This window comes from Novosphingobium gossypii, from assembly GCF_050433305.1.
Taxonomy (GTDB): Bacteria; Pseudomonadota; Alphaproteobacteria; order Sphingomonadales; family Sphingomonadaceae; genus Novosphingobium; species Novosphingobium gossypii.
The window spans coordinates 55654-109825 of sequence record NZ_JBNPXM010000008.1 but is presented as its reverse complement, the minus strand read 5'-3'; the positions used below and the strand labels follow the sequence as shown (position 1 = coordinate 109825).

At 64.9% G+C, this 54172-nt stretch carries 66 protein-coding genes and 1 riboswitch (2 of these 67 running past the window's edge); of the genes, 47 read left to right on the top strand and 19 right to left on the bottom strand.

Annotated features, from left to right (window positions below; all coding sequences use genetic code 11):
• Together fusA and tuf are read left to right on the top strand one after the other, a co-directional pair.
• Positions 1-158: the 3' portion of an elongation factor G gene (gene fusA, locus GGR40_RS15390; protein WP_429277122.1), read on the top strand. Its footprint begins 1927 nt before the window's first position; only the last 158 of its 2085 coding nucleotides appear in the window; the start codon falls outside the window, past its left edge; its stop codon occupies positions 156-158.
• A 120-nt stretch (positions 159-278) separates the two neighbouring features.
• Positions 279-1469, top strand: a complete 1191-nt coding sequence (gene tuf, locus GGR40_RS15385; protein WP_429277121.1) for an elongation factor Tu — start codon at positions 279-281, stop codon at positions 1467-1469.
• Between the two features lie 117 nt (positions 1470-1586).
• On the opposite strand, the gene GGR40_RS15380 is transcribed toward tuf, so the two are convergent.
• Positions 1587-2084 (bottom strand): hypothetical protein, encoded by a 498-nt coding sequence (locus GGR40_RS15380; RefSeq protein WP_429277120.1) that lies wholly within the window; start codon positions 2082-2084, stop codon positions 1587-1589.
• Positions 2085-2297: 213 nt separating this feature from the next.
• Between GGR40_RS15380 and rpsJ the strand changes: the two genes are divergently transcribed.
• From rpsJ to GGR40_RS15220, 32 genes are all read left to right on the top strand, one after another.
• On the top strand, positions 2298-2609 hold the full coding sequence (gene rpsJ, locus GGR40_RS15375; protein WP_007011873.1) for a 30S ribosomal protein S10: 312 nt from the start codon (positions 2298-2300) through the stop codon (positions 2607-2609).
• Positions 2610-2942: 333 nt separating this feature from the next.
• A complete protein-coding gene (gene rplC, locus GGR40_RS15370; RefSeq protein WP_429277119.1) occupies positions 2943-3698 on the top strand; it encodes a 50S ribosomal protein L3 in 756 nt (251 codons plus the stop codon).
• 2 nt (positions 3699-3700) lie between these two features.
• Positions 3701-4327 (top strand): 50S ribosomal protein L4, encoded by a 627-nt coding sequence (gene rplD / locus GGR40_RS15365; RefSeq protein WP_429277118.1) that lies wholly within the window; start codon positions 3701-3703, stop codon positions 4325-4327.
• Positions 4320-4628: a 50S ribosomal protein L23 gene (locus GGR40_RS15360; RefSeq protein ID WP_103099198.1), complete on the top strand. Its 309-nt coding sequence runs from the start codon at positions 4320-4322 to the stop codon at positions 4626-4628. Before rplD ends, GGR40_RS15360 begins: the two co-directional genes overlap by 8 nt.
• Before the next feature lie 6 nt (positions 4629-4634).
• Positions 4635-5471, top strand: coding sequence for a 50S ribosomal protein L2 (gene rplB / locus GGR40_RS15355; RefSeq protein WP_429277117.1), 837 nt, complete (start codon positions 4635-4637; stop codon positions 5469-5471).
• A gap of 6 nt (positions 5472-5477) precedes the next feature.
• The gene (rpsS, locus tag GGR40_RS15350; RefSeq protein ID WP_008828234.1) at positions 5478-5759 is read left to right on the top strand and encodes a 30S ribosomal protein S19; all 282 of its coding nucleotides are present in this window, start codon (positions 5478-5480) and stop codon (positions 5757-5759) included.
• Positions 5756-6133: a 50S ribosomal protein L22 gene (rplV, locus tag GGR40_RS15345; RefSeq protein WP_008828233.1), complete on the top strand. Its 378-nt coding sequence runs from the start codon at positions 5756-5758 to the stop codon at positions 6131-6133. The genes rpsS and rplV overlap by 4 nt, the downstream gene beginning before the upstream one ends.
• Positions 6134-6136: 3 nt before the next feature.
• Positions 6137-6832 (top strand): 30S ribosomal protein S3, encoded by a 696-nt coding sequence (rpsC, locus tag GGR40_RS15340; protein ID WP_429277116.1) that lies wholly within the window; start codon positions 6137-6139, stop codon positions 6830-6832.
• A 21-nt stretch (positions 6833-6853) separates the two neighbouring features.
• Positions 6854-7288: a 50S ribosomal protein L16 gene (gene rplP / locus GGR40_RS15335; protein WP_103099202.1), complete on the top strand. Its 435-nt coding sequence runs from the start codon at positions 6854-6856 to the stop codon at positions 7286-7288.
• Complete coding sequence (gene rpmC, locus GGR40_RS15330; RefSeq protein WP_008828230.1) at positions 7288-7491, top strand: 50S ribosomal protein L29; 204 nt, start codon at positions 7288-7290, stop codon at positions 7489-7491. The genes rplP and rpmC overlap by 1 nt, the downstream gene beginning before the upstream one ends.
• Before the next feature lie 11 nt (positions 7492-7502).
• A complete protein-coding gene (gene rpsQ, locus GGR40_RS15325) occupies positions 7503-7772 on the top strand; it encodes a 30S ribosomal protein S17 (protein WP_159983220.1) in 270 nt (89 codons plus the stop codon).
• Positions 7773-7967: 195 nt separating this feature from the next.
• On the top strand, positions 7968-8336 hold the full coding sequence (gene rplN / locus GGR40_RS15320) for a 50S ribosomal protein L14 (RefSeq protein ID WP_008828228.1): 369 nt from the start codon (positions 7968-7970) through the stop codon (positions 8334-8336).
• The gene (gene rplX, locus GGR40_RS15315) at positions 8336-8653 is read left to right on the top strand and encodes a 50S ribosomal protein L24 (RefSeq protein WP_429277115.1); all 318 of its coding nucleotides are present in this window, start codon (positions 8336-8338) and stop codon (positions 8651-8653) included. The genes rplN and rplX overlap by 1 nt, the downstream gene beginning before the upstream one ends.
• Positions 8646-9227 carry a 50S ribosomal protein L5 gene (gene rplE, locus GGR40_RS15310; protein ID WP_232495564.1) on the top strand — a complete coding sequence of 194 codons (582 nt, stop codon included), beginning with the start codon at positions 8646-8648 and terminating at the stop codon, positions 9225-9227. Before rplX ends, rplE begins: the two co-directional genes overlap by 8 nt.
• 26 nt (positions 9228-9253) lie before the next feature.
• Positions 9254-9559, top strand: coding sequence for a 30S ribosomal protein S14 (rpsN, locus tag GGR40_RS15305; RefSeq protein WP_021233433.1), 306 nt, complete (start codon positions 9254-9256; stop codon positions 9557-9559).
• Between the two features lie 12 nt (positions 9560-9571).
• Positions 9572-9967 carry a 30S ribosomal protein S8 gene (gene rpsH, locus GGR40_RS15300; protein WP_429277114.1) on the top strand — a complete coding sequence of 132 codons (396 nt, stop codon included), beginning with the start codon at positions 9572-9574 and terminating at the stop codon, positions 9965-9967.
• A complete protein-coding gene (gene rplF, locus GGR40_RS15295; protein WP_429277113.1) occupies positions 9967-10500 on the top strand; it encodes a 50S ribosomal protein L6 in 534 nt (177 codons plus the stop codon). Before rpsH ends, rplF begins: the two co-directional genes overlap by 1 nt.
• A complete protein-coding gene (gene rplR, locus GGR40_RS15290; RefSeq protein ID WP_008828222.1) occupies positions 10500-10838 on the top strand; it encodes a 50S ribosomal protein L18 in 339 nt (112 codons plus the stop codon). Before rplF ends, rplR begins: the two co-directional genes overlap by 1 nt.
• 2 nt (positions 10839-10840) lie before the next feature.
• Positions 10841-11572 (top strand): 30S ribosomal protein S5, encoded by a 732-nt coding sequence (gene rpsE / locus GGR40_RS15285; RefSeq protein ID WP_429277112.1) that lies wholly within the window; start codon positions 10841-10843, stop codon positions 11570-11572.
• A 5-nt stretch (positions 11573-11577) separates the two neighbouring features.
• Positions 11578-11754 (top strand): 50S ribosomal protein L30, encoded by a 177-nt coding sequence (gene rpmD, locus GGR40_RS15280; RefSeq protein WP_088307932.1) that lies wholly within the window; start codon positions 11578-11580, stop codon positions 11752-11754.
• Positions 11755-11947: 193 nt separating this feature from the next.
• On the top strand, positions 11948-13147 hold the full coding sequence (locus GGR40_RS15275) for an ankyrin repeat domain-containing protein (RefSeq protein WP_429277111.1): 1200 nt from the start codon (positions 11948-11950) through the stop codon (positions 13145-13147).
• Between the two features lie 256 nt (positions 13148-13403).
• A complete protein-coding gene (rplO, locus tag GGR40_RS15270) occupies positions 13404-13883 on the top strand; it encodes a 50S ribosomal protein L15 (RefSeq protein ID WP_429277110.1) in 480 nt (159 codons plus the stop codon).
• Positions 13884-14124: 241 nt separating this feature from the next.
• On the top strand, positions 14125-15492 hold the full coding sequence (gene secY, locus GGR40_RS15265) for a preprotein translocase subunit SecY (RefSeq protein ID WP_429277109.1): 1368 nt from the start codon (positions 14125-14127) through the stop codon (positions 15490-15492).
• Between the two features lie 32 nt (positions 15493-15524).
• Positions 15525-16172: an adenylate kinase gene (locus GGR40_RS15260; RefSeq protein ID WP_429277108.1), complete on the top strand. Its 648-nt coding sequence runs from the start codon at positions 15525-15527 to the stop codon at positions 16170-16172.
• A gap of 106 nt (positions 16173-16278) precedes the next feature.
• Positions 16279-16974, top strand: a complete 696-nt coding sequence (locus GGR40_RS15255; protein WP_429277107.1) for an SRPBCC family protein — start codon at positions 16279-16281, stop codon at positions 16972-16974.
• Between the two features lie 347 nt (positions 16975-17321).
• Complete coding sequence (gene rpsM, locus GGR40_RS15250; RefSeq protein ID WP_232494767.1) at positions 17322-17690, top strand: 30S ribosomal protein S13; 369 nt, start codon at positions 17322-17324, stop codon at positions 17688-17690.
• Positions 17691-17752: 62 nt separating this feature from the next.
• Complete coding sequence (gene rpsK / locus GGR40_RS15245) at positions 17753-18142, top strand: 30S ribosomal protein S11 (RefSeq protein ID WP_007011846.1); 390 nt, start codon at positions 17753-17755, stop codon at positions 18140-18142.
• Positions 18143-18247: 105 nt separating this feature from the next.
• On the top strand, positions 18248-19315 hold the full coding sequence (locus tag GGR40_RS15240) for a DNA-directed RNA polymerase subunit alpha (RefSeq protein WP_429277106.1): 1068 nt from the start codon (positions 18248-18250) through the stop codon (positions 19313-19315).
• A gap of 111 nt (positions 19316-19426) precedes the next feature.
• Positions 19427-19843 (top strand): diacylglycerol kinase family protein, encoded by a 417-nt coding sequence (locus GGR40_RS15235; protein ID WP_429277105.1) that lies wholly within the window; start codon positions 19427-19429, stop codon positions 19841-19843.
• A gap of 126 nt (positions 19844-19969) precedes the next feature.
• Complete coding sequence (gene rplQ, locus GGR40_RS15230; protein WP_429277104.1) at positions 19970-20392, top strand: 50S ribosomal protein L17; 423 nt, start codon at positions 19970-19972, stop codon at positions 20390-20392.
• 203 nt (positions 20393-20595) lie between these two features.
• The gene (locus GGR40_RS15225; protein WP_429277103.1) at positions 20596-22713 is read left to right on the top strand and encodes a prolyl oligopeptidase family serine peptidase; all 2118 of its coding nucleotides are present in this window, start codon (positions 20596-20598) and stop codon (positions 22711-22713) included.
• An 89-nt stretch (positions 22714-22802) separates the two neighbouring features.
• Positions 22803-23402, top strand: coding sequence for a hypothetical protein (locus GGR40_RS15220; RefSeq protein WP_429277102.1), 600 nt, complete (start codon positions 22803-22805; stop codon positions 23400-23402).
• A gap of 19 nt (positions 23403-23421) precedes the next feature.
• On the opposite strand, the gene GGR40_RS15215 is transcribed toward GGR40_RS15220, so the two are convergent.
• The 3 genes from GGR40_RS15215 to GGR40_RS15205 form a co-directional block, all read right to left on the bottom strand.
• On the bottom strand, positions 23422-24042 hold the full coding sequence (locus GGR40_RS15215) for a trimeric intracellular cation channel family protein (protein WP_429277101.1): 621 nt from the start codon (positions 24040-24042) through the stop codon (positions 23422-23424).
• A gap of 48 nt (positions 24043-24090) precedes the next feature.
• On the bottom strand, positions 24091-25053 hold the full coding sequence (locus GGR40_RS15210) for a quinone oxidoreductase family protein (protein ID WP_429277100.1): 963 nt from the start codon (positions 25051-25053) through the stop codon (positions 24091-24093).
• Between the two features lie 75 nt (positions 25054-25128).
• Positions 25129-26475: a DUF4403 family protein gene (locus GGR40_RS15205; RefSeq protein ID WP_429277219.1), complete on the bottom strand. Its 1347-nt coding sequence runs from the start codon at positions 26473-26475 to the stop codon at positions 25129-25131.
• Between the two features lie 544 nt (positions 26476-27019).
• Between GGR40_RS15205 and mdh the strand changes: the two genes are divergently transcribed.
• From mdh to lpdA, 5 genes are all read left to right on the top strand, one after another.
• Positions 27020-27982: a malate dehydrogenase gene (gene mdh, locus GGR40_RS15200; protein WP_429277099.1), complete on the top strand. Its 963-nt coding sequence runs from the start codon at positions 27020-27022 to the stop codon at positions 27980-27982.
• 120 nt (positions 27983-28102) lie between these two features.
• Positions 28103-28993, top strand: a complete 891-nt coding sequence (gene sucD, locus GGR40_RS15195) for a succinate--CoA ligase subunit alpha (RefSeq protein WP_429277098.1) — start codon at positions 28103-28105, stop codon at positions 28991-28993.
• 198 nt (positions 28994-29191) lie between these two features.
• On the top strand, positions 29192-32041 hold the full coding sequence (locus tag GGR40_RS15190) for a 2-oxoglutarate dehydrogenase E1 component (RefSeq protein ID WP_429277218.1): 2850 nt from the start codon (positions 29192-29194) through the stop codon (positions 32039-32041).
• Between the two features lie 8 nt (positions 32042-32049).
• Positions 32050-33291 (top strand): 2-oxoglutarate dehydrogenase complex dihydrolipoyllysine-residue succinyltransferase, encoded by a 1242-nt coding sequence (odhB, locus tag GGR40_RS15185; protein ID WP_429277097.1) that lies wholly within the window; start codon positions 32050-32052, stop codon positions 33289-33291.
• A gap of 117 nt (positions 33292-33408) precedes the next feature.
• Positions 33409-34806, top strand: coding sequence for a dihydrolipoyl dehydrogenase (gene lpdA / locus GGR40_RS15180; RefSeq protein WP_429277096.1), 1398 nt, complete (start codon positions 33409-33411; stop codon positions 34804-34806).
• Between the two features lie 75 nt (positions 34807-34881).
• Here the strand turns inward: lpdA and GGR40_RS15175 are convergent, their stop codons facing one another.
• Together GGR40_RS15175 and GGR40_RS15170 are read right to left on the bottom strand one after the other, a co-directional pair.
• Entirely contained in the window at positions 34882-35235 is a 354-nt protein-coding gene (locus GGR40_RS15175; RefSeq protein ID WP_429277095.1) for a hypothetical protein, read from the bottom strand.
• Positions 35236-35391: 156 nt separating this feature from the next.
• The gene (locus GGR40_RS15170; RefSeq protein WP_429277217.1) at positions 35392-36591 is read right to left on the bottom strand and encodes a cell wall hydrolase; all 1200 of its coding nucleotides are present in this window, start codon (positions 36589-36591) and stop codon (positions 35392-35394) included.
• Between the two features lie 196 nt (positions 36592-36787).
• Positions 36788-36968, top strand: a riboswitch (cobalamin riboswitch).
• A gap of 103 nt (positions 36969-37071) precedes the next feature.
• On the opposite strand from GGR40_RS15170, the gene GGR40_RS15165 reads away from it, so the two are divergent.
• Positions 37072-38883 carry a TonB-dependent receptor plug domain-containing protein gene (locus tag GGR40_RS15165; protein ID WP_429277094.1) on the top strand — a complete coding sequence of 604 codons (1812 nt, stop codon included), beginning with the start codon at positions 37072-37074 and terminating at the stop codon, positions 38881-38883.
• A 42-nt stretch (positions 38884-38925) separates the two neighbouring features.
• Here the strand turns inward: GGR40_RS15165 and GGR40_RS15160 are convergent, their stop codons facing one another.
• The 5 genes from GGR40_RS15160 to dinB form a co-directional block, all read right to left on the bottom strand.
• Positions 38926-39087 (bottom strand): hypothetical protein, encoded by a 162-nt coding sequence (locus tag GGR40_RS15160; RefSeq protein ID WP_429277093.1) that lies wholly within the window; start codon positions 39085-39087, stop codon positions 38926-38928.
• A gap of 53 nt (positions 39088-39140) precedes the next feature.
• Positions 39141-39683, bottom strand: a complete 543-nt coding sequence (locus GGR40_RS15155; protein ID WP_429277092.1) for a septal ring lytic transglycosylase RlpA family protein — start codon at positions 39681-39683, stop codon at positions 39141-39143.
• A gap of 98 nt (positions 39684-39781) precedes the next feature.
• Positions 39782-40156 carry a hypothetical protein gene (locus GGR40_RS15150; RefSeq protein ID WP_429277091.1) on the bottom strand — a complete coding sequence of 125 codons (375 nt, stop codon included), beginning with the start codon at positions 40154-40156 and terminating at the stop codon, positions 39782-39784.
• Positions 40157-40280: 124 nt separating this feature from the next.
• Positions 40281-40682, bottom strand: a complete 402-nt coding sequence (locus GGR40_RS15145) for a hypothetical protein (RefSeq protein ID WP_429277090.1) — start codon at positions 40680-40682, stop codon at positions 40281-40283.
• 86 nt (positions 40683-40768) lie between these two features.
• On the bottom strand, positions 40769-41887 hold the full coding sequence (gene dinB, locus GGR40_RS15140; protein WP_429277089.1) for a DNA polymerase IV: 1119 nt from the start codon (positions 41885-41887) through the stop codon (positions 40769-40771).
• A gap of 104 nt (positions 41888-41991) precedes the next feature.
• Between dinB and GGR40_RS15135 the strand changes: the two genes are divergently transcribed.
• Complete coding sequence (locus GGR40_RS15135) at positions 41992-43257, top strand: multidrug effflux MFS transporter (protein WP_429277088.1); 1266 nt, start codon at positions 41992-41994, stop codon at positions 43255-43257.
• A gap of 31 nt (positions 43258-43288) precedes the next feature.
• Here the strand turns inward: GGR40_RS15135 and GGR40_RS15130 are convergent, their stop codons facing one another.
• The 6 genes from GGR40_RS15130 to crtY all read right to left on the bottom strand — a co-directional run bounded on the left by GGR40_RS15130 (position 43289) and on the right by crtY (position 48223).
• A complete protein-coding gene (locus GGR40_RS15130) occupies positions 43289-43435 on the bottom strand; it encodes a lmo0937 family membrane protein (protein WP_008829807.1) in 147 nt (48 codons plus the stop codon).
• A 91-nt stretch (positions 43436-43526) separates the two neighbouring features.
• Entirely contained in the window at positions 43527-44471 is a 945-nt protein-coding gene (locus GGR40_RS15125) for a phytoene/squalene synthase family protein (protein ID WP_429277087.1), read from the bottom strand.
• 21 nt (positions 44472-44492) lie between these two features.
• The gene (locus tag GGR40_RS15120; RefSeq protein ID WP_429277086.1) at positions 44493-45086 is read right to left on the bottom strand and encodes an LOG family protein; all 594 of its coding nucleotides are present in this window, start codon (positions 45084-45086) and stop codon (positions 44493-44495) included.
• A gap of 1 nt (position 45087) precedes the next feature.
• Complete coding sequence (locus tag GGR40_RS15115) at positions 45088-45540, bottom strand: hypothetical protein (protein ID WP_429277085.1); 453 nt, start codon at positions 45538-45540, stop codon at positions 45088-45090.
• Complete coding sequence (locus GGR40_RS15110) at positions 45537-47015, bottom strand: phytoene desaturase (RefSeq protein ID WP_429277084.1); 1479 nt, start codon at positions 47013-47015, stop codon at positions 45537-45539. Before GGR40_RS15110 ends, GGR40_RS15115 begins: the two co-directional genes overlap by 4 nt.
• On the bottom strand, positions 47012-48223 hold the full coding sequence (gene crtY, locus GGR40_RS15105; RefSeq protein WP_429277083.1) for a lycopene beta-cyclase CrtY: 1212 nt from the start codon (positions 48221-48223) through the stop codon (positions 47012-47014). The genes GGR40_RS15110 and crtY overlap by 4 nt, the downstream gene beginning before the upstream one ends.
• Before the next feature lie 50 nt (positions 48224-48273).
• On the opposite strand from crtY, the gene GGR40_RS15100 reads away from it, so the two are divergent.
• From GGR40_RS15100 to GGR40_RS15090, 3 genes are all read left to right on the top strand, one after another.
• Complete coding sequence (locus GGR40_RS15100; protein ID WP_429277082.1) at positions 48274-48846, top strand: GNAT family N-acetyltransferase; 573 nt, start codon at positions 48274-48276, stop codon at positions 48844-48846.
• A 38-nt stretch (positions 48847-48884) separates the two neighbouring features.
• On the top strand, positions 48885-49439 hold the full coding sequence (locus GGR40_RS15095) for a DUF2585 domain-containing protein (RefSeq protein ID WP_429277216.1): 555 nt from the start codon (positions 48885-48887) through the stop codon (positions 49437-49439).
• A 75-nt stretch (positions 49440-49514) separates the two neighbouring features.
• Positions 49515-50360: a MipA/OmpV family protein gene (locus GGR40_RS15090; protein ID WP_429277081.1), complete on the top strand. Its 846-nt coding sequence runs from the start codon at positions 49515-49517 to the stop codon at positions 50358-50360.
• A gap of 11 nt (positions 50361-50371) precedes the next feature.
• On the opposite strand, the gene GGR40_RS15085 is transcribed toward GGR40_RS15090, so the two are convergent.
• Both GGR40_RS15085 and GGR40_RS15080 read right to left on the bottom strand, forming a co-directional pair.
• A complete protein-coding gene (locus GGR40_RS15085) occupies positions 50372-50956 on the bottom strand; it encodes a uracil-DNA glycosylase family protein (RefSeq protein WP_429277080.1) in 585 nt (194 codons plus the stop codon).
• Between the two features lie 60 nt (positions 50957-51016).
• Complete coding sequence (locus GGR40_RS15080) at positions 51017-52285, bottom strand: MFS transporter (protein WP_429277079.1); 1269 nt, start codon at positions 52283-52285, stop codon at positions 51017-51019.
• Between the two features lie 198 nt (positions 52286-52483).
• Here GGR40_RS15080 and GGR40_RS15075 point away from each other — a divergent pair, with 198 nt between their 5' ends.
• The 3 genes from GGR40_RS15075 to GGR40_RS15065 form a co-directional block, all read left to right on the top strand.
• On the top strand, positions 52484-53323 hold the full coding sequence (locus GGR40_RS15075) for a DODA-type extradiol aromatic ring-opening family dioxygenase (RefSeq protein WP_429277078.1): 840 nt from the start codon (positions 52484-52486) through the stop codon (positions 53321-53323).
• A gap of 71 nt (positions 53324-53394) precedes the next feature.
• On the top strand, positions 53395-53625 hold the full coding sequence (locus tag GGR40_RS15070; protein WP_429277077.1) for a hypothetical protein: 231 nt from the start codon (positions 53395-53397) through the stop codon (positions 53623-53625).
• Between the two features lie 2 nt (positions 53626-53627).
• A protein-coding gene (locus tag GGR40_RS15065) for an AtzE family amidohydrolase (protein WP_429277076.1) crosses the window boundary here: on the top strand, positions 53628-54172 show its start. 859 nt of this gene lie beyond the right edge of the window; 545 of the gene's 1404 nt are visible here — the first part of the coding sequence; the start codon lies at positions 53628-53630; its stop codon lies beyond the right edge, outside the window.

The following is a 54172-nucleotide window of genomic DNA, read 5'->3' as shown; positions in this document are numbered from 1 at the left end:
AGGTCGTGGAGGCGAACACCCCGCTCGCCAACATGTTCGGCTACGTTAACTCGCTGCGCTCCTTCACCCAGGGTCGCGCGAACTATTCGATGATCTTCTCCCACTACGACGAAGTCCCGGCGAACGTCGCGGCCGAAGTCAAGGAGAAGCTCGCCTAAGGGCGCGCTTCAAGGAGAAGCTTGCCTGCGGGCAAGAAAGGTTTTAGGGGCGGCGCCTGATTCCATGGGAGCCGCTCCGATACCCGCGGATTCAAATTCAAGACGAAAGAAGGTTTGAAAATGGCCAAGGCAAAATTCGAGCGGAACAAGCCGCACTGCAACATCGGCACCATCGGTCACGTCGACCACGGCAAGACCACGCTGACCGCCGCCATCACCAAGGTGATGTCGGAGACCTTCGGCGGTGAAGCCGTCGACTTCGCCAACATCGACAAGGCTCCCGAAGAGCGCGAGCGCGGCATCACCATCTCGACCGCACACGTCGAGTATGAGACCGACGCCCGTCACTACGCGCACGTCGACTGCCCGGGTCACGCTGACTACGTGAAGAACATGATCACCGGTGCTGCCCAGATGGACGGCGCTATCCTGGTCGTGAACGCTGCTGACGGCCCGATGCCGCAGACCCGCGAACACATCCTGCTCGCTCGCCAGGTCGGCGTGCCGCAGCTGGTCGTGTACATGAACAAGGTCGACCAGGTCGACGACGAGGAACTGCTTGAACTCGTCGAACTCGAAGTTCGCGAACTGCTCTCGTCGTACGACTTCGACGGCGACAACATCCCCGTCATCAAGGGTTCGGCTCTGGCCGCTCTCGAAGGTCGTGACGACAACATCGGCAAGGAATCGATCCTCGCCCTGATGAAGGCCGTTGACGAGTTCATCCCGCAGCCGCCGCGTCCCACCGACAAGGCGTTCCTGATGCCCGTCGAAGACGTGTTCTCGATCTCGGGTCGTGGTACGGTCGTCACCGGCCGCGTCGAGACCGGCATCATCAAGGTTGGTGAAGAAGTCGAAGTCGTCGGCATCCGCAACACGCAGAAGACCACCGTCACCGGCGTCGAAATGTTCCGCAAGCTGCTCGACCAGGGTGAAGCCGGCGACAACATCGGCGCACTGGTTCGCGGCCTGAAGCGTGAAGACGTCGAGCGTGGCCAGGTTCTGGCAAAGCCCGGCACCGTGACCCCGCACACCGAGTTCTCGGCAGAAGTCTACGTTCTGTCGAAGGACGAAGGTGGCCGTCACACGCCGTTCTTCGCGAACTACCGTCCGCAGTTCTACTTCCGCACCACCGACGTGACCGGCGAAGTGATCCTCCCCGAGGGCACCGAAATGGTCATGCCGGGCGACAACGTCTCGCTGTCGGTCAAGCTGATCGCTCCGATCGCGATGGACGAAGGTCTGCGCTTCGCAATCCGCGAAGGCGGCCGCACCGTCGGCTCGGGCGTCGTTGCCACGATCACGAAGTAATTCGTCGATCGGCCAACAACGGCTGAAAGTGATTGGCCCGGCGTCTCGCAAGAGACGCCGGGCTTTTCGCGTCAGGACGGCGGCGTCCGGAAGGATACCCGTAGCGCCCGCGGGCGCTCAGGGTGCCCGCAGCTCTCCTCGCCCGATCTTCCAAGCGTCCGAGCCTTTCGGCGCCTCGGGGATAGAGCTGAGGTCGATGTAGTACACCGGCGGCGGCGCGCGACCGAACGGGATCGTGATGCACGGCCCCATGCAGCTCGACGGCGGCGAAAAGTCCGGAGCGCGAGGAACGCCGGTCCGCGTGCTCTCGTCTACCGACTTCGATGGCGGAACCCGCTGGCTGTTGCCGTCTCCGCCATGGGAGCATACGACGATCGTACCGGTATCCCCCTTGTTGCCGGCACTGGCAGCGGCGCGGCAGGCATCGTCCACCGGCCCGCCCCGCGGATCGGGAATGCTGGCATGGGCCGTCAGTACGCCGGTGTCGTCACTAAGGTCGATGGGGATTTCCTGCCCGGTGGGCGGGTACGCGTCGGTCGCGAATGCGCGGTTCGGCGCCAGGCAGGCGAGGATCACCACGGCAAGTGCGGCGCGAACTGTGATATTTACGGGCATGGGCAGCGGCTTCTGTTAGGCGTCGCCCTTCCGACGTAGGCATCGCACGGGCCGCAGGGAAGGGGCCAATGAGACGAACTGCGTGGGCTGCATGCAAAAACTCGCGAAAGGCTGCGAGATTCAGGCTTGCCCGACTCGGGATCCACGTGTAGGGGCGCGGTTCGAATTTGACGGGACCTCGGTCCTATGGCTCTTTCTCATCGGTAGTAGGTAATGGAAGCTCAGAACATCCGTATCCGCCTGAAGGCGTTTGACCATCGCGTGCTCGACCAGGCTACTGGCGAAATCGCCGACACGGCCCGCCGCACCGGCGCTCTGATTCGTGGCCCCATTCCGCTGCCGACCAAGATCGAGAAGTTCACGGTCAACCGTGGCCCGCACATCGACAAGAAGTCGCGTGAGCAGTTCGAAGTCCGCACGTACAAGCGCCTGCTTGACATCGTGCAGCCGAACGCCGCCACGGTCGACGCTCTGATGAAGCTGGACCTGGCCGCCGGCGTGAACGTCGAGATCAAGCTGGCCTGAAGCCGGTTTAACGGGGTGATCTGAAAAGGTCGCCCCGATGGTCCTTTCCGATCGGACCCTAACTAGATCGAGGATTATCTTGTCGGCTTTCGCAAGCCGGCTTTGCAGGGAGAAACCTGCAGGGACAGCGCCCCGAGGGATCAGCCCGAAGGGACACAAGGGATACCTCCGGCGACGCCCTCGGGCTTCGTTCGGGAATGCGTCCCCCGTCTCGTTTCCGCAGTTCGCAAGAGCTGCAGGGAACACCTGACCCGGACGGGGTTCGTATCACACACAGGGTTGGACATGCGTGCGGGGGATGGTCCTGCGTACGCCTCTGTAAGGAGTAAGGTCATGCGTACCGGCGTGATCGCAAAGAAAGTCGGGATGACCCGCCTGTTCCAGGAGGACGGTCGCCATGTGCCCGTCACCGTCCTGGCACTGGAGGATTGCCAGGTCGTCTCTGTCCGTACCGAAGAACGTGACGGCTACGTCGCCGTTCAGCTCGGTGCCGGCGAAGCCAAGCAGAAGAACGTTGCCAAGCCGCAGCGCGAGCACTTCGCGAAGGCTCAGGTTCCCCTCAAGATGCGCGTCGCGGAATTCCGCGTCGCCGACGATGCCCTCCTCGAGGTTGGCGCGACGATTGCGGCTTCGCACTTCGTTCCGGGCCAGCTAGTCGACGTGGGTGGTCACACCCAGGGCAAGGGCTTCCAGGGCGCGATGAAGCGCTGGGGCTTCGGCGGTATGCGCGCCACCCACGGTGTGTCGATCTCGCACCGTGCGCACGGTTCGACGGGTAACCGTCAGGATCCGGGCAAGGTGTTCAAGAACAAGAAGATGGCCGGCCACATGGGCGACCGTCAGCGCACCCAGCAGAACCTCGAAATCGTCCGCGTGGACGACGAGCGCGGCCTGATCTTCGTCAAGGGCTCGGTCCCGGGCGCGAAGAACTCGTGGCTCACCGTTGCGGACGCCGTCAAGGTCGACCGCCACGCCGAGGCTCCGTACCCCGCCGGCATCAAGTCGGTGGCCAACACCAACGACACGGCCGCTGCCGAGACCCCCGCTGACGTGGCGGCTCCCGAAGCGACCGAAGGCCAGGAGGGCTAATCATGAAGGTTCAGGTCCTCAACATCGACGGCTCGACCGGCAACGGCGACATCGAACTTTCGGACGACGTGTTCGGCCTCGAGCCGCGCGCGGACATCCTGCATCGCGTCGTCACCTGGCAGCTCGAAAACCGTCGCGGCATCGCCCGCGCGACCCGCGAGCGTTCGGAAGTTGCCCGTACCGGCAAGAAGTTCGGCCGTCAGAAGGGTGGCGGCACGGCCCGTCACGGCGATCGTGCGGCTCCGGTCTTCATCGGCGGTGGTAAGGCTCACGGTGCCCGTCGCCGCGAGTTCAACATCTCGCTGAACAAGAAGATCCGCGCGCTCGGCCTCAAGATGGCCCTGTCGTCGAAGGCCCAGAACGGCCTCGTGATCGTCGATACGCTCGACATCGCCGACGCCAAGACCAAGGGTCTCGCCAGCCAGCTCGCCAAGGCGAACTTCGGCAAGAAGGTTCTCGTCGTGGACGGTGAGCAGGTCAACGAGGGCTTCGCCCTGGCGGCCCGCAACATCGTCGGCGTGAACGTTCTCCCGGCTGTCGGCGCGAACGTCTACGACATCCTGAAGCATGATACGCTGGTGCTGACGCGCGCCGCTGTCGAAAAGCTGGAGGCGCGTTTCAATGGCTAAGACCGTGGACATCCGTCACTACGACGTGATCCTCGCTCCGCACATCACCGAGAAGTCGACCCTGCTCTCCGAGCAGAACGCGGTCGTCTTCAAGGTTGCCGACAAGGCGACCAAGCCCGAGATCAAGGCCGCCGTCGAGGCGCTCTTCGATGTCAAGGTGACCGGCGTGAACACGCTCGTCGTCAAGGGCAAGACCAAGCGCTGGCGCGGTAAGGCTTACCGTCGCAGCGACGTGAAGAAGGCGATCGTCACGCTGGCCGAAGGCCAGTCGATTGACATCACCGAAGGCGCGCGGGGTTAATTTCCGATGGCACTCAAGCATTACAACCCGACCAGCCCCGCCCGTCGCGGCCTGGTCCTCGTCGACAAGTCGTCGCTCTGGAAGGGCAAGCCCCTCAAGGCGCTGACCGAAGGCAAGAGCAAGACCGGCGGCCGCAACAACAAGGGTCACGTGACCTCGCGCGGCATCGCTGGCGGCCACAAGCAGAAGTACCGCTTCATCGACTTCAAGCGTCGCAAGTGGGACATGGAAGCCACCGTTGAGCGGATCGAATACGATCCCAACCGCACCGCGTTCATCGCGCTGGTGAAGTACACGGACGGCGAACAGACCTACATCATCGCGCCGCAGCGTCTGGCCGTTGGCGACGTCATCGTCGCCGGCGAAAAGACCGACGTCAAGCCGGGCAACGCCATGCTTCTGTCGCAGATGCCGGTTGGCACGATCTGCCACAACGTTGAGATGAAGCCCGAGAAGGGCGGCCAGATCGCACGTTCGGCAGGCACCTACGTCCAGGTCGTCGGTCGTGACCGCGGCATGGTCATCGTCCGCCTGAACTCGGGCGAGCAGCGCTACCTGCGCGGCGATTGCATGGGCACGGTTGGCGCGGTCTCGAACCCCGACAACTCGAACCAGACCCTCGCCAAGGCCGGTCGCGGTCGCTGGCTGGGCCGTCGTCCGCTTACCCGTGGTGTCGCCAAGAACCCGGTCGACCACCCGCACGGTGGTGGTGAAGGCCGTACCTCGGGTGGTCGCCACCCGGTTACGCCCTGGGGCAAGCCGACCAAGGGTGCGCGCACCCGCAACAACAAGCAGACGGACAAGCTCATCATCCGTTCGCGTCACGCCAAGAAGAAGAGGTAAGTCACGATGGCACGTTCCGTCTGGAAAGGCCCCTTCGTCGACCTCTACCTTCTCAAGAAGGCCGAAGTCGCGCAGGATGCCGGCAGCCGCGCTGGTCCGATCAAGACCTGGTCGCGTCGCTCCACCATTCTCCCGCAGTTCGTTGGTCTGACCTTCCAGGTCTACAACGGGCACAAGTTCATTCCCGTTGCGGTCAACGAGGACATGGTCGGCCACAAGCTGGGTGAGTTCGCTCCCACCCGCTCGTTCCCCGGCCACGCCGCCGACAAGAAGGGCAAGCGCAAGTGAGCAAGCAAGCAGCACCCCGCCGCGTAGGTGACAAGGAAGCTCTTGCGGTCAACACGAACATTCGTGGTTCGGCCCAGAAGCTCAACCTGGTCGCTGCCCTGATCCGCGGCATGCGCGCGGAAGACGCGATGAACGTCCTGGCCTTCTCCAAGAAGGCCATGGCGGTCGACGCCCGCAAGGTTCTCGCTTCGGCGATCGCCAACGCGGAAAACAACCACAACCTCGACGTCGACGCGCTCGTCGTCGCCGAGGCTTCGGTCGGCAAGTCGGTGACCATGAAGCGCTTCCACGCTCGTGGCCGTGGCAAGTCCACCCGCATCCTGAAGCCGTTTTCGCGCCTGCGGATCGTCGTTCGCGAAGTCGAGGAGGCCTGATCCATGGGTCATAAGAGCAATCCGATCGGTCTGCGCCTGCAGATCAACCGTACCTGGGACAGCCGCTGGTTCGCGGAAGGCCGGGACTACGGCAAGCTGCTTGAGGAAGATCTCAAGATCCGCAAGTTCATCATCGAGACCCTGCCGCAGGCGGCGATCTCGAAGGTGGTGATCGAGCGTCCGGCCAAGCTGTGCCGCATCTCGATCTTCGCCGCCCGTCCCGGTGTCATCATCGGCAAGAAGGGCGCGGACATCGAGAAGCTGCGCAAGCAGCTGGCTTCGATGACCGGCAGCGAAGTGAAGCTGAACATCGTCGAAATCCGCAAGCCGGAAGTCGATGCCAAGCTGATCGCCCAGGGCATCGCGGACCAGCTGATCCGTCGCGTGGCGTTCCGCCGTGCAATGAAGCGTTCGATGCAGTCGGCCATGCGTCTGGGTGCCGAAGGCATCAAGATCATGTGCGGCGGCCGTCTCGGCGGCGCTGAAATCGCCCGCGTCGAGCAGTACCGTGAAGGTCGCGTGCCGCTTCACACACTGCGTGCGAACATCGACTATGCCGGTGCAGAGGCGCTGACCGCCTATGGCATCATCGGCATCAAGGTGTGGGTCTTCAAGGGCGAGATCCTTGGTCACGACCCGATGGCGCAGGATCGACTGATGATGGAGGCTCAGACCTCCGGCGTCCGTCCGGCCCGCTGAGTCTAGGATAGAGTTAGCACCATGCTGCAACCGAAAAAGACCAAGTTCCGCAAGGCCTTCAAGGGCCGGATCAAGGGCGACGCCAAGGGTGGCACCGACCTGAACTTCGGCTCCTACGGCCTCAAGGCCATGGAGCCCGAGCGGATCACCGCCCGCCAGATCGAAGCGGCCCGCCGCGCGATCACGCGTCACCTCAAGCGCCAGGGTCGCCTTTGGATCCGCGTCTTCCCGGACGTGCCGGTTTCGAAGAAGCCTGCCGAAGTCCGTCAGGGTAAGGGCAAGGGTTCGGTCGAATACTGGGCGGCCCGCGTCAAGCCCGGCCGTATCCTGTTCGAAGTCGACGGTGTTGCCGGCCCGCTCGCTGCAGAGGCATTCAGCCGCGCTGCGATGAAGCTGCCGATCAAGACCAAGGTCGTCGCCCGTCTGGGTGACACCACCCACCTGGGAGGCGAATAATGGCCAAGACCGAAGATCTTCGCGCCAAGACCGACGACCAGCTGACCGCTGACCTCGTCGATCTCAAGCGCGAGCAGTTCAACCTGCGTTTCCAGGCCGCCACGAGCCAGCTCGAGGCCCCGGCACGCATCAAGGAAGTCCGTCGCGACATCGCCCGCATCAAGACGCTCCAGGCTGAGCGTTCCGCCGCGGCGAAGGCGTAAGGAGAAACACGATGCCCAAGCGTATTCTTAGCGGGACCGTCGTCTCCGACAAGACGGACAAGACCGTGACCGTGCTCGTCGAGCGCAAGGTGAAGCACCCCCTCTACGGGAAGATCATCCGCCGCTCGAAGAAGTACCACGCCCACGACGAGGACAACGCCTTCAAGACCGGTGAAAAGGTCCGGATCGAGGAGACGGCTCCTTACTCGAAGACCAAGACCTGGAAGGTTCTTGACCGTCTTCAGGCGAGCAAGGGTACGGCGCTCGAAGCCGAGGTCTGATCCTCGGTGGAGATCGAAGCCGGAGTCGCAAGGCTCCGGCTTTGGCCTTGCCTGACACGAGTGTTGACCTTCGCGGGTGAATGCGGCAAAGGGCCGCCTTCGCCCGTGCAGGGCGACTCGGGCCTCTTCGGGGGCCTGTATTTTTAGGAACTGCCGGACTGGTTCCGGCAAGCCAGATGAGAAGGACTCGGATCGATGATCCAGATGCAATCCAATCTCGACGTGGCGGACAACAGTGGCGCAAAGCGCGTCCAGTGCATCAAGGTACTGGGTGGCTCCAAGCGTCGCTTCGCTGGCGTCGGCGACATCATCGTGGTGTCGATCAAGGAGGCGCAGCCCCGCGCTCGCGTCAAGAAGGGCGACGTGCACCGCGCCGTCATCGTGCGCACCCGCAAGGACGTGCGCCGCACCGACGGCAGCGTGATCCGCTTCGACAGCAACGCTGCCGTGCTGATCAACAAGAACGAGGAGCCGATCGGCACTCGTATCTTCGGCCCCGTGGTGCGCGAACTGCGCGGCCGTGGCTTCATGAAGATCATCTCGCTCGCGCCGGAGGTGCTGTAATGGGTGCCGCTAAGATCAAGAAGGGTGACTCCGTGGTCGTCCTGTCCGGCAAGGACAAGGGCCGCACCGGCATCGTGCTGCAGGTTCAGCCCAAGGACGGCAAGGTCGTCGTCGAAGGCGTGAATGTTGCTACCAAGCACCGCAAGCCCACCCAGGCGAACCCGCAGGGCGGCATCGATCGCGTCCCCGCGCCGATGGCGATCAGCAAGGTCGCTGTCGCGGACAAGGACGGCAAGCCGACCCGCGTTCGCTTCGAAACCAAGGACGGCGTCAAGGTCCGCGTGGCCGTGAAGTCCGGGGAGACCATCGATGGCTGAGCAGTACACTCCGCGTCTGCGTACCAAGTTCGACGCTGAAATCGCGAAGGCGATGACCGAGAAGTTCGGTTACAAGAACGTGATGGAAATCCCGAAGATCGAGAAGATCACGCTCAACATGGGCGTCGGTGAAGCCAGCCAGGACAAGAAGAAGGTCCAGACTGCCGCTGCCGAGATGGAAGCCATCGCCGGCCAGAAGCCCGTCATCACCAAGGCCCGCAAGTCGATCGCGCAGTTCAAGCTGCGTGAAGGCATGCCGATCGGCTGCAAGGTGACGCTCCGCCGCGAGCGCATGTACGAGTTCCTCGACCGTCTCGTCACGATCGCGATGCCCCGCATCCGCGACTTCCGTGGCCTGAACCCCAAGTCGTTCGACGGTCGTGGCAACTACGCCATGGGCCTCAAGGAGCAGATCATCTTCCCGGAGATCAGCTACGACAAGATCGACAAGGTGCGTGGCATGGACATCATCGTGACCACCACCGCGAAGACCGACGACGAAGCGCGCGAGCTGCTGCGTCTGTTCGGTTTCCCGTTCCCGGCTGAAGAGTCGGAACAGAAGGAAGCGGCGTGAGCCGCTGAGGAAGAGAGCTTAAGTCCATGGCGAAACTGAGTTCCGTGAACAAGAACGAGCGTCGCAAGAAGCTCGTCAAGAAGTATGCAGGCAAGTACGAGCGCCTCAAGGCGGTCGCTGACGATGAATCGCTCGATGAAACCGAGCGTCTCATTGCTCGCCTGAAGCTGGCCGAGATCCCGCGCAACGGCAACCCGACCCGGGTTCGCAATCGTTGCGCCACGACCGGCCGTCCGCGCGGTTATTACCGCAAGTTCGGCCTGTGCCGCGTCGAGCTGCGTGATCTTGCCAACAAGGGCATGATCCCCGGCGTGACCAAGTCGAGCTGGTAAGGGTTAGAAGCAATGGCATTGACCGATCCCCTGGGTGATATGCTCACCCGCATCCGCAACGGCCAGCAGGCGAAGAAGGACTCCGTCCTGTCGCCGGCCTCGAAGCTGCGTGCGCGCGTCCTGGAAGTTCTCCAGCGTGAAGGCTACATCCGTGGCTTCTCCGACGACGCCACCGGCGCCCACCCGCAGCTGCGCATCGAGCTGAAGTACTTCGAAGGCGAAGCCGCCATCAAGCACATCGCTCGTGTCTCCAAGCCCGGCCGCCGCGTCTATTCGGGTTCCAAGGAACTTCCGATCGTGCGCAATGGCCTTGGCATCACCATCGTCTCGACGCCCCGCGGCGTGCTTTCGGATGCCGAAGCCCGCGCGCAGAACGTCGGCGGCGAAGTGCTGGCGGAGGTGTTCTAATGAGCCGCATCGGTAAAAAGCCGGTGACCGTTCCCAACGGCGTCACCGCCAACATCGACAACGGCGTTCTCTCGGTAAAGGGCCCCAAGGGCACCCTGACCCTGAGCCTGTCGGACCAGGTCACCTACTCGGTGGAAGATGGTTCGATCGCCGTGCAGCCCGTCGGGCAGTCCAAGCAAGCTCGCAGCCACTGGGGCATGCAGCGCACTCTGGTGTCGAACCTTGTCGAAGGCGTGACCAACGGCTTCACCAAGATCCTCGACATCAAGGGCGTCGGCTACCGCGCGAACTCTCAGGGCAAGACCCTGAAGCTGCAGCTCGGTTACTCGCACGACGTGGACATCGCCGTGCCGGAAGGCATCGAGATCAAGACCCCGGATAACACCACGGTCGAAATCTCCGGCATCGACAAGCAGAAGGTCGGCCAGATCGCGGCCGAGATTCGTCGCTGGCGCAAGCCCGAGCCCTACAAGGGCAAGGGTATCGCCTATCGTGGCGAGTACATCTTCCGCAAGGAAGGAAAGAAGAAGTAATGGCAAAGCTGTCTCTCTTCGATCGCCGCGCGCGTCGCGTCCGCACCGCGCTGAAGGCCCGTTCGGGTGGTCGCCCCCGTCTGTCGGTGCACCGCACCGGCCGTCACATCTATGCGCAGATCATCGACGATGCGCAGGGCCACACCGTCGCTGCAGCCAACACGCTGGGCGCCAAGGGCACCGACCTCGACGCCGCGACCCGCGTTGGCAAGGAACTCGCCGAGGCCGCCAAGAAGGCGGGTGTTACCTCGGTCGTGTTCGACCGCGGTGGCTTCCTGTACCACGGTCGCGTCAAGGCGCTGGCCGAAGCCGCCCGTGAAGGCGGGCTGGAGTTCTGATCATGGCCGACGAAAACAACAACCAGCAGCCGGTTGCGGCTGAAGCCCCCCAGGGCGGCGCTCCTTTCGAGGGTGGCCGTGAAGGCGGACGTGGTCGTGGCGGCCGTGGCCGTGGCGGCAACGACCGTGGTGGCGAGCGTGGCGGCCGTGGCCGTCGCGACGACCGTCGTGGCCGTGTCAACGCCGAGGAAGAACAGGGCGAGGAGCTCATCGAGAAGCTCGTCCACATCAACCGCGTTTCCAAGACCGTGAAGGGCGGCAAGCGCTTCGGCTTCGCAGCTCTGGTCGTCGTCGGTGACGGCAAGGGTCGCGTGGGCTTCGGTCACTCGAAGGCCCGCGAAGTCCCCGAGGCGATCACCAAGGCGACTGCCTCGGCCAAGAAGAAGATGATCCGCGTCGCGCTGAAGGAGGGCCGTACCCTCCATCACGACGGCAAGGGCCACTTCGGCGCCGGCAAGGTGAACGTCCGCACGGCTCCGGCCGGCACGGGCATCATCGCAGGCGGTCCGATGCGCGCCGTGTTCGAGAGCCTAGGCGTCGCCGACGTCGTCACCAAGTCGGTGGGCACCTCGAACCCGTACAACATGATCCGCGCCACCTTCGACGCGCTGACCGACCAGACTTCGCCGAAGTCGGTTGCCCAGCGTCGTGGCAAGAAGGTCGCTGACCTGCTTGGTCGCGGTGGCGCTTCCGAGGTGGAGGCCGAGGCCGCCGCCGAAGCCATCGTGGAGTAAGCATCATGGCGAAGATCAAGATCAAGCAGATCGGTTCGCCGATCCGTCGCCCGGAAAGCCAGAAGAAGATCCTCATCGGTCTTGGCCTGGGCAAGATGCACCGCGTTGTGGAGCTGGAAGACACCGCCGAAGTGCGCGGTGCCATCGCCAAGCTGCCGCACATGGTTGCGGTCGTCGACTGAACCTTCACCGGTTCGGATCGCACGAAATCAAAAGGGCCTCGGTGGAAACACCGGGGCTTTTTTGCTGTCTGCGGCGGACGTGATGCGAAGAACCCTTGCAAGTAATGCTCTTCCAACCGTGCGCGGCTATGCTATTCGCGCGGGCTTGATCGGCGCCCATCGGGGCGCCCAGGTTTACATTCGGGGATAGTTCTTGATCGGCAAGCGGCTGTGGACGGCCACGATCCTGTGTCTGGGCGTGTTGGGCGCGGCGGCGTGCTCCAGTGATGCGCCCGGGGGTAACCTCGGCGTCGACGGCGCGCCAGTGACGCAGTGCGGCGACCTGCGCGCCGACACGGTGTTCCAGGCGAAGCTGCGCAAGAGCGATCGTTCGCTGCGCCGCAAGCTGAAGGACGGCAGTGCCAACGCCGTCGCGGAAGCGCACAAGGCGCTCGACATGGGCGATTACCGCCTCATCGCGGCGACCACAGCCACCGGGATTTCTACCGAGGCCTATGGCGTGCAGTGCCGGATGCTGGGCGGCCTGTCGCCCTGGACGGTGCGTGCCGTGGCCTTCGTACCCGAAGGCAAGGTCGAAGGCGGCCAGCAAACTCCGGACGACACCGTCACCGGTTTCGGCCGCCGCTACAATGCAGCGATGTTGGCCGATCCGCGCTATCCCTATGCCGACGTATGCCGGGCGGTCGACAAGGCCGGCCCGACGCCGACCCTGCCCGACAATCCCGATGCAGGCATCGAGCAGCCTTACGGCTTTGCCGAACTGGGCGTCGCGCGCATGGAGCACGGGCTGGGCGCGGCCGCCCGCCGCGGCTCCATCCACGACATCGGCATCCTGCTCGCCCGCGAACCAAAGGCTATCGACAAGCCCGACCTCTTCGGCCTGACGCCGCTGGCCTGGGCGGTGGCGTATCACCGCTGGCCCGCCGCTCAGGCGCTGCTGCGGGCCAAGGCGGATCCGATCGGCGGCACCTGCCAGACCACCATCGATCGCCAGTCGCCGCTGCAGATCGCGCGCGTGATGCGCTGGTACGGGGTTATCCGCGCGATGCGACCGCTGGTGACCGAAGAGCAGTTCGCCAGCCTGCGGCAGAAGCCGCGCTGGGACGACGCCAGCCTTGTCGAGTTCAACCATGCGCTCACCGAACTGAAGGAGCGCTACGAGGGTACGCTGCGCCGCAAGCCGTTCGGACGCTACGACCTGAACTTCCAAGTGGATGAGAAGGGCAATACGACCGAATGCCGCATGGACCCGGCCTCGATTTCGCCCGCGTTTGACAAGGAACTGTGCGGTCTGGCGGTCGAGATCGTGCGTTGGGCTCCGGCCCGTGACGCGTTCGGTACGCGCGTGTCCGAAAGCGCCAAGCTGCTGGTCGGCTTCGGCGGCGGCAGTTGACGCTTTCCTACCCCCCGGCCCGATGCGATAAGGCAAGCCGGGGCGGGCCGATGGCGCGACGACGGTCAAAGATCACACGTAATTCATTCAAGAATTTGAAATGCAAAGAGAACATAGGTAATTCGGGTTGCGTTCGGTATCAACTTAGGCGGCCGTCGGATCCGGTTTTCCCGAATCCATGGTGACAACCGCGTCCCTGTCCGCTAGGGGCGCCCCTTCCTATCAGCGCGACTCAAAGCGAAAGCGAGTGCAAGACATGAAACTGAACGACATCCGTGACAACGCCGGCGCCCGTCACCGCCGCATCCGCGTGGGCCGTGGCATCGGCTCGGGCAAGGGCAAGACCGCCGGTCGGGGCCAGAAGGGTGCGAAGGCACGCTCGGGCGTTTCGATCAACGGCTTCGAAGGCGGTCAGATGCCGCTTCACATGCGTCTGCCGAAGCGCGGCTTCAACAACAAGAAGTTCGCCAAGGACTACGCGGAAGTGAACCTGGGACTCGTCCAGAAGGCGATCGATGCCGGCAAGCTCGATGCGGCTGCCGTCGTTGACCACGCGGCCCTCAAGGGTGCTGGCCTCGCACGTGGTGGCAAGGACGGCGTGCGCCTCCTGGCCAAGGGCGAACTGACCGCCAAGGTGACCTTCAACGTCGCCGGCGCTTCGGCCGGTGCCGTGGCTGCGGTCGAGAAGGCAGGCGGCTCGGTGATCGTGCCCGCCAAGGAAGAAGCGGCGGCCTGATTTCCGGCGTCACTGCGGAGACATAAGGAGAGGGCGGGCGCCGGGCGCTTCGCCCTCTCTTTTTTGTCGAAATGCGAAAAGTGATGCGCGGACGGCACAGTCGGATCATTTCCGGCACGGCAGGTCTTCCCGACCTTGTCCCAATGTCTATATGGCCAGTTTCCTTCACGGGTTCGACAAGGCGGACTTGAGCCGCTAAGGGCGAATCCGATCAGATTCTTCGAGGCTTTCCAGAAACGTCATGGCTTCACGCGCCGACAACATCGCCAGCACGCTCAGCCTGGCCAACTTCTCCAAGGCCACCGAGCTGAAGAACCGCATCTGGTTCACGATCGGCGCGCTCATCGTGTTCCGCTTCCTGAGCTTCGTGCCGTTGCCGGGCGTCAACCCTGTCGCGCTGCGCGATCTCTACCTGCAGACGCAGGGCGGCATCCTGGACCTGTTCAACACGTTTTCGGGCGGTTCGCTCTCGCGCATGAGCCTCATCGCGCTGGGCGTGATGCCGTACATCACGGCCTCGATCGTGGTGCAGCTGGCCGCCTCGCTTCATCCGGCGCTAGTCGCGCTGAAGAAGGAAGGCGAGGCAGGCCGCAAGAAGCTGAACCAGTATACGCGTTACGGCACCGTGCTGCTGTGCATCGTGCAGGGCTATGCGATCGCTACCGGGCTCGAGGCGCTGTCGACCTCGCGTGGTCTGGGCGCCGTGGTTGATCCGGGCATCCCGTTCCGCGTCGGCGCGGTGATCTCGCTCATTGGCGGCACCATGTTCCTGCTGTGGCTGGGTGAGCAGATCACCTCGCGCGGGATCGGCAACGGCGTTTCGCTCATCATCATGGCCGGCATCGTCGCCCAGATGCCCACGTTCGCAAGCAATCTGGGTCAGGCCTACTCGGCGGGCGATACGGGTTCGATCCTGATCATCGCGCTGATCGCGCTGGTGGTCGGCATGATCCTGATGATCTGCTTCTTCGAGCGCGCGACCCGTCGCCTGCTGATCCAGTATCCGAAGCGCGCGACCCAGCGGGGCATGATGCAGGCCGATCGCAGCCACCTGCCGCTCAAGCTCAACACCGCTGGCGTCATCCCGCCGATCTTCGCAAGCTCGCTGCTGCTGCTGCCGCTGACCATCAGCCAGTTCGCCGGCAAGTCGCTGTCGCCTGAATCGACGATGGGCAAGATCGTTGTGTCGCTGAATCAGTACCTGGGCCACGGCAAGCCGCTCTACATGCTGCTTTATGCTGCAGGCATCGTGTTCTTCTGCTTCTTCTACACCGCCGTCGTCTTCAATCCGGAAGAAACGTCGGACAACCTGAAGAAGAACGGCGGCTTCATTCCGGGCATCCGTCCGGGCAAGAACACGGCGACGTACCTGGATTACGTGCTGACGCGTATTACGGTGATCGGCGCGGCCTATCTGGTTATCGTCTGCACAGTCCCGGAATACTTCCTGTCGATGACGGGTCTGCCGTTGCTGTTCATGGGTGGGACCAGCCTGTTGATCGTGGTGAACGTGACCGTGGATACGATCACGCAGATCCAGTCGCATTTGCTAGCGCATCAGTACGGTGACCTGATCAAGAAGGCCAAGCTGAAGGGCCGCCTGCGCTGAATGCGCGCATATAAACTGAGGGGGATTAGGGCGTGAATATCATCCTGCTGGGGCCGCCGGGGGCGGGCAAGGGCACTCAGGCCCAGCGCCTCGTGGAAAAGCACGGCATGCGTCAGCTTTCGACCGGCGACATGCTGCGGGCGGCGGTCAAGGCGGGCACGCCGACGGGGCTTGAAGCGAAGGCTGTGATGGAGCGTGGAGAGCTCGTTTCCGATGCGATCGTCTCCGCGCTGATCGGCGACGAACTGGATGCGATGGGCCCAGACGCCGGTGCCATCTTCGACGGCTATCCCCGGACCGAAGCGCAGGCCGAGTCGCTTGACGCGATTCTGGCGGTGCGCGGGCGCAAGCTTGACCATGTGGTTGAACTGGAAGTGAACGAGGACGCGCTGGTCGAGCGCATCACCGGCCGGTTCACGTGTGCGAGCTGCGGCAAGGGCTATCACGACACCTTCGAAAAGCCCAAGGTCGAGGGCACATGCGACAAGTGCGGCGGCCACGAGTTCAAGCGTCGCCCTGACGACAACGCGGAGACCGTGCGCACCCGCATGGCTGAATACCGCGCAAAGACTGCTCCCATACTGCCGGTTTACGAAGCGCGGGGCATCGTGGCCAAGGTCGATGGAATGGCAGACATGAACGACGTGACGGCCGCGATCGAGGGCGTCCTCGCACGGTAGTTCTTCACATGCCGTCCCGGCCGCGCGGTTGGGACGGAGGTGATGTAGCCCACGTCTTTCGGGCTGGATCGTCGGCGGCGCATGCGTCGCGCGGCAGCAAGGCGCAATGAAGTCTCTGGCGTTCGCAACGGTTGCTGCAGTTCTGACGCTGGTGCCGGCGTTTGCGGACGCCAGCGTCGTGCAGGTCGGGCAAAACGGGTTTGTCATCCGTGACGTTACACAGGTGCCGGCCAGCCCCGAAGAAACCTGGGCCGTGCTGGTCAAGCCTTCCGTCTGGTGGAACTCGGAGCACACCTGGTCCGGCGATGCCGCCAATCTGTCCCTGGATGTGAGGGCAGGGGGATGCTTCTGCGAGATCATGCCGGGTGATGGTGACGTCAGGGGCCCAGCGCGAGGCAGCGTCGAGCACATGCGCGTGATATTCGTGGATCGCGCCCGCGCACTGCGCATGACCGGAGCGCTCGGGCCGCTGCAGGCCGACGCACTGACAGGCACCCTGACGGTCCAGCTGAAGGGCGACGACAAGGGTGGCACGCAGGTGACTTTGCAGTATGAGATTGGCGGTTTCAGCCGCACTCCTTTTGACAAGCTGGCGCCTGCAGTCGATGACATGCTCGGGGATCAGGTGAAGAGGTTGAGCGCGAAACTCGGCGGGGCGTTCGCCGCGGCTTTTCCAGCGGTTGACCGCGAGCTTGAACGTCTCGGTACGGCTCCGGCCGACGAGCCGCAGGCGCCTCATTTGGATGTACTCCCGCTTCCTGATACGCCTGCCGCTGCGGATGGGCCGATGGTCGGGCGGTGACAGAGTGTGCGGTGCTGGCGTAGTCCCGGATCGGCACGGTGGCGCGGACGCTACGCACTTTGACTGTCCCTGCGAATTGCGGTAAAACGGTTCTGTTGGCGCGACGCTCCTTCCGTTTGCATCGGAGCGGTCCTGGCGCGCAAAGCCTGCGGGCGTTGACTTGGCGCGCGAATCGTTCTAAGCGCGCCCTTCACTCGTCAGTAAACGGCAGTCCGGAAGGCCGACATCGCGTGTCCAAAGTGCCCGCGATCCACCGCCAACCGGGCCTTTTGCCATTTCACTTCCCCGAGTGTGACAGCGTTGAGATGGAGGTGCGCGTTCGCGCCTCTGTGGAGCAGGAGAATTAAGTGGCTCGTATTGCAGGGGTAAATCTCCCCACCAACAAGCGCGTTATCATCGCGCTGACGTATATCCACGGCATCGGCCGTACCAAGGCTCTCGAGATCGCCGACAAGCTCGGCATCGATCACACCCGCCGCGTGCAGGACCTGTCGGACGCCGAAGTCCTGCAGATCCGCGAAACCATTGACGCCGAGCACACCGTTGAGGGTGACCTTCGTCGCGAAACCGCGATGAACATCAAGCGTCTGATGGACCTCGCCTGCTACCGCGGCCTGCGTCACCGCAAGGGCCTTCCGGTTCGTGGCCAGCGCACGCACACCAATGCGCGCACCCGCAAGGGCAAGGCCAAGCCGATCGCCGGCAAGAAGAAGTAAGCCGAGGGAGCCGTTTTACGGCTTTCGGTTTCCCGCAGCGATAATTCGACAGGATATACGACATGGCACGCGAACCTCAGCGCATTAAGCGCCGCGAGCGCAAGAACATCACGAGCGGCATCGCCCACGTGAATGCTAGCTTCAACAACACCATGGTGACCATCACCGACGCCCAGGGCAACGCGATCTCGTGGTCCTCGGCCGGCATGATGGGCTTCAAGGGCAGCCGCAAGTCGACCCCGTATGCCGCCCAGGTGGCTGCGGACGACGCTGGCAAGAAGGCCGCCGAGCATGGCGTGCGCACCCTCGAAGTCGAGGTCAAGGGCCCGGGTTCGGGTCGTGAGAGCGCCCTTCGCGCCCTCCAGGCCGTCGGCTTCACGATTACCTCGATCCGCGACGTAACGCCGATTCCGCACAACGGCGTGCGTCCCTCGAAGCGCCGTCGCGTCTGATCGAGCTAATGCGGGCGGTGACCGGTCGCCGCCCGTCTTCGGAACGTCCCGGGCCTCTCCACCAGGCCTCCGGGGCGTAACCGCCATCACTCCCAGGGGAAGTCCATGACTGTCAACATCAAGAACTGGCAGGAACTCAAGAAGCCGAACAGCCTTGAGATCAAGCCGGGACCAGACCCCAAGCTGAAGGCGACGTTCGTCGCCGAACCTCTTGAGCGCGGCTTCGGCCTGACGCTCGGCAACGCGCTGCGTCGCGTGCTGCTTTCGTCGCTGCAGGGTGCGGCGATCACCTCGATCAAGATCGAGAACGTGCTCCACGAATTCTCGTCGCTCGCTGGCGTGCGTGAAGACGTCACGGACATCGTCCTGAACGTCAAGCAGATCGCACTCAAGATGCAGGGCGACGGTCCGAAGCGTCTTCAGCTTTCGGCGACCGGTCCCGCTGCCGTCACCGCCGGTGACATCGCGGTGTCGGGCGACATCGAGGTGATGAACAAGGACCTCGTGATCTGCCATCTCGACGACGGTGCGACGCTCAACATGGAGCTGACCGCTGACTCGGGCAAGGGTTACGTCCCTGCCGTTTCGAACCGTCCTGTCGACGCGCCGATCGGCCTGATCCCGGTCGACTCGCTCTACTCGCCGGTCCGCCAGGTGAGCTACAAGGTCGAGAACGCCCGCATCGGGCAGGAGCTCGACTTCGACAAGCTCAACCTCACCGTCGAAACCGACGGCACCGTGACGCCTGAAGACGCCGTGGCTTATGCCGCTCGCATCCTTCAGGACCAGCTGGCGCTGTTCGTGCACTTCGAAGACATCGCCCCGGTTGGCGCTTCGCCGATGATCGGCGTGGCTGTCGGCGGTGCCGCGGCTTCGGAAGAGAGCGACGCCAACCAGCTCAACCGCTACCTTCTCAAGAAGGTGGACGAGCTGGAACTCTCGGTGCGTTCGGCCAACTGCCTCAAGAACGACAACATCATCTACATCGGCGATCTGGTCCAGAAGACCGAAGCCGAGATGCTGCGCACGCCGAACTTCGGCCGCAAGTCGCTCAACGAGATCAAGGAAGTGCTTTCCTCGATGGGTCTGCGCCTCGGCATGGACATCCCGGGCTGGCCGCCCGAGAACATCGAAGAGATGGCCAAGAAGCTCGAGCAGGAACTGCTCGGCTGATCGGACCTTCCGGTTTCGAATTGAAGAAGGCCTCACGGGAAACTGCGGGGCCTTTTCTTTTTCCACGGACGGGGTGGTGGGGCGTGCATGGTTCAATCTAGGCTGACGCTCATGACCGAATCATCGAACGCCCTGAAAACTGGTGTGCGTTTCAGCATCATCCATCGGCTCAAGAGCTTTGTCTTCGCATGGCGGGGGCTGCGATGGCTGGTCCACAACGAGCACAATGCGCGCGTACATCTGTGCGCCACGATCGCGGTGATTGTGCTGGGAGTGTTCCTGAAGGTGGCCGCTGCGGAATGGCGCTGGCTGTTTCTGGCGGTCGGGCTGGTATGGTCGGCGGAGGCGTTCAACACGGCAATCGAACTGCTGTGCGATCGCATCGAACCGGGGTTCGATCCGGTGATCGGACGGATCAAGGATGTAAGCGCTGCTGCGGTGCTGATGCTGTCCCTCGCGGCCGCAGGAATAGGGGTGTTGACGCTGGGCCCACCTTTGCTGACGATCCTGTTCGGTGATGCCCCTTGACTCTCGCATCGATTTCGTATTGAGGGCGCGCTTCACAAATACGTGAACAGACTTTGGGCGATGGTCTAACCGCATCGCCCGGCGGGCAGTACCTTGAACGGCTGCCTGACGAACGGAGTGAAGAATATGCGTCATAAGATGGGCGGCCGCAAGCTGCAGCGCAAGTCCGGCCACCGCGCGGCCCTGCTGCGCAACCTGGCCGCAGCGCTTATCAAGCACGAGCAAATCCAGACCACCACGGCCAAGGCCAAGGAACTGCGCCCCTACGTTGAGAAGCTGATCACGCTGGCCAAGCACGGTGGCCTTTCGAACCGTCGTCTGGCCCACGCGCGCATCCTCGACGAAGTGCAGGAAAAGAAGCTGTTCGAAGTTCTGGCCGAGCGTTTCGCCGGTCGTGACGGCGGCTACACGCGCATCATCAAGGCCGGTTACCGCGCTTCGGACGCTGCTCCGATCGCGATCATCGAACTGGTTGACCGCGACGTGGACGCCAAGGGCCAGGATTCGGGCCCGGTGAACACCGAGGTCGAGGAATTCGCCGAGGCATAAGCCGCACGGCGGTCCTGAACGGATAACGAAAGCGGTCGTGCGACTTCGGTTGCCGGCCGCTTTTTCGTGCGCGTGTTCCGCAGCTTCGGTATGCTATACCCCGTCGAGTGCAGGGGCCGGGAGTAGACGTGAGGTTGAAGAGATTACGAGCGCTGGCCGCGCTCTTGTTGTCGGGCGTTACGACGCCCATCTGGGCTGGACCGATGACCGATATCACGTATCCCCAGACCCGCCGCGACGTCGTTGTCGAAGACCACTTTGGCGAGAAGATCGCCGACCCCTATCGCTGGCTGGAGGACGACGTGCGGCGTTCCCCTGCCGTCGAGGATTGGGTTCGGCAGGAAAACGCAGTCACCGGCACCTACTTGGCCGCGCTGCCGCATCGGGGCCGGTTCCAGCAGCGTATCCGCGCGTTCATGGACTATGAGCGGTTCGGGATCCCCGTGAAGGCGGGCGGCAGCTATTTCTATACCCGCAACACTGGCCTGCAGAACCAGGCGCAGCTTTTCATGCGCAAGGGGCTTGGCGGAGAGCCCAGGCTGCTGATCGATCCCAATGCATGGGCGAAGGACGGCGCCACGGCGCTCGACGCTTGGGAACCTTCGCAGAAGGGCAGCTACCTGCTCTACAGCGTGCAGGACGGCGGCAGCGACTGGCGCGTTCTGCGCGTGGTCGATGTGCGGACCGGAAAGCCGCTGGCGGACGAGATTTACTGGGCCAAGTTTACGGGGCTGGCCTGGGTGGGGGAGGAAGGCTTCCTCTATTCCCGCTTCCCGGAGCCGAAGGAAGGCGCTGCTTTTCAGTCGCTGAACTATGATCAGGCGATATACTTCCACCGCCTTGGCACGGCGCAGGAAGCCGACGAGCTGGTTTATGCCACGCCCGAAAAGCCGGAACTGGGGCACAGCGCCGAGGTTACGCAGGACGGTCGCCTGGCGTTGATAACCAGCCATGTCGGCACCGATGCCCGGTACGAAGTGCGTGTAGTCGATCTGTCGCGGCGCGGTCGGGATGGGTGGAAAGCAACGCCGTTGGTCACGGGCTTCACGGATGACTGGAAGCTGGTCGAGGGAGCAGGCCGCAAGCTGTGGTACGTCACCAACCGGGATGCACCGCGGTATCGCCTTGTCGGCATCGATCTGGGCGCGGCGAAGCCGCAATGGTCGGAGATCGTGGCCGAACGGGAAGACATTCTGGAGCGCGCTGGCATCGTCGGTGACAGGCTGGTGCTCAACTACATGCGCGATGCAGCCAGCCATGCGGAAATTCTGGCGCTCGACGGGCGCACAGGCAAGACGCTGTCGCTGAACGGGATCGGCACGGCCTCCGGCTTCCGTGGCCGGCCAGGAGACCCGGAAACGTTCTACGCGTTCACCAGCTTCAACTGTCCCGCGTCGATTTACCGGATGGATCTGGCGACAGGCGAGACGACGCCGTTCGCCACTCCGAAGATGTGTTACGATCCGGGCGCGTACGTGGTCGAACAGCGCTTCTTCACGTCGAAGGACGGCACGCGGGTGCCGATGTTCATCGTGCGCAGCCGCGCGGTGGCGAAGGCGGGACTGGCGGTTCCCACGCTTCTCTATGGTTATGGCGGCTTCGACGTGTCCCTCACGCCGGGCTTTTCGGCTACGCGGATGGCATGGCTGGAGGCAGGCGGCGCGTTTGCGCTGGCTAACCTGCGCGGCGGCGGCGAGTACGGACGTGCGTGGCACGACGCGGGACGACGCGAGAACAAGCAGAACGTTTTCGATGACTTCATCGCGGCGGGCGAATTCCTGGTAAAGCAGGGCATCGCGAAGAAGGACGGCCTGGCCATTCAGGGCGGTTCCAACGGTGGCCTGCTGGTGGGCGCTGTGGTCAACCAGCGGCCTGACCTGTTCGCTGCCGCCGTGGCGCAAGTGGGCGTCATGGACATGCTGCGTTTCGACCGGTTCACGGCGGGGCGGTACTGGACCGACGACTATGGCCATCCCGATCGTGAGGCGGACTACAAAGTGCTGAGGGCTTACTCGCCCTATCACAACATTCGCGATGGTGCGGTCTATCCGGCGATTCTGGTAACCACGGCGGATACCGACGATCGGGTGGTGCCCGGACACTCGTTCAAGTATACGGCGGCGCTGCAGCACGCGGATCTCGGTGCGAAGCCGCGCCTGATCCGGATCGAGACGCGCGCCGGCCACGGATCGGGCAAGCCGACTGACAAGGCGATCGAGGAAGGCGCCGACATCCTGGCCTTCCTGGCGCAGTGGACAGGCCTGACGTCGATGGACGAGGTGGCGTCCGCCGAAGGGGGCAGCGGCACCCCGCGCCCGTAAGCCGGTTCATGCATACGACAGCATGGGCGGCGTATCGAGCGATCATTGGACGGCGCGGACCGTGCGCGCCAGATAGGGCCAGCTTTGTCATGCAGATGTTTCGTTCGCGCGTTGCCGTTTCGCTTGCCGCGCTGGCCGCCCTCTCGGTGACGGCGACGCCGGTCCTGGCGCATGGTCGGGACGGTTGGCGCCCGCACCGCCACTATCGTGGCGGGGGCATCAGCGGCGGCGGCCTGCTTGCGGGTCTGCTGGTCGTTGGCGGTGTGGCGGCACTCGCCAGCAACATCGGCAAGAACGGCGGGGATGAGCGGGATGTCGAACCTGCGCCCTATCGCTATCCCGATGGCGAACAGAACGAAGCCGATGGCGATGCCGAATATGACCACGTCCCTTCGGATAACGGCGGGGCGGTCTATCCGGGCGGCCCGGTTGCCGATGGGGAACATGAAGATACGCAGGACGATGCCGGCTCTGCGCCTGCATCGGGTTCGCTGGGCGCGGCAGTCGATGTGTGCGAAGCGGAACTGGAGAACGGTGACAAGCGTATCGAGTCCGTCGGATCGGTCCGCCGCATCGGTGAGCGCTACAGTGTGGAGGGTCTTCTCGAAGACGGGCGCCCCTTTGCCTGCAGCGTCGATGATACGGGGCACGTCCGTTCGATGGCAGTCGATGGGCAGGGCATGATCTGATACCTGCCCCGCCGGCGCTTCATTCGTCGCCCCGGTGCGCAGGCAGACCCAGCGACCAGTGTATGGCTGCCCCTCTGAGGCCAAAGCCGGCGAGCACCGCGATGGACCACGTCAGCTCAGCCGACAGGCCCAGGGCGATGCCGCCCGCTGCGACCACGGCGGCCAGCGCCGCTGCCGTGACATAAAGTTCGGGGCGCATCAGTATCGAAGGCTGGCCGGCCAGCACGTCGCGCACGATCCCGCCGATGCAGCCGGTAATCACGCCCATCAGGATGGCCGGAACCGGGGGCACACCCCAGTGCAGCGCCTTGATCGTGCCGAACACTGCGTAGACCGAAAGGCCCAGCGCGTCGGCCCATTCGAGCAACCGCCCCCGCCACCAGCGCACCGGCGTGAACCACGCTAGCAGGGCGACGGCAATGCAGACCGGGGCAACGAGGGGGTCGCGGACCCAGAAGACCGGAGCGCCGATCAGAAGGTCGCGCAGGGAGCCACCGCCAACGCCGGTGATCAGCGCAAAGAACGCGACGGTGACGAAGGTCTGTCGCAACTGCGCGGCTGCCAGCGCCCCGGTGAGGGCGAACACGGCGATCCCGATCAGGTCTAGCGCAGCGGGCAGGGCGGGCACGGTCGGCGTCATCGTCCGGCTCTATCGCATGTCCCGATGGTGGGAAAGTCGCGGCGTCGGTCAGGGGAGCATGATGACGCGGCCGAAAGGATGCCCTTCGGCTACGAAGCGGTGCGCCGCCACGGCGTCGGCCAGCGCGAACTCCTGCGCTATCGGCATCTTCAGGCTCCCCGAGCCTACACGGGCCACCAGATCCGCCAGCAGGGCGTGGACGCGGGGCGTGTGCATGTCGCGACCGAATGAAATGCCCGTGACCTGCATGGCCTTGCGGATCAGCTCGAAGAACCCGAAGCTGGGCAACGTCCCTTCCGCAGCGCCGATCACGGCATAACGACCGTGGCCGCGCAAGGCATCGACAAGCGCGTCCTTGCCTGCACCGCCGGCCAGGTCGAGGACGAGATCCACGCCCTTGCCGGCGGTGATGTCGCGGCACCGCGCGGCGATGTCCTCGCTTCGGTAATCGATGCCGTGCTTCAGGCCGAACGGTTCAAGCAGGCCGAGGCGTTCGGGGCTGGACGCCGTGCCGATCAATACTGCCCCGGCCTGCGCCGCCAGTTGCACCGCCGCCAGCCCCACGCCGCCCGCTGCGCCCTGCACCAGTACCGTCTCGCCCGGCTGCAGTCCGCCATATGTGAACAGCGCATCATAGGCGGTTCCGAATGCGATGGGGACGACTGCCGCCAGCGCGAGATCCATGTCCGTTGGCACGGGGTAGGCGTACCTTTCGGGCACGGCGAACAGTTGCGCGTGGCTGCCGCTCCAGTTGAAGCCGACGACCCTGTCGCCCGCCTTGAAGCGCGTGACCTGCGGTCCCGTTTCCAGCACGGTCCCGGCGGCCTGGTAGCCGGGGATGAAGGGTGTGTGTGCGGGCGGCGTGTGGATGCGGTTGAGCAGATCGCCCCCCTCGATGGAGATCACTTCAACCCCGATGAGCACGGTATCCGGGCCGACTGCGGGATCAGGCAGTTCGCCATGGCTCATCACTTCGGGACCGCCGTTCCGGGTGTACGATACCGCCTTCATTCCACGCTCTCCCAAAGGCCCGCCGATGCCCGTCGCCGCCGGTTGTGCCAGACGTCCCGATCGGAGTGCATCTGGTCAATCGGACAGGGCAGGTGCGTCCGCCACGGTGATGGAGGCGGTGCCGTCCGCCCAGACCGGCAGGTACAGGCCGCGGCCCGCCGCCTTGATCCGGCCGGTGCGCGTACTGGTGATCCGGGCGCTGATGGTCAGCCCGTTTTCATGCCTGTTCCTGATTGCACGATCGATCTTGCCGAGCAGCTTGTTGTAGTCGTTCTCGAAGTTCTGGGCGAGAGCACCCGCGATCGTCGCGTTCATCCCCGGCGTGTTGGCCAGGCGCAGGATCAGGTCTCCACCGCGCATGTCGGTGGTGCCGGTCACTTCGAACTGGTCGAAGGTGATCCGCCGCGAATTCTCCGCGTTCACGGGGACGCCTGTCATCCAGACGGTGCCTTTCGTCGCGCCCACGCGATTCGCCTCGTCACGGGCGGTGAACGTCACGCCCACGGCGATGCGCCCCCCGGTCGTGCCATACACATCCACGGCATGGAAGTCTGCACGGACCGGGCCGGCACCGGGCACCGTGAACGGCTTTGCCGAGCGCTTGCGCAGAGCCTTGGCCAGGACCGGCTCCAGTTCGCGATAGTCGGCGACCACTGGAATGAAGAGGGCCAGCCGCCCGGCCTGCGCCTCCAGTGGCTTGACCGCCGGAAGGGGCGTGGGGGCAGGATTGCCCGGTCGCTTGCCCACGAACGTCTCGGTCACCGCCCTTACGCCCAGGCGCATCACGAGCCGTTTGCCGTCCAGATCATAACCGCCGTATTGCAGTTCGGTGGGTTTCACCCGCATCCAGACCGGCGGCTTATCGCGATTGAGCGACAGAGTGGTGAATGCGGCCCGCCACGCGGCTTCGACCTGCTTGCGCAGTTCCAGCCGACCCAACTGCCCGGGCAGTTCCCGTTCGAGTTTCGCGATGACCGGGGCCAGCTTGCGGTCTGCCTGCTCGGTAAGATCGACGCGCTGGCCAAGAAACTGCACATGGGGCGCGTTGGTCCACTCATACCTGATGTCCACCTTGCCACGTGGTGTCCAGTCGGGGGCAAGGGTAATGCGGATCGTGGCGTGGGCTATAGCGTCGGCCGTGGCGGTTTCGCGCTTCAGTATGCCGCCGACATCCTCGGCGTGAAGCACGGCATGGAGGGGCATGGTCAGGCGAATTTCCTTCCCCTTGCCTGCAAATTCCATCGAACCGTGGGAGACCTGACCGACAATGCGGCATTTGAGGCGCGGCGTCTTGACCCTGGCGATCCCCAAATCAACCTCTTTGGACTTGACGCAAGTCTGATCCGGTTTGTCGACCGTCCACAAGACGCGAGGAATTTCCCTGTCCAGCGCCTTGGCAAGTTCAGTCAGATCGGCGACCAAGGGTACTGTCAGCAGCGAAGCCTGCGGTTCGATGATGATGGCGTCGTTCGCGCGGGGTGGCGGTTGCGTGCGATCCCGCTTGCAGGCTGTGAGTGCGAGGGAGGCTGTCATGACAAGCAGAGCAAAGCGCATACCCATGCGTGGAACATCCCGTGAAACGCCGTTGTGCGAAAAATCACGAAGCGCTCGCCGGTTCCGCGGAGTGGGCGTGCATGAGGCCGGGTCAGACCGCATCTCCCCTCCGACGAGTCGCACGCATCGCAGCTTGCACTGCGGGCTGAGCCCTTCGATAACGAAAAGAAAGTTGGCCAAAACATTGCACGCGGGTTAACAAACTACCCGATTTCCGCCAATTTCCGCGCGCTATTGAAATTGCGAACTATTATCAAAGAAAAGCTGGACGTTTGTCGCCTTTGCCGGTTGCAATGCCTTTGCAACGGGCGTAGGGCCGCGTTCGCAACACCGGCACCTGCCATTTGCGGGATTAGCGCAGGCCGCCTTGAAGTCCGAGAAATCCCGCCCTTGGGAAGGACACGAACGGATCATGGCTCGTAAGAAGATTGCCCTTATCGGCGCCGGCAACATCGGCGGCACTCTGGCGCACCTCGCGGCGCAGAAGGAACTGGGCGACATCGTCCTGTTCGACGTTGCCGAAGGCCTGCCGCAGGGCAAGGCTCTCGATCTTTCGCAGTGCGGTCCCGTCGAAGGTTTCGATGCCAAGATCACCGGCACCAATGACTATGCGGACATTGCGGGCGCCGACGTCATCATCGTCACCGCCGGTGTGGCTCGCAAGCCCGGCATGAGCCGCGACGACCTGCTCGGCATCAACCTCAAGGTGATGAAGTCTGTCGGCGAAGGCATTGCCGCCAACGCTCCCGATGCATTCGTGATCTGCATCACCAACCCGCTCGACGCGATGGTCTGGGCGCTGCGCGAATTCTCGGGCCTGCCGCACAACAAGGTTGTTGGCATGGCTGGCGTGCTCGACTCGGCCCGCTTCTCGACCTTCCTTGCGTGGGAGTTCGGCGTTTCGATCCGTGACGTGAACACCTTCGTGCTCGGCGGCCACGGCGACACCATGGTCCCGGTCGTGCAGTATTCGACCGTCAACGGCATCCCGGTTCCGGACCTCATCAAGCAGGGCCGCACCACTCAGGAAAAGATCGACGCGATCGTGCAGCGCACCCGTTCGGGCGGCGGCGAGATCGTTGGCCTGCTCAAGACCGGCTCGGCCTTCTACGCCCCCGCCGCCTCGGGCATCGCCATGGCCGAAGCCTACCTCAACGACCAGAAGCGCATCCTGCCCGTGGCCGCCTATGTCGATGGCCAGTACGGCGTTGACGGCCTCTACGTCGGCGTTCCGGCGATCATCGGCGCGAACGGCGTCGAGGAAGTCATCGAGATCGAACTGGACGGCGAGGCGAAGGCCAACCTCCAGGTCTCGGTCGATGCTGTGAAGGAACTGCTGGTTGCCTGCAAGGGCATCGACAGCACGCTCGCCTGAGCAATGAATATCCGCCCTCCCGCTGCCTGTCGCGATTGCAGGTGGCAGGAGGGCAAAACAGTTTCTTGGAACTCTCCCGGCCTTCTCCGGCTGCTTCCACGATCAGGAACAGGAAAACCGATGTCGATCCTCGTTAACAAGAACACCAAGGTCATCACCCAGGGTATGACCGGCGCCACCGGTAGCTTCCACACCCAGGCTGCGCTGGATTACGGCACGCAGATGGTCGCGGGCGTGACCCCCGGCAAGGGCGGCACCGAGCACCTCGGTCTGCCCCAGTTCAACTCGGTCCACGAAGCCAAGGCGGCCACAGGCGCCACCGCATCGTGCGTCTACGTGCCGCCGTTCGGTGCCGCCGATGCCATCCTTGAGGCGATCGACGCTGAAATCGAGCTGATCATCTGCATCACCGAAGGCATCCCCGTCCTCGACATGGTGCCGGTGAAGCGCGCGCTTGTCGGTTCGAAGTCGCGCCTGATCGGCCCGAACTGCCCCGGCGTGCTGACGCCGAACCAGTGCAAGATCGGCATCATGCCCGGCAACATCTTCTCCGAAGGTTCGGTCGGCGTCGTGTCGCGCTCGGGTACGCTGACCTATGAAGCCGTGTTCCAGACCACGAACGCGGGCCTTGGTCAGACCACCGCAGTCGGCATCGGCGGCGACCCGGTCAACGGCACCAACTTCATCGACGTCCTCGAACTGTTCCTGGCGGACGAAGAAACCAAGTCGATCATCATGATCGGCGAAATCGGCGGTTCGGCCGAAGAAGAAGCGGCCCAGTTCCTCAAGGACGAAGCCAAGCGCGGCCGTCGCAAGCCGATGGCGGGCTTCATCGCCGGACGCACGGCTCCTCCGGGCCGTCGCATGGGCCACGCAGGTGCCATCGTCTCGGGCGGCCAGGGCGGCGCCGAGGACAAGATCGCGGCGATGGAAGAGGCCGGCATCAAGGTCTCGTCCAGCCCCTCGCTGCTGGGTGAGACCCTGGTGGAAGCCATCAAGGCCTTCGCCTGACACCACAGGTGCAACGGGGCGGCGCGTTCTTCGGAAACCGTGCCGCCCCGGAGCGCTTACCATGACGCGCCAGGGGTATTCGGTCCCGGCGTGATTACCGAGCGGACTAGCGGCCCTCCCTCCCCGGAAAGCCCCGTCAGCCCGCCCATTCCAAAGACGCCGGACGGCAAGCGTCCGACGCGGCGATAGGTGACTCCTATGGGCGACGAGAGTTTCGATTTCACCCCCGATGCGGCTCTGGACGAAGTTCAGGCCGGTCCCAGCTGGCAGCGCGGCAACTGGCCGCTGGTCGGCGGCGACGCTGAGGACGACTGGACGCAGGGCCTCGATCCCACCGTCCTGAAGGCCGAGATCAAGAAGGCCGCTGCCAAGGGCGGCGCGCCGACCGACCAGGCTCGCATCGACGAAGCGGCGGCGGACGCTATCCGCGCGATGATGCTGATCCGCACCTATCGCGTGCGCGGGCACCTCGCGGCGGACCTCGATCCGCTGGGCTTGAACCAGCGCAAGCTACCTGCCGACCTGACCCCGGAATACCACGGCTTCGCCGGCGCCGCGCAGGACCGCAAGGTCTATGTCGGCGGCGCACTGGGCCTTGAGTGGACGACCGTTCGCGAGATCGTGCAGATCCTGCGCGCAAACTACTGCGGCAAGGTCGGCCTCGAATACATGCACATCGCGGACACCGACGAACGCCGGTTCCTGCAGGATCGCATGGAAGGCGCCGACAAGGAAATCGACTTCACGCCCGAAGGCAAGAAGGCGATCCTCGCAGCCGTCGTCCGCGGCGAGCAGTACGAGAAGTTCCTCGGCAAGAAGTACGTCGGGACCAAGCGCTTCGGCCTCGACGGCGGCGAGTCGATGATCCCGGCGCTTGAAGCCGTGATCAAGTACGGCGGCCAACTCGGCGTTAAGGAGATCGTCTATGGCATGGCCCACCGTGGCCGCCTGAACGTCCTGTCGAACGTCCTTGCCAAGCCTTACAAGGTTATCTTCCACGAATTCTCGGGCGGAACCGCCAATCCCGAGGACGTGGGTGGCTCGGGCGACGTCAAGTACCACCTGGGTACCTCGGCCGACCGCGAGTTCGACGGCATCAAGGTGCACATGAGCCTGATGCCGAACCCGTCGCACCTGGAAACGGTGGACCCGGTCGTGCTCGGCAAGGTTCGCGCCTACCAGCAGATCGCGGACGACATCGGCGACGATATCGGTCCGGGCGGCAAGCACAAGCAGGTGCTGCCTGTGCTCATCCACGGTGACGCGGCTTTTGCCGGCCAGGGCATCATCTGGGAGTGCTTCGGCCTCTCGGGCGTGAAGGGCTACAACACCGGCGGTTGCATCCACTTCATCATCAACAACCAGATCGGCTTCACGACCAGCCCGCAGTTCGCGCGCAACTCGCCGTATCCCTCGGACGTCGCCAAGGGCGTTCAGGCGCCGATCCTGCACGTCAACGGTGACGATCCGGCGGCGGTGACCTTCGCGTGCAAGCTGGCGATCGACTATCGCCAGACCTTTGGCCGCGACATCGTGATCGACATGTGGTGCTACCGCCGCTTCGGCCACAACGAGGGCGACGAGCCCGGCTTCACGCAGCCGCTGATGTACCAGAAGATCCGCCAGCACCCGCCGGTCAGCAAGATCTACGGTGACAAGCTGAAGGCCGAGGGCGTCATCGACGACACCTTCCTGCCCCAGACCGAGGCGGCTTTCACCGCCCATCTGGAGGAAGAGTTCGAGGCGGCCAAGACCTACAAGTCGAACCAGGCAGACTGGTTCGGCGGTCAGTGGAGCGGCTTCCACAAGCCCGCCGACCCGGAAACCGCGCGCCGCAACGTCGAGACCAAGATCGAGCCGAAGCTGTTCGAGAGCCTGGGCCGGACACTGACGACTGTCCCTGTGGACTTCACCGTCCACAAGACGCTGGCCCGCGTGCTCGCTGCCAAGGAAGAGATGTTCAAGTCGGGCGAGGGCTTCGACTGGGCCACGGCGGAGGCGCTGGCCTTCGGCAGCCTCGTCTCGGAAGGCTACGGCGTTCGTCTGTCGGGCCAGGACTGCGGTCGCGGCACGTTCTCGCAGCGTCACGCAGTCTGGACCGACCAGACCAACGAAAACAAGTACGTGGCACTCACGACGCTGCCACATGGTCGCTTCGAGGTGCTGGATTCGACGCTTTCGGAATACGGCGTGCTCGGGTTCGAGTACGGCTACGCCAGTGCGGATCCCAAGACGCTGGTGCTGTGGGAAGCGCAGTTCGGCGACTTCGCCAATGGCGCGCAGATCGTCATCGACCAGTACGTCGCATCGGCGGAGTCGAAGTGGCTGCGTGCGAACGGCCTCGTCATGCTGCTGCCGCACGGCTATGAAGGCCAGGGGCCGGAGCACTCGTCGGCGCGCCTGGAACGTTACTTGCAGCTTTGCGCGCAGGACAACATCCAGGTCTGCAACATCACCAGCCCGGCGAACTACTTCCACGTCCTGCGTCGCCAGATGCGCCGTCCGTTCCGCAAGCCGCTGGTCATCATGACTCCCAAGTCGCTGCTGCGCCATCCGCTGGCCAAGTCTTCGGCGCAGGAGTTCCTCGAAGGCGACTTCAAGCGCATCCTCCCCGACCCCCGCGGTTCGGCGGACGAAGCGACCAAGAAGGTCGTGCTGTGTTCGGGCAAGGTCTTCTACGATCTGCTCGAAGCGCGCGACGCCGCCGAGATCGACGATACCCAGATCATCCGCCTCGAGCAGCTCTATCCCTTCCCGGGTGAGCCGCTGGCGGCACGCCTGTCGCGCATGCCGAAACTTGAAGAGGTCGTCTGGTGCCAGGAAGAGCCGAAGAACAACGGCTCGTGGTTCTTCGTCGAGCCTCTGATCGAGGAAGCCGCCAAGGAAGCGGGCGTTTCCGCCCCGCGTCCCCGCTATGCCGGCCGCTCGGCCTCGGCCTCGCCGGCCACCGGCCTCGCCAAGCGCCACACCGCCGAACAGGCGGCACTGGTTGCCGATGCGCTGCATCTTTCCGTTCGTTCCGAACTCCGTCGCAAGCAGAAGGCTTGAGATAAATCATGACCACCGAAGTCAAGGTCCCCGTTCTTGGGGAATCCGTCGCCGAAGCCACCATCGGCCAGTGGCTGAAGCAGCCCGGCGAAGCCGTCGCCGCTGACGAGCCCATTGCCAGCCTCGAAACCGACAAGGTTGCGATCGACGTCATGGCGCCGCACGCCGGTGTCCTGGGCCAGCAGCTGGCCAAGGAAGGTGACACCGTCACCGTCGGCGCGCTGATCGCGACGATCGAGGAAGGCGCTGGCGGCGCCGCAGCGAAGCCTGCCGCAGCGGCTCCCGCTGCTGCCGCATCGGCACCCACTGCCAATCCGGCCCCGACGCCTTCGCCGGCCCCGGCGGCAGAGGAAGCCTCGGCAGGTTCGTCGGTCCTGTCGCCGGCGGTGCGCCGCGCGATCCTGGAGCACGGCATCGATCCTGCGACCATCAAGGGCACCGGCAAGGATGGCCGCATCACCAAGGACGACGTCCTTGAGGCTGCCAAGAACAAGCCGGCTTCGGCTGCTCCTGCCGCTTCGGCTCCCGCCGCTGCCGCTGCACCTGCCGGGCGCAACGAAGAGCGCGTGAAGATGACGCGCCTGCGCCAGACGATCGCCAAGCGCCTGAAGTCCGCGCAAGACAACGCCGCGCTGCTCACCACCTTCAACGACGTCGACATGTCGGCCGTCATCGAAGCGCGTGAGAAGTACAAGGACGTGTTCCAGAAGAAGCACGGCATCAAGCTGGGCTTCATGTCGTTCTTCGCCAAGGCTTCGGTCCTGGCGCTGAAGGACATTCCGGCAGTCAACGCGCAGATCGACGGCGACGAGATCGTCTACCACGACTACGTCGATATCTCGGTTGCCGTTTCGGCTCCCAACGGTCTGGTCGTCCCGGTCGTGAAGGACTGCGACAAGCTGGGCTTCGCCGGGATCGAAAAGGCCATCGCGAACTTCGGCAAGAAGGCGAAGGAAGGCACGCTGACCATGGCCGACATGGCGGGCGGCACCTTCACCATCTCGAACGGCGGTGTGTTCGGTGGGCTCATGTCCACCCCGATCATCAACCCGCCGCAGTCGGCGGTGTTGGGCCTTCACCGCATCGAGGACCGCGCCGTGGTGCGTAACGGCGAGATCGTGATCCGCCCGATGATGTACATCGCGCTGTCCTACGATCACCGCATCATCGACGGTCGCGAGGCGGTCACCGCGCTCAAGACCATCAAGGAAGCGATCGAGGATCCCACGCGTCTCCTGATCGACCTCTGAGACCAGAAAGCCCCGCCCGCCCCCGATAAGGTCGGGCGGGGTTTTCACTTGCGCTGAAACGATTAATTACCGCTCGTGTCTGTTGTGTGCGAAACACGAGCGTGAGGAGGCCTTGAAATGGCTGATTACGACTACGACGTCCTTGTCATCGGTGCCGGCCCCGGCGGTTATGTCGCGGCGATCCGCGCGGCACAGCTGGGCCTGAAGACTGCCTGCGCCGAAGGGCGCGAGACGCTGGGCGGAACCTGCCTCAACGTCGGCTGCATCCCGTCGAAGGCGCTGCTGCACGCTTCGGAATACTTCGAAGCCGCCAAGGGCGGTGCGATGGCGGCGATGGGCATCAAGGTCACGCCCGAGCTTGACCTGCCCACCATGCAGAGTCAGCGCGTTGACGCGATTAAGGGCCTGACCGGCGGCATCGAATACCTGTTCAAGAAGAACAAGGTCGACTGGCTGAAGGGTTACGCCCAGTTCAAGGACGCGCACAGCGTTGAAGTGGCGGGCAAGACCGTCACTGCCAAGAACATCGTCATTGCCACCGGTTCGTCGGTCACGCCGCTGCCCGGCGTCGAGATCGACAACGAAGGCGGCGTGGTGGTCGACTCCACTGGCGCGCTGGAACTGGCTTCGGTGCCGAAGAAGATGGTCGTGATCGGCGGCGGCGTGATCGGCCTGGAACTGGGTTCGGTGTGGCGTCGTCTCGGCGCGGAAGTGACTGTGGTCGAGTTCCTCGACCAGTTGCTGCCCGGCATGGACGGCGACGTGCGCAAGGAAGCCGCCAAGATCTTCAAGAAGCAGGGCATGACCCTGAAGCTGGGCACCAAGGTCACCGGCGTGACTGTTGAAGGCAAGAGCGCCAAGGTCACCGTCGAGCCTGCCGCGGGCGGCGATGCGGAAGTGATCGAGGCGGACGTGGTGCTCGTGTCGATCGGCCGCAAGCCGAACACCGAGGGTCTGGGCCTCGACAAGATCGGCCTTGAGCTGAACCAGCGCAGCCAGATCGAAACCGACCATGACTTCGCCACCAAGGTGGACGGCGTCTGGGCCATCGGCGACGTGATCCCCGGCCCGATGCTGGCGCACAAGGCCGAAGACGAAGGCATCGCCGTTGCCGAGAACATCGCAGGGCTGACCGGCATCGTGAACCACGATGTCATCCCCGGCGTGGTCTACACCCAGCCCGAAATCGCGGGCGTGGGCCTGACCGAGGAAGCTGCCAAGGAGCGCGGCGCGATCAAGGTCGGCAAGTTCCCGATGCTGGCTAACTCGCGCGCAAAGACCAACCACGAGCCGGATGGCTTCGTTAAGGTCATCGCCGATGCCGAGACGGACCGCGTGCTCGGCGTGTGGTGCATCGCTTCAGTGGCGGGCACGATGATCGGTCAGGCGGCGCAGGCAATGGAGTTCGGCGCGACGTCGGAAGACATTGCGTATACCTGCCACGCGCATCCGACGCATTCCGAAGCGATCAAGGAAGCGGCAATGGCCGTCACCGGCAAGCCGATCCACATCTGATCGGCCTTATCACAGGCATATGAAAAGGGCCGGTGCGCAAGCGCCGGCCCTTTTTCCATGTCCGCGTCGAGCGGTTCAGAGCGTAAGGCGGCGTTTCACGGCAGCGGCCATGCGGCGGTCCAGATGGCCGCAGATGCCGAGCCAGCGTGCCCGTTCGGCCATGTCTCCACGGGCATGAGCGGCTTCCGCTTCGGCCCGGGCCTGGTCGGCGGAAGACAGGCCGTGGCGGGCGAAATGCATCAGAGCTTCGGCAATGCCTGCATCGATCGCAGGGGTGGCGAGCGCGGGCACTTCGGCTGCAATCGTCCGCAAGGTGCTGCGAAGGTACGCATGATTGTCATTGGCCGCGCCCAGCGGCGCGCCGGTGCAGAGCACTCCGGCTATGGCCGGCATCGTCCCGTTCATGGCGGCGGCGAAGCGGATGGTCATGGTTGCGGATACTCTCTTGTTCGATCGGGGGGCGACGTGTTGCCAGCAGTCATACCCCCAAGGGCGCTAAGGCATCATGAGAGGACGTGGTTTCCAAAGCTTTTATGATATACCTTAGGGATATTCCCCAAGGTGCAGCGGTGCAATCGATTATCTTCAATCGGCGGGCTTGGCGGGGGCATCGGCTAGCCAGCGGCCCGAGTTCGCGTACTCTGCCCGGATGCCCTGAGATGCGGGCAGATTGCGCGCACGATACAGGGTGTCGCCGCCACGCTGCTGCACTTCGGCGGAATACGTGGGTGCGGTTGCTGAAGGGGTCATCGCCGCTACCGGGTCGGGGCTGGTCGGCATGGGCGTGGAAGGCTGCGTCGCCGCGAAGGCACGCTGCACCGCCAGCGGATCGAGCACGGCGGCGGCTGCTGCGGCGTCGACGGTGTCGTCACGGCGGTGCGGGGCTGCCATCGGCTCTCCGCCCAGATAGGCGAAGCGGAAAGTGGCGGGGCTGCCGGCGGCGCCACGAAACGCGTAGAAGCGGTGGGCACCGATGGTGCTGAGGTATTGGAGGCTGGGTGCCCAGTACGGGCTGACCTGAACCGTGTGGTAGTGCGTGGCGAGGCCTACCGGCGCGTAGACATAACCCGCCAGCGCAGCGCGGGCAACATTCTCCGCACGTTCCCAGAACATTCGCTGCGGGCGGCGGGCCAGCGATCCGTCGCAGGTAAAAGAGAACTGGCAGCCGGTCGAGCGCTCGGATCCCTGATAGACGACGCCGCAGACCGTATTGGGATAGGCCGGATGTGCGACACGGTTCAGCACCACCTGCGCCACCGCGCGCTGTCCGGCGTCGGATTCGCTGGCGGCCTCGTAATAGATCGCGGCGGTCATGCACTGCAGCGCGCGCGTGCGATCAACGCCCGAATTGTCGATGTAAAGCGGTCTTGCAACGGACAAGGGGCCGGAAACACGGTCATCCGCATCGGATCGAATGCCTTCGCCGACCTGCAGCGGGTGTTTCTCGGTCTCAAGGTAATAGAAGGCCGAGCCCGGGAAGCTGGCACCTGTCTGCTCGAAAGGCATCGGCAGGGCGTCACTGTCTTGCGGCGTGGCATCGGCGATGGCGAAGCTGCCCCATCCTTCGGGCGCAGCGAACGCAGGCAGGGCGACGGCGGCCAGCGCGGTGACAGCAAGGGTCCAGCGGCGGCGAAGCACGATGGGGCGATGGCCGATGCCGGGTGCCTTGCGCGGATAGCGCGCGGAAAAGTCACGCGGTCGCTGGGCCGTCGCGGGAAACCGCTGATCGATGCCCGAATCCACCGCGGGCGCCGGGGCGGCGTCCTGTTCGGGGTGGATGAGCATTGCGGTCAATGGGAATCCTGTCGAGCGCAAGAGTGCAGCAACGGCCTAGCCGGTGCGCCTGCCTGTTGCATCCGGGCATTCGGCGGCGTCCCGTTGCGGCACAGGAGGAGCCTATATCCTGAAGCCCTTAAGATTTACTTGGAATTGGAGCAATCCATCGCTTGCTTGCCAAGCCGCACGCCCGCCGGTATCCGCGCCCTCACGTCATGGGTGCCCGAAGAGGGCCGAAGAGGGAAGCCGGCTGCGAATGCCGGCGCTGTCCCCGCAACTGTGACCGGGGAGGGCGCTTCCACCATGCCACTGGCCCATGGCCGGGAAGGCGGAACGCGCACCGCAGATCCGGAAGCCAGGAGACCTGCCCACGACAGTCGTTCCGCAGCCGGACGGGGTGTTCCGGGTGCAGCGGGTTCGTGGCGGCAATACCGCGCGCACCTTCCGCCATGAACGGCAATGACGTTCAGGGTCTGGAGGAATACCGCGATGAAGTACCTGTTTCTGCTCGGCACCGCGCTTGCCGTGAGCACACCTGCCTTGGCGGACGACGACGGCATCGTCGTCACCGCTCTGCGCGAACCCACACCTGTCACCCAGGTCGGACAGTCCGTCAGCGTCATTACGCGTGACGAGATCGAGCGGACGCAGGCCACCACGGCCACCGATGTCCTTGCCCGTCTTCCCGGTGTGTCCACGGTGCAGTCCGGCGGCTTCGGCCAGCCTGCCAGCGTCTTCGTGCGGGGCGCGGAAAATGCCCAGTCGCTGGTGCTGATCGACGGCGTGCGCATCAACGATCCGGGCGATGTCGGCGGCGGGTTCGATTTCGGCACGCTGCCCATCGGCCAGTTCGACCGTGTGGAAGTGGTACGTGGATCGTCGGGCGTTCTGTGGGGCAGCCGTGCCGTCGGCGGCGTCATCAACCTCATCACCGCTCGCCCCACCGAAGAGTGGACCGCGCGCGGCCAGGCGGAATACGGCTGGCGCGACCGTCGGCAAGCCAGCGTATCGGCGGCGGGTCTGGTCGGTCCGGTCGGCCTGACGCTTGGCGGCAACTGGATGAAAGGCCATGGATTTTCCGCCTTCAACGAGCGGCGCGGTGCGACGGAGAAGGACGGGTTCGAAAGCAAAGGCGCCAATGCCCGCGCCTCCATCGAACTTGCGCCGGGCCTCTCCGCCGATGCGGGCGGGTTCTATACCAAGGCCAACTACGATTACGACAATACCGGCGCCGATGCGCTGAACGTGGGTATGAAGCGGGACACGCTGGGCTATGCGAACCTGCGCTATGCCGGGCTGGACGGACGGCTCAACGCCCGCGTGGGGTATGGCCTGAACGACAGCCGCCGCATCTCAGACGATGCCGTGTTCGGTCCCTACATCACGAATGGCCGTGCCGAACGGTTCGAAGGGCAGGCCAGCTTCGCGCCGATCGAGGCGGCCTCGATCCTGGTGGGGGGCGAGACCGAAAAGCAGAAGTTCGACGACAACTTCGGGTCCAGAGACTCGACCCGCATCGACAGCCTCTTCGCCAACCTGACGGTGCATCCGCTTGCGGGCCTGACCCTGAACGGTGGCCTGCGATATGACGACAATTCCGATTTCGGCGACAGGACGACGTTCGCGGCCAATGGTGCGTGGGTGATCGGTACCGGAGCGGACGCGCCGATCCTGCGGGCCAGTTATGGAGAGGGGTTCAAGGCTCCGTCGCTGTATCAGCTCTACACCAACGCCGGGTTCCGTTCGCTCGACCCTGAAACCTCAAGGAGCTGGGACGTCGGCGTGGAACAGCCGTTTGCCGCGGGCATGGGGCGGTTCACGCTGACGTATTTCGACCGCCGTACCCGCAATCTCATCGATTACGATCTGGCCAGTTTCAACTACTACAACGTCGGCAAGGCCCGTGCGCAGGGGCTGGAACTGGGCATGCAGGTGATGAACTGGCAGGGCTTCGACCTGAACCTTGCCTATACCTATCTGGACGCGCGCAACACCATCACCGGAACGCGACTGGCCCGGCGACCGCAGAGCAACCTCTACGCAAGCCTCGACAAGGGGTGGGATCTGGGCCTGAAGCTGGGTGCGGACCTGCGCGTTGGCGGCGGACGTTACGACGATACGGCGAACACGCAGTATGTCGATGGTAACCTCGTTGTCGGTGTTCGCGCGGCTTTCGCGGTGACGCCGATGATCGAGGTCTATGGCCGCGTGGAGAACCTGTTCGACGCGCATTACGAGGAAGTGCGCCGCTACGGCACGCCGGGCCGTTCGGCTTATGCCGGGGTGCGCGTAAAGCTGTAATCGGGGCGGGGCGGCCGCAGAGGTCGCCCCTTCGCACCGGGTTCAGCCAGGTACGAATTGGCCCTTGCCGGACCATACCCGCATCGGTTCTTCGTTCTGGCGGGCTTCGCGCAGGCGGTCGTCCCGCTGACGGTCGAAGATGAGCGAACCGGTTGCGCGTGCAAACCTGCTGCGACGGAACGGGATTTCGGCGCCGATTGTCATGATCTCTCTCCTTTGGAGAGGAAACGCGAAAGGGCGCGGTTTGGTTCCTGGCGTCAGCGGGTTCCGACCCCGCGCGCGAACTGGCCCTGAAGATTGGCGAGCGTCTGCGCGGGAATCGGAGGAAGCGTGGCGGCGGGTTTGCCTTTTCGCAAGGCGGCGCGATCCTTTTCCGGTGGCTCCACCACGCGGACGCGGACGGCGGCCTTGCCCTTGGCCCGGATGCCCAGCAGTTCGGCCGCGCCTTTCGACAGATCGATGATGCGGGCGCTTTCGCCAAAAGGGCCGCGGTCGTTGATGCGGACGACGATCCGCCGCCCGGTATCGAGAGATGTCACCTCGACGTACGCGGGGAGGGGCAGGGTAGTGTGCGCGCCAGTGATCCAGTTTGGACGGAACCGTTCCCCGTTGGCGACGCGGTTGCCGCTTTCAGAGCCGTACCACGTCGCATAGCCCAGTACGTCATAGCCCGGCTGGGCGGCGGGAGTGTAAGTCGTGCCGCGCACCTTGTAAGGCGGACCGATGCGGACGGGCACGTCGCTGACGGGCCGGTATCCGCCACTGCCGCCACACGCCGACAGGACGGAGGCAAGGGCCATGGTCAGCAGGAGGCGCGGTATGCTTGGCATAACCGCAGGACTAGCGCCGTGCGATACGACGCCCAACCCCGGCAATCAGCCTGTCCACAAGGACGCTTCTATCGCCGGTCGCAACGATCGTAATAGCCCGCCCGGCAAGCGGCCACATCGTCCTGCCAGTCCCTTACGGCTCGATCGTAGCGGCGGCGCTGTTCGGCATAGTCGGCGTGCATGTCGGCGTAATCTGCGTCATTGTCGGACGCTTGCGACCGCGCGGCGCGCGCTTCAGCGGCGGCGCGCCAGCCTCGGGCATAACCGGCATCGCGGCGTTGCACGTATTCAAGCTGCTCGCGGTTGAGGCGGCGGATGGTCGCCCGGTCGCGCGCGATGGCCTCCGGCGTCATGGTCGGATCGCGCGGATCGTCTGCCAGAAGCGGCGCGCTCCATGCGCAGGAAACGGCTGCGACGACGCAGAACTTACGTGAAACCCTCATGCTTGTGCATTCCCCCGGGGCGCAATTGCCGTCAGCCCGATCCGCGCTCTGTGCGCCGATCGGGCAGGGGATGCAATTTCAATGCGATGAGCGGTGCGACGGGCCGAGTGCCGCCGCTACGTGGTCAGCTGCCGCTGGCGGGAACGGGCGGCTCGGCAGGGCACTTGACCGCGTTGCCCTTCCAGCATGCGGGGTTGCGCACTTCCCACTGCTTCCGCTCGGCGCGATAGGTATCCACCGCGAGGTCGTGCTGTTGCAATGTGCGCTCGTAAACGGAGGCGTTGTGTTCGGCTTCCAGTTCGTTGCCGACAAGCTGCGCGTCATAGCGTTGTGCCCGCGCGACGTTGTCAGCGGCCTGCTGGCGGGCGCGATCGGCCTGCTCGGCATTCAACATGCGGCGGGCCGCTTCAGGGTCACCGGCTTCGGGCATGGAAGATATTGCCTGCGCATCCTGCGGCGCAGCTGACAAGGCCGGTGCAGCCGGGGCCAGGACGGCAAGGGCAAGGATGCAGGGAATGCGGCGCATGAACTGTCTCCTTCTGGTTTGGAAAGGAAACCCGCATGGCCGCTGCGTCGTTGCGCCGCCGGTCCCGCCCGCGCCCCGGCCTGCCGCTAGAGAAGCGACAGCTGACCATCGCGGGCGCGCGGAACGTCGGCTTCGTGGCGTTCCAGCGCTGACAGGGTCAGGCCCATCAGGCGGATCGGCTGGGGCAGGGGCAGCTGCTCTGCCAGCAGAGCATGGCCGATGGCGGCAAACTCGGCCTTGTCGGCGACGAAATGGTGCAGCGAACGGGCGCGGGTCAGCGTCTGGAAATCGGCGTAGCGCAGCTTCAGCGTCACTGTTCGGCCTCTCGCCTTCGATCCTTTGATGCGATCCCAGACGACATCGACAATATGGTCCATCGTTTCGCGTAAAGCTGCCGGATCTTCGATGTTCTCGAAGAAAGTGCGTTCGCCGCCCACCGACTTTCGCGGCCTGTCGGCGCGCACCTGCCGCAGATCCACCCCCCGCGCCGCGCGGAACAGGTATTCGGCAAAGCTGCCGAAATGAGCGCGCAGAAAAGCAAGGTCGCGGGTGGCAAGGTCAGCCCCGGTTTCGATGCCTAGCCGTGCCATCTTCTCGGCACCGCGCGGACCGACGCCGTGGAAACGCCGCACCGGCAGCGCTGCCACGAACTGCGCGCCTTCGCCGGGACGGATCACGCATAAACCGTCGGGCTTATTCTGGTCGCTGGCGAGCTTGGCGAGGAACTTGTTGTACGATACCCCAGCGCTGGCGGTGAGCTGTGTGTCGGTCTTGATCCGGCGGCGGATTTCCTGTGCAATCCGCGTGGCGGAACCGATGCCCTTGAGGTCCGCGGTGACATCCAGATAGGCCTCGTCGAGCGACAACGGTTCGACATGCGGCGTGTAATCCAGGAAGATGGCGCGGATCTGGCGGCTGACCTCGCGGTAGACATCGAATCGTGGCTTGCGGAATACCAGATCGGGGCACAGCCGTACCGCGCGGGCCGACGGCATCGCCGATCGCACGCCGAAGCGCCGCGCCTCGTAGCTGGCGGCAGCGACCACGCCCCGACCCGAGGAGCCGCCCACCGCCACAGGCAGACCCTTCAACGAAGGATCGTCGCGCTGTTCGACGCTGGCGTAGAAGGCGTCCATGTCGACGTGGATGATCTTGCGCAGGCCGTCGGCCTCCTGCTCCTCCCCGTGTCCGTCCTGCCTGGCCATCAGCCTGATATAGGGCAAGGTATGGCGGATGCACCATGGTTGCATGACGGGGAGAGAGCGGATTTAGCTGGCAAACCCTTGCCAAGTGCGTCATTCGCCGGGGCATGACCTCCCCCGAGTCCCGCACATCCAAGTTCCCGATGGGAGAACTCGAATTCGTCGTGATGATGGCATCGTTCCAGGCGCTTCAGGCACTGGCGATCGATGTCATGCTTCCCGCACTGGGCGCGATCAGCCGCGACCTGCAGCTTACCGATCCTAACCAGCGGCAGCTGATCGTCGGCGTGTTCCTGATCTGCTCGGGGCTGGGCTCGCTGTTTCCGGGCGCACTGGCAGACAGGTTCGGGCGGCGGCCCGTCGTCCTGACGGCGATCACCACTTACGTGCTGCTTTCGGTGGTCTGCGCGGTTTCGGCCAGCTTCGAACTTCTGCTGATCGCGCGCGGGGTGATGGGGTTCGTGACGTCGGCGATGATCGTCATGCCGATGACGATCCTGCGCGACCGCTTCGACGGCGACCGCATGGCCCGCAGCCAGTCGCTGATCGCGATGACTTTCATGGTCGTGCCGATGGTGGCGCCGATGGTGGGCCAGACGGTGCTGCTGTTCGCGGGATGGCGGTGGATCTTTGGCATCATGGGCGTCCTGGCGACGCTGGTGTTCGGCTGGGCGTGGTTGCGACTGCCCGAGACCCTGCATCAGGAATATCGCCAGCCGGTGCAGCTGGGCGTCATCGCGCGCAACATGGGGCTGGCGCTGCGCGAACGTGCGGCGATCGGCTATTTCCTCGGCGCCGCTTTCGTGCAGGGCGCGCTGTTCGGCTACATCAACAGCGCGCAGCAGCTGGTGGGCGAGCACTTCCGCGCGGGGACGTGGTTCCCGGTGATCTTCGGCTGCATGGCGCTGGTCATGGCCTGCACCAACTTCGCCAATGCCCGCATCGTCGAACGGTTCGGGGCGCGGCGCGTGTCGCATGCAGCCTTGCTGGGCTATATCGGGCTGGGCGCCATCCACCTGATACTGGCGATCCGGGGCGAGGATATCTGGACGTTCCTGCCGTTGATGACGCTGTCGATGTGCATGTTGAGCTTCATCGGGGCGAACTTCCAGTCGATCTCGCTGCAGCCCTTCGCGCGGATCGCGGGGGCGGCGGCATCGGTGATGGCGTTCGTGCGGATGGTGCTGGGCGCGGTGCTCGGCTCGGTGATCGGTCAGGCTTATGACGGAACGGCGCGCCCGATCATGGCGGCCATGGTGATCTGCGGGCTGATCGCGCTGGTGCTGGTGCTCTATTCCGAACGGGGGCGCCTGTTCCGTCGCCTCAACCCGCCGGGGTTCTATCGCAACGCACCCCCGCCGGTGGGCCACTGAAGGCTACCGGCGGGGAGCGCTACGCGGGGAACTATACCCTGCGACCGCGGAACAGCTGCACCAGACCGACGACGATGGCGATCACCAGCAGGACGTGGATAAGCGCGCTGGAAACATGAAAGACGACGAATCCCAGCAGCCACAGAACGATCAGAATCGCGGCGATGGTGAATAGCATGGACGTTGCTCCCGAAATGTCAGTGGGGAAGTAACGCGGGGATTCGTGGAATTGTTTCCAGACTGTTTCGGCGGTTCTTTGTAAAAATCCGTCAGCGCCCCATCGCCGCCAGTTCGCGACGTGACGGGACCGGCTTTTCGGCCAGCGGCGCAGACCGCTGTGCGTCAATGAAGGCGCCGGCGATGAATGCCAGCTTGCGCGCCGTGCTGACCCGCGCGCGATGGTCCCAGGCATGGGCGCCCAGCCGTTCCACTTCGCTGGCGATGCCGCCATAGATCCCGGCGGCGGACAGGACCGCCCAGCGCTGCCGGAACGCCAGCCTGCCGGCGCCGACGCGGGCGGAAGCCTCGTACCCGCGGGCCATGGCGCAGGCGCGCGCGATCAGCGGCACCAGAGCGTGGCGGTAATGCGGCTTGGTGACTTCGCCGGGCGGAATGTCCGCCTCTGCCAGCCATTCGACCGGCAGGTAGCAGCGACCGTTGGCGTCGTCTTCCCACACGTCGCGCACGATGTTGGCCAGCTGGAACGCCAGGCCCAGGTCGCAGGCGCGGTCCAGCGTGTCCTCGTCGTCGGCGGGTACGCCCATGACGGCGGCCATCATCACACCGACTGCCCCGGCGACGTGATAGCAGTAGCGCAGCATGTCGGCTTCGCTGCGAGGGCGCCATTCGGCGGCATCCAGCGCGAAGCCTGCCAGCACGTCCTCCACCATGGCGGGCGTGACCGGCGTCTCGCGCATCAGCACGCCCAGCGCATCGAAGGCGGGCGATCCGGTGGCTTCCCCTGCGATCGCCAGTTCGGTCAGCGTGCGGATCGTGGCAAGGCGCGAGTCCGGGTCCAGCCCGCCGGGGATGGAGGCGCCGCCGTGGTCCTGCTCGTCCGCGATGTCGTCGCAGGCCCGGCACCATGCGTAAAGCAGCCAGACCCGTTCCCGCGTGGTCCGGTCGAACAGGCGGCTGGCGGCGGCAAAGCTCTTCGACCCGCGCCGGATCGATTTATGCGCCGCAAGGACCAGGGCCGGGCGATCAAACGGCATGACGCGCTCCGGCCACGATCGTCACAGCGTGTTCGGGTCCATGTTGACGATCGGCACGATCGGCTGGTGCGCGCGCATACGGTCCAGCAGCGGGTCCAGCTCGGTTTCGGCCAGCAGGATGCCCTGATGGGCGGCGCGGACGAAGCCGACTTCGGCCATGTGGCGGTTGAAAGCCAGCAGGCCGTCGTAGAAGCCGAAGCTGTTGAGGACGCCGACGGGCTTGTCGTGATAGCCCAGCTGCGCCCAGCTGACCGCTTCCCACAGTTCGTCCATCGTGCCGACGCCGCCGGGCAGGACCAGGAACCCGTCCGACAGCTCGGTGAACTTGGCCTTGCGTTCGTGCATGGTCTTCACGATGGTCAGTTCGCAGTCGTAGTTGGCGACTTCGCCGCCTTTGCCGCCCGCGCCGGTCAATGCTTCGGGGATGACGCCGATGCACTCGCCGCCCGCGGCCAGCGCCGCGCCTGCCACCGCGCCCATCAGGCCCAGACGTCCGCCGCCATAGACGACGCCGATGCCCTGCCGGGCCAGCGCGGTGCCGACGTCCGCTGCCAGCTGGACATAGCGGGGATCGGCGGGCGTGGCGGAACCGCAATAGACGGCGAGGCGCTTCATTTCAGTCGACTACCTTGACGTTGACCAGCGCGCCGTCCGGAAGATCGCGCGTCTGGCGGGCGATTTCGCCCGTGATGTGGATGAGGCGGACCAGATCGACCCGCACCAGATTTTCGTGGGCATAATCCCCGGCGACCAGCGCCTCGGGGGTGAGGCTGTAGACCTCGCCCATCGCAGGTGGCCCTAGCCGCATTGTCGCTGCATCGACAAGAGCGTCGGCGCGCCAGATCGCCTTCGTTTCGTCGCGCGCCATGTGGGCCTGCGCCTCCGCTTCGGTGCCGAGGCGGGTGACTTCGCCCAGATCGGGATCGACGTAGTGGAAGGCGCCTGCATCATCGACGACCAGCATGTGGCCCATCAGGCTATGCGCGACGACCTGCGCGAACCGTACGCCGCTCCAGCTCCACGCCGCGTTGAGCGCGTGGACCTGCCGACCCTCTTCAAGCGTGCTCACCGCAGGTCTTCCAGCATCAGCTTGGCGGTGGCCTTGGCGCTGCCGACGACGCCGGGGATGCCCGCGCCCGGATGCGTGCCGGCGCCGACAAGGTAGAGGTTCTTCAGCTTGTCGTCGCGGTTGTGCCCGCGGAAGAACGCGCTCTGCGTCAGGATCGGCTCAAGGCTGAAGGCATTGCCCTGCCACGCGCCAAGGTCCGCCTCGAAATCGGGCGGCGCATAGTGGAAGCGGGTGACGATGCGGTCCTCGATGTCGGGGATCAGGCGCCGGCCCACTTCGGCGATGACGCGCCGTTCCAGTTCCGGCCCGACTTCCGCCCAGTCGATCGGCAGCTTGCCCATGTGGGCGACGGGCACCAGCGCATAGAACGTGCTCTTGCCCGGCGGCGCCATCGAGGGGTCGGTGACGGTCGGATGGTGCAGATAGATCGAGAAGTCGCGCGGCAGCACGCCATGCTCGAAGATGTCGTCCAGCAGGCCCTTGTAGCGCGGGCCGAACAGGATGGTGTGGTGCGGAATGCCCGGCCAGGTGCCTTCCAGCCCGAAGTGCACCACGAACAGGCTGGGCGAAAAGCGCTTCTTCGCCAAGGACTTTGCCATCTGTTCACCGCGCGGCGTATCGCCCAGCAGGGTGGCGTAGGTGTGCATGAGATCGCCATTGGAGGCGACCGCGTCGAACCGTTCGCGCCAGCCGCTGGCGCATTCCACTTCGGTCACCTGATCGCCGATGGTGTGGACGCGGGCCACCTTGTCGCCCACCCGCAGCGTTCCGCCCAGCCTTTCGAACAGGTTGGCCATGCCCTGCGCCAGCTTGTTGGTGCCGCCTTTGGTCCACCAGACGCCGCCGTCCTTTTCCAGCTTGTGGATCAGGGCGTAGATCGAGCTGGTCTTCATCGGGTTGCCGCCGACCAGCAGCGTGTGGAACGACAGCGCCTGGCGCAGGTGCTCGTCCTTCACATAGTGCGAGACCATTGAATAGACCGAGCGCCACGCCTGGTAGCGGGCCAGCGCGGGGGCGGCCTTGACCATGCTGGAAAAGTCGAGGAACGCTTCGTGCCCCAGCTTGACGTAACCTTCTTGCCAGACCCCGGCGGCGTAGCGCTCGAACTCCTCGTAGCCGGACAGGTCGTTGGGGGCGACGCGGGCGATCTCGCGGCGCAGCTCTCCCTCGTCGTTCGAATAGTCGAACGTCACGCCGTCAGTCCAGTTGAGGCGGTAGAACGGCATGACCGGCATCAGCGAAACGTCGTCGGCGATGTCGTTACCGGACAGCTTCCACAGTTCGCGAAGGCAGTCCGGGTCGGTCACCACGGTGGGTCCGGCGTCGAAGGTGAAGCCTTCGCGCTGCCACGAATAGGCGCGGCCGCCCACCTTGTCGCGCGCTTCGACCAGCGTGGTGGCGATGCCGGCGCTCTGCAGGCGGATGGCAAGGGAAAGGCCGCCGAACCCGGCGCCGATGATGCAGACCCGCTTCATCGCTTCATGCCTCCGATGGCGCCAAGGTCTGCCAGCGGTCGCCCACCGCCGGTCAGGCTGGCCAGCGCCGCGCCCACCGGAACCGGCGGCCTGCCTGCCAGAACCCGCGCCATGTCGAGCGCGGTGGAGCGCCCGGCATAGAACCGCTCTATCAGTGCTTCGGGAAGGGTGTAGAACCGTGCCAGCATGCGCCAGCGCTCAGGCCCGTCGGCGGCGCCGAACAGCATACGGCTCAACATGCGATAGAAGCGCGCGTGGCGCCAGTGGTGTGCGGCCGTGTCATGACTGACCCTCAATAGGGCGTCCCCGGAGAGATTGTCGAGGGTGGTCAGGTCCAGAGCGAATCTAACCGCATCGGGAATCGAGTAAGACGTTAGCGGATGGCACAGCGCCGCACGGGTTCCGGCGCGGGGCAGGGCGGGGCCTTCACGCCAGAACGCAGCGAAATCGCCCGCTGCGATGACCGGAAGGACGCCGGTTTCCTCGTACAGGACACTCTCCACCTGCCAGCCCGCAGCGGCGGCATAGTTGGCGATCCGGTCGCGCAGGAGCGGCAGGTCGATGTCCGGGGTGTCCGAGTAATAGGTGTCCTCGACGAAGACCTCGGTGTCGGAAAACGGAAGGCAATAGACGAAGCGGTAGCCGTCCAGCTGCGCCACCGTGGCGTCCATCACCACCGGGCGGGTCAGCTCGTGCGGGGCAGACAGGCGCAGCATCCGGCCGACGAACTTCTGCCAGCCGCCCATCATGTGCGGCAGGCCGGCGTTGCCGCGTGCGTCGATCACCGCGCCGGCAGTGAAGCGTCGACCGTCGGCCAGAGTGACGCAGGTGAGGTCCGCCTGCACCACATCCGCACCGCAGATCACGCAGTCGGGCGGAAGCGCGGCGCGCACGGCGGCGTCCAGCTTTTCGCCGGTGGCGCTGCGGTAGGGCGTCGACAGGTCGCGGCTCATGCCGGGGAACCGCACTTCGTACCCGTCCCAGCGCGCCGCCACTATGGGCGCCACCAGTTCCTCGCCCCCGACGGGCAGGTCGCTGGCGAAGAACGACCAGACGTGGTGGCCGCCCAACCGCTCGCCCCGCTCGAACACGCCGATCCTCAGCGAAGGGCGCCGTGCCGCGAAGGCGAGGGCGATCAACCCGCCGGCTAAGCCGCCGCCGAGTATCGCCAGGTCGAAATGGATCGTATTGCCGGGTTTTTGGTCCATCGTGGCGCTGTTTAGGGTCTGCGAACGATTGCTGCAACTTGGCAGGCCTCATGGTTTACTCCATGTTCGTGACGATGACAGGGCAACTCACGATTTGTGACGCCACATCGGGGGATGTGGCCGCAATAACCGCGATTTACGCGCACTATGTGCTGGAAAGCAGCGCAACCTTCGAAACCGACCCGCCCGACGAGGTGGAGGTGGAGCGGCGCATGCGCGAGCAGTTGGCGCAGGGCTATCCCTTCCTTGTAATGCGGGATGATTTGGACGGGCGCGTGCTCGGCTATGGCTTTGCGCAGCGTTACGGGCCGCGCATCGGCTATCGCTACAGCGTGGAGACGACGATCTACGTCAGCTGCGACAGCCTGAACCGAGGCATCGGCAGCGCGCTGCTGCAGGGTTTGGTGGCAGAGTGCGAAAGGCGCGGGTTCCGGCAGGCCTTTGCCGTCATCGCGGCATCGGAACCGGCCTCGGTGGTGCTCCACGCCCGCGCCGGCTTCCTGCCCGTGGGCACGCTGACGGCGGCAGGGTGGAAGCATGGCCAGTGGATCGACGTCTTCCTGATGCAGCGCAGCCTGGGGGAAGGGAGCGAGACCCTGCCTGAAAGCCGGTTCGCATCCTGACCGCGAAGAGCCGTCTGTGGCCGCACCGCCGGGCCGTGATGCTGGCAATCGGGCTCGGCGCGGCTCTTCTGCTCGTCGAGCTTGCAATGGGTCGCCCGCCGATCTGCCCCTGCGGTATCGTCCGGTTCTGGGCGGGGGACGTGCAGTCGGACCAGAACAGCCAGCAGGTGGCGGACTGGTACAGCTTCAGCCACGTCATCCACGGTCTGATCTTCTACGGTCTTGCGCACCTACTCTGGCGTCATACGCCGCTGCGGCGCGTGGTGTCGGCACAATGTGCGCTGCCATTGGCCGTAGCAGTCGAGGGCGGCTGGGAGCTTCTGGAAAACTCACCCCTGATCATCGAACGCTATCGGGCGGTGACGATCAGCTACGGCTACAGCGGGGACAGCATCCTCAATTCCATCAGCGACGTGGGCTGGATGGCTGTGGGGTTCCTTGCCGCCGCCCGCATTCCCGCCAGGGTCAGCGTGGCGCTTGCCCTGCTTTTCGAGGCGGTCACGCTGTTTGCCATCCGTGACAACCTGACGCTCAATGTCCTGATGCTCGTCCACCCGATCGATTCGATTCGAGAATGGCAGGGCGCCGGTTGAATGGTCCTGCAACAAGGGCAGGCAACCGTGCGCGCAAAAAAGCGTTGGTCCCCCAAATACATTCAGGGGACTACCATGCGTTCACGTCTGCTTTTCCAGATTGCCGCTTCCGGTTCGGTGCTGTTTTCGATGCCCGCGATCGCCCAGGGTGCCACCGAGCAAAGCGTTCTCGACGGTGACAACCTGACCGTCGGCGTGGGCGCGGTCTACGTGCCAAGCTATCGCGGTTCGGACGATTATGTGCTGTCGCCTGTGCCGCTGGTGCGCGGTCGTTTTAAGGGCGTGGACATCAATCCGCGCGTGGCGGGCGTGGCGCTGGACTTCATCCCCGACAACAAGGAATCAGGCATCGGCTTCTCGCTTGGTCCGGTGGCGACGGTATCGTTCAACCGCGCGCGCCGGGTCAGGGACGAAGTGGTACGCGCCGCGGGCAAGCTCGATCCGGCCATCGAAGTCGGCGTGACGGCGGGTGTAACCAAGTACCGCGTGTTGCACGATTACGATTCGCTTACGGTGTCCGCCGACGTGAAGTGGGACGTCAACGGTGCGTACAAGGGCATGATCTGGTCGCCGGCAGTCAGCTACATGACCCCGCTCAGTCCGGCCTTGGTCACCACCGTGGTGGTCAGCGCGCGGCATGTCGACGACGATTTCGCACGCTATTACTACTCGGTCACTCCGGGGCAGAGCATTGCCAGCGGCCTCCCTGTCTATGGGGCGAAGGGCGGCTGGGACAGCGTCAACACCTCGGTCCTGATGGCCTACGACCTGTCGGGCGATCTGCGTGACGGCGGGTTCTCGGTGTTCGGCGTCGCCAACTATTCGCGCATGCTGAACGACGGCAAGCGCACGCCGTTCACTTCCATACGCGGTGACGCGAACCAGTGGGTGGTCGGCGCAGGCATCGCCTACACGTTCTAGGGCAGCGCTTCCTAAGCCAAGGCTTCGGCGATCCGGCGGCGAAGATCGGGCAGCACTTCGGCCTCGAACCAGGGGTGCTTCGCCATGAACATACGGCTGCGCCAAGCAGGGTGCGGCAGGGGAAACAGCCCCGGCGGCATCGCCCGCCACTGGCGCATCGTGTCCACCAGCGTGTCCCCGGCATGATCGGGCAGGTAGCGCCTCTGGGCGTGCCGCCCGATCAGCAGCGTCAGCCGCAGATCGGGCAGTTCCGCCAGCATCCGGTTATGCCAGCGCGGTGCGCATTCGGGGCGCGGCGGCTTGTCTCCGCCGCTGGCCCGGCCCGGATAGCAGAAGCCGGTTGGCATATGGGCAATCAGGTCGGCATCGTGGAAGACGTCGCGCTCCAGCGCCAGCCAGCCGCGCAGGCGGTCGCCGCTGTCGTCTTCCCACACCACGCCGCCGGACTGTCCCCGGCTGCTGGGAGCCTGTCCAATGATCAGCAGCCGGGCAGAACGGCGCGCGGCGACCAGCGGGCGGGGGGTGAAGCCCAGCGCCTTTTCGCACACGCGGCAGGCGCGGATTTCCGTCAGCAGATCATCGAGGGTATCGCTCATCCCCTGTCAGATGGCGTCGACCCCCAGGCAGTGCAAGTTCGCGCCACCCCCCTCTGCTCATCAGCCGGTTGCAAGCGATAGCTCGACGACGGGCCCCGGCGCTGCGGGGCGGCGTTCGCGGGTACGACCATCCGCACCTATGCCCGGCAGGAAGAACAGCAGCGCCATACCGGCACCCAGCGTGACGATGATCGCGATCGACGCCTGGTCGTAAGAACCGGTCGCGCCATAGCTCAGGTCCATCGCGGCGGGGGTCAGTCCCTGTGCCAGGATCACCGCCGCATAGAGCACCGAATTGATCGACCCGAAGTGCTTCAGCCCGAAATAGCGTGAGCAAAAGTAGGACAGCGCCCCATACTCCGCGCCCATGCCGACGCCCAGCATCACGCCCGCCGCCGTCATGGCCATGCTGCCGTTGCCGAATTGGAGGAGCGCCAGCCCGCCCATCGCCGCCGCGTACATCGGCACCACCAGCAGTGGCGTGCGCAGCCGGTCGAGCATCGCCCCGGTCGCCACCTGCCACACGGCAGTGACGAGGGCGAACGTGGCGACCACGCCGGTCGCCTGCCCCAGCCCGAAACCCCGATCCGTCATCATCGGCACGACATGGGTGAACACCGCTGTCATGCCGCCCGCCCCGCTCGCCACGGCGATCAGCAGCAGCCAGAAGCGCGCGGTACCGGCGGCTTCGCGCAGGGTCATTCCCTCGAACTCCCGTTCCGGCTCGTCCCTCCTGCGTGAGACGTGGCCAGGGGTATCGTGAAGCCATGCCAGCATCACCGGCAGCCCCACCAGCAGCACGATCCCGCCGATCACCGCATACGTCGCCCGCCAGCCGACCAGTGGCAGCAGCACGCCCGCGATCACCGGCATCATCGTCGCGCCCACGCCGTTGCCGACCCCGGCGGTGATCCCCAGCATCAGCCCGCGCCGCTCGTCGAACCAGTTCGACACGACCTTGGCGATCATGGGCGAGGCGCAGAAGGCGCCAGCCAGCCCGATCAGCCCGAACTGGAGGTAGAACAGCGAAGGGCCGGTCAGCGCCAGACTGGCGACCAGCACCGCCAGCACCACGTTGCCGCCGATGATCAGCGGTCGCGCGCCGAAGCGGTCCATCGTGCGCCCGATCAGCGGGTAGCTCGTCGCCGCCACTACCGCGATCAGGCCCAGCACGCCCGACACCGCTGCGCGCGACCACCCCAGATCCTGCGACAGCGGCACGAGGAACGTCCCAAAGGTCGCCATCACAGCGGCGGTGACACACACGAGGTTTCCGGACGTTGCAGCGATAACAAGTCGCGTGGACGCGCCCGTAGCGGCTGGCGGCATGAAGCAGTCTCCTGTTCCCATGCCCTGAGTAGATCCCTGCCCGGCGCAGATCCCAAGCGTTTATGGCAGGGCTGCAACTATTCCTTCGCGCCGCGTCAAGTCTGCCCACTTGCGCCGATGCGCGCCCGGCACGACTTTGCACACAGCGCCTTTGCCGGGCCAAAACCGCTTCGCGATCAACAGGGACGATTTGTCAGAATGAATGCTCAGACGGCTCAGATCACAGCCTCTTCCACCCGGATGCCGACATTCTTCATCCCGCATGGTGGCGGCCCCTGCTTCTTCATGGACTGGTCTGTGATGGGCGGCCCGGCCGACACATGGGACCGGACCGAGGCGTGGCTGCGCGCTCTGGTATCGACGCTGCCGGAAAGGCCGAAGGGCATCGTCGTCATCTCGGGCCACTGGGAGGAGCCGGCTTTCACTGCCTCCACCGCCGACGAGCCGGGGATGATCTACGATTATTACGGCTTCCCACCGCATACCTACGAACTGAAGTACCCCGCGCCCGGATCACCCCGGCTGGCCGAACGGGTGGTGGAACTGCTGAGCGCGGCGGGCTTGCCCGCGCGCACTGATCCGTCGCGCGGGTTCGACCATGGCGTCTTCGTGCCTTTCCTGCTGATCGATCCCGACGCGACGATCCCGGTGGTCCCGCTGTCGCTCAAGGCGGATCTTGACCCGGCAGAGCACATCGCTGCGGGCAGGGCGCTGGCCGCGCTGCGCGACGAAGGCGTGCTGATCGTGGGATCGGGCATGAGCTATCACAATATGCGCGGCTTCCGCACCCCGGCGGCGACGCGCCCGTCGGCAGTGTTCGACCAGTGGCTGACCGACGCCGTCGAGGCGGAACCCGCCACGCGCGAGGCGCAGCTGTCGAACTGGGACGAGGCCCCTGCAGGCCGCCTCTCCCATCCGCGCGAGGAGCATCTATTGCCGCTGATGGTGGCGGCGGGCGCGGGTGGCGACTCCGCAGGCAGCAGGGTGTTCGGCGACAACGTGATGATGGCGGACATTTCGGCCTACCGCTTCGGGTGAACGGTGCTTGCCGCTTACCGGCAAGCCTGTAAGGGTGACCTCGTGAACTGAGCACGAGGGAGTTGAAGCCGGTGTCCGAAGCAAACGCCCATTCCCCTTCCGAACAGTCCGTGCGGGCCAAGTCGGCCCGCCCGACGGAGGACAGCGTCCGCACGCGCATGGCCGAGGCCGGGATCACCCCTTCGGACGATGGCGTGGCGGGCGTGCTGTCCAACCTGATCGTGCTACAGGACCATGTCGCCACGCTGCGCGCCTTCGCGCTCGACCCGCGCAGCGCCAGCGCCATGCGGTTCGAGGCGTGACGGTGGAGCATTCCCCCTCTGCTCCTCAGGCCGCCGCTTCTCAGGCCGCCCCCCAGGCTGCTATCGCCATTGCCGCGCAGGTCCGCAGCGGGCAGGTGAGCGCCGTCAGCCTCGCCACCCGCGCGCTTGACCGCGCAGAGGCGCTGGGCAGCGAACACAGCGGCTTCACTCGCCTGCTGAACCGCCGGGCGCTGGCCCGTGCGGCGGCAGTGGACAAGCTGGTGGAGGCAGGGCTGGACCCCGGCCCGCTGGCAGGCGTGCCGTTCGGCGCGGCGGACCTGTTCGACGTGGCGGGCGAAATCACCACCGCCGGATCGCGCACCCGGCGCGGCGCTGCCTTCGCCAGTCGCGATGCGCGGGCCATCGCTCTGCTCGAAGCGGCGGGGGCGGTGTTGATCGGCACCCAGAACATGGACGAATTCGGCTACGGCTTCGTCACCATGAACGCGGGTTACGGCACCACCCGCAACCCGCATGACCCCGCGCGCGTGGCGGGCGGCGCGGCGGGCGGATCGGCGGTCGCCGTCGCCACCGGTGTCGTGCCCGT

Excerpts from the sequence above, each read along its gene's own strand:
- tuf (WP_429277121.1), top strand. The coding sequence starts at position 279 with ATGGCCAAGGCAAAATTCGAGCGGAACAAGCCGCACTGCAACATCGGC.
- GGR40_RS15380 (WP_429277120.1), bottom strand. The coding sequence starts at position 2,084 with ATGCCCGTAAATATCACAGTTCGCGCCGCACTTGCCGTGGTGATCCTC.
- rpsJ (WP_007011873.1), top strand. The coding sequence starts at position 2,298 with ATGGAAGCTCAGAACATCCGTATCCGCCTGAAGGCGTTTGACCATCGC.
- rplC (WP_429277119.1), top strand. The coding sequence starts at position 2,943 with ATGCGTACCGGCGTGATCGCAAAGAAAGTCGGGATGACCCGCCTGTTC.
- rplD (WP_429277118.1), top strand. The coding sequence starts at position 3,701 with ATGAAGGTTCAGGTCCTCAACATCGACGGCTCGACCGGCAACGGCGAC.
- GGR40_RS15360 (WP_103099198.1), top strand. The coding sequence starts at position 4,320 with ATGGCTAAGACCGTGGACATCCGTCACTACGACGTGATCCTCGCTCCG.
- rplB (WP_429277117.1), top strand. The coding sequence starts at position 4,635 with ATGGCACTCAAGCATTACAACCCGACCAGCCCCGCCCGTCGCGGCCTG.
- rpsS (WP_008828234.1), top strand. The coding sequence starts at position 5,478 with ATGGCACGTTCCGTCTGGAAAGGCCCCTTCGTCGACCTCTACCTTCTC.
- rpsC (WP_429277116.1), top strand. The coding sequence starts at position 6,137 with ATGGGTCATAAGAGCAATCCGATCGGTCTGCGCCTGCAGATCAACCGT.
- rplP (WP_103099202.1), top strand. The coding sequence starts at position 6,854 with ATGCTGCAACCGAAAAAGACCAAGTTCCGCAAGGCCTTCAAGGGCCGG.
- rpmC (WP_008828230.1), top strand. The coding sequence starts at position 7,288 with ATGGCCAAGACCGAAGATCTTCGCGCCAAGACCGACGACCAGCTGACC.
- rpsQ (WP_159983220.1), top strand. The coding sequence starts at position 7,503 with ATGCCCAAGCGTATTCTTAGCGGGACCGTCGTCTCCGACAAGACGGAC.
- rplN (WP_008828228.1), top strand. The coding sequence starts at position 7,968 with ATGATCCAGATGCAATCCAATCTCGACGTGGCGGACAACAGTGGCGCA.
- rplX (WP_429277115.1), top strand. The coding sequence starts at position 8,336 with ATGGGTGCCGCTAAGATCAAGAAGGGTGACTCCGTGGTCGTCCTGTCC.
- rplE (WP_232495564.1), top strand. The coding sequence starts at position 8,646 with ATGGCTGAGCAGTACACTCCGCGTCTGCGTACCAAGTTCGACGCTGAA.
- rpsN (WP_021233433.1), top strand. The coding sequence starts at position 9,254 with ATGGCGAAACTGAGTTCCGTGAACAAGAACGAGCGTCGCAAGAAGCTC.
- rpsH (WP_429277114.1), top strand. The coding sequence starts at position 9,572 with ATGGCATTGACCGATCCCCTGGGTGATATGCTCACCCGCATCCGCAAC.
- rplF (WP_429277113.1), top strand. The coding sequence starts at position 9,967 with ATGAGCCGCATCGGTAAAAAGCCGGTGACCGTTCCCAACGGCGTCACC.
- rplR (WP_008828222.1), top strand. The coding sequence starts at position 10,500 with ATGGCAAAGCTGTCTCTCTTCGATCGCCGCGCGCGTCGCGTCCGCACC.
- rpsE (WP_429277112.1), top strand. The coding sequence starts at position 10,841 with ATGGCCGACGAAAACAACAACCAGCAGCCGGTTGCGGCTGAAGCCCCC.
- rpmD (WP_088307932.1), top strand. The coding sequence starts at position 11,578 with ATGGCGAAGATCAAGATCAAGCAGATCGGTTCGCCGATCCGTCGCCCG.
- rplO (WP_429277110.1), top strand. The coding sequence starts at position 13,404 with ATGAAACTGAACGACATCCGTGACAACGCCGGCGCCCGTCACCGCCGC.
- secY (WP_429277109.1), top strand. The coding sequence starts at position 14,125 with ATGGCTTCACGCGCCGACAACATCGCCAGCACGCTCAGCCTGGCCAAC.
- GGR40_RS15255 (WP_429277107.1), top strand. The coding sequence starts at position 16,279 with ATGAAGTCTCTGGCGTTCGCAACGGTTGCTGCAGTTCTGACGCTGGTG.
- rpsK (WP_007011846.1), top strand. The coding sequence starts at position 17,753 with ATGGCACGCGAACCTCAGCGCATTAAGCGCCGCGAGCGCAAGAACATC.
- GGR40_RS15240 (WP_429277106.1), top strand. The coding sequence starts at position 18,248 with ATGACTGTCAACATCAAGAACTGGCAGGAACTCAAGAAGCCGAACAGC.
- GGR40_RS15235 (WP_429277105.1), top strand. The coding sequence starts at position 19,427 with ATGACCGAATCATCGAACGCCCTGAAAACTGGTGTGCGTTTCAGCATC.
- rplQ (WP_429277104.1), top strand. The coding sequence starts at position 19,970 with ATGCGTCATAAGATGGGCGGCCGCAAGCTGCAGCGCAAGTCCGGCCAC.
- GGR40_RS15225 (WP_429277103.1), top strand. The coding sequence starts at position 20,596 with ATGACCGATATCACGTATCCCCAGACCCGCCGCGACGTCGTTGTCGAA.
- GGR40_RS15220 (WP_429277102.1), top strand. The coding sequence starts at position 22,803 with ATGCAGATGTTTCGTTCGCGCGTTGCCGTTTCGCTTGCCGCGCTGGCC.
- GGR40_RS15215 (WP_429277101.1), bottom strand. The coding sequence starts at position 24,042 with ATGACGCCGACCGTGCCCGCCCTGCCCGCTGCGCTAGACCTGATCGGG.
- GGR40_RS15210 (WP_429277100.1), bottom strand. The coding sequence starts at position 25,053 with ATGAAGGCGGTATCGTACACCCGGAACGGCGGTCCCGAAGTGATGAGC.
- mdh (WP_429277099.1), top strand. The coding sequence starts at position 27,020 with ATGGCTCGTAAGAAGATTGCCCTTATCGGCGCCGGCAACATCGGCGGC.
- sucD (WP_429277098.1), top strand. The coding sequence starts at position 28,103 with ATGTCGATCCTCGTTAACAAGAACACCAAGGTCATCACCCAGGGTATG.
- GGR40_RS15190 (WP_429277218.1), top strand. The coding sequence starts at position 29,192 with ATGGGCGACGAGAGTTTCGATTTCACCCCCGATGCGGCTCTGGACGAA.
- odhB (WP_429277097.1), top strand. The coding sequence starts at position 32,050 with ATGACCACCGAAGTCAAGGTCCCCGTTCTTGGGGAATCCGTCGCCGAA.
- lpdA (WP_429277096.1), top strand. The coding sequence starts at position 33,409 with ATGGCTGATTACGACTACGACGTCCTTGTCATCGGTGCCGGCCCCGGC.
- GGR40_RS15175 (WP_429277095.1), bottom strand. The coding sequence starts at position 35,235 with ATGACCATCCGCTTCGCCGCCGCCATGAACGGGACGATGCCGGCCATA.
- GGR40_RS15170 (WP_429277217.1), bottom strand. The coding sequence starts at position 36,591 with ATGCTCATCCACCCCGAACAGGACGCCGCCCCGGCGCCCGCGGTGGAT.
- GGR40_RS15165 (WP_429277094.1), top strand. The coding sequence starts at position 37,072 with ATGAAGTACCTGTTTCTGCTCGGCACCGCGCTTGCCGTGAGCACACCT.
- GGR40_RS15160 (WP_429277093.1), bottom strand. The coding sequence starts at position 39,087 with ATGACAATCGGCGCCGAAATCCCGTTCCGTCGCAGCAGGTTTGCACGC.
- GGR40_RS15155 (WP_429277092.1), bottom strand. The coding sequence starts at position 39,683 with ATGGCCCTTGCCTCCGTCCTGTCGGCGTGTGGCGGCAGTGGCGGATAC.
- GGR40_RS15150 (WP_429277091.1), bottom strand. The coding sequence starts at position 40,156 with ATGAGGGTTTCACGTAAGTTCTGCGTCGTCGCAGCCGTTTCCTGCGCA.
- GGR40_RS15145 (WP_429277090.1), bottom strand. The coding sequence starts at position 40,682 with ATGCGCCGCATTCCCTGCATCCTTGCCCTTGCCGTCCTGGCCCCGGCT.
- dinB (WP_429277089.1), bottom strand. The coding sequence starts at position 41,887 with ATGGCCAGGCAGGACGGACACGGGGAGGAGCAGGAGGCCGACGGCCTG.
- GGR40_RS15135 (WP_429277088.1), top strand. The coding sequence starts at position 41,992 with ATGACCTCCCCCGAGTCCCGCACATCCAAGTTCCCGATGGGAGAACTC.
- GGR40_RS15130 (WP_008829807.1), bottom strand. The coding sequence starts at position 43,435 with ATGCTATTCACCATCGCCGCGATTCTGATCGTTCTGTGGCTGCTGGGA.
- GGR40_RS15125 (WP_429277087.1), bottom strand. The coding sequence starts at position 44,471 with ATGCCGTTTGATCGCCCGGCCCTGGTCCTTGCGGCGCATAAATCGATC.
- GGR40_RS15120 (WP_429277086.1), bottom strand. The coding sequence starts at position 45,086 with ATGAAGCGCCTCGCCGTCTATTGCGGTTCCGCCACGCCCGCCGATCCC.
- GGR40_RS15110 (WP_429277084.1), bottom strand. The coding sequence starts at position 47,015 with ATGAAGCGGGTCTGCATCATCGGCGCCGGGTTCGGCGGCCTTTCCCTT.
- crtY (WP_429277083.1), bottom strand. The coding sequence starts at position 48,223 with ATGGACCAAAAACCCGGCAATACGATCCATTTCGACCTGGCGATACTC.
- GGR40_RS15100 (WP_429277082.1), top strand. The coding sequence starts at position 48,274 with ATGGTTTACTCCATGTTCGTGACGATGACAGGGCAACTCACGATTTGT.
- GGR40_RS15095 (WP_429277216.1), top strand. The coding sequence starts at position 48,885 with ATGCTGGCAATCGGGCTCGGCGCGGCTCTTCTGCTCGTCGAGCTTGCA.
- GGR40_RS15090 (WP_429277081.1), top strand. The coding sequence starts at position 49,515 with ATGCGTTCACGTCTGCTTTTCCAGATTGCCGCTTCCGGTTCGGTGCTG.
- GGR40_RS15085 (WP_429277080.1), bottom strand. The coding sequence starts at position 50,956 with ATGAGCGATACCCTCGATGATCTGCTGACGGAAATCCGCGCCTGCCGC.
- GGR40_RS15080 (WP_429277079.1), bottom strand. The coding sequence starts at position 52,285 with ATGCCGCCAGCCGCTACGGGCGCGTCCACGCGACTTGTTATCGCTGCA.
- GGR40_RS15075 (WP_429277078.1), top strand. The coding sequence starts at position 52,484 with ATGAATGCTCAGACGGCTCAGATCACAGCCTCTTCCACCCGGATGCCG.